A 55,239-nucleotide genomic window follows, 5' to 3' on the forward strand; every position below is an offset into this window, starting at 1 on the left:
CGCGCAGCGCATCCATGTTGCCCATGTAGAGGCACTGTTCAAGGCCTTGGGCGATATTGGCCAGGCCGCGAGTGATCTTGCGGGTCACGAACGTTTCGCCGCGGCGTGGCGACTCGTGGTTGAAGAGGATGCCGTTGCAGGCATGCATGCCATAGGCTTCGCGGTAGTTGACCACGATCCAGTAGGCGTAAAGCTTTGCTACGGCATACGGCGAGCGCGGATAAAACGGTGTGGTTTCCTTCTGCGGGGTTTCCTGCACCAGCCCGTAGAGTTCAGAGGTCGAAGCCTGGTAGAAACGGGTCTTTTTCTCGAGACCAAGCAGGCGGATTGCCTCAAGAATACGCAGGGTGCCCATGGCATCCACATCTGCGGTGTACTCCGGCGACTCGAAGCTGACGGCAACGTGGGACTGTGCACCCAGGTTGTAGACCTCGTCAGGCTGAACTTCCTGAATGATACGGGTCAGGTTCGACGAGTCGGATAGGTCGCCGTAATGCAAGATGAAACGTTGATTATCAACATGCGGATCCTGGTAGATATGATCGACACGCTGGGTGTTGAAGGAGGATGCACGTCGCTTGATACCGTGGACTTCGTAGCCTTTTTCCAGCAGCAACTCTGCCAAATAGGAGCCGTCCTGGCCGGTGATCCCGGTAATCAGCGCTTTTTTCAGGGTCATGTCTACGTCCTAGAATTCTTTGAATATGTAGTTAAATCGCATTAAGCATGCTGCGAATGACATCGGGCATTGTTGATTGGGCTTTCCATCCCAGAACCCACTCGGCTTTTGCGGGGTCCGCACGACTGACCAGCAGATCAGTAGGTCGAAAGAACTCTTGCGATTGATCCACGTAGGCCGTCCAGTCGAGGCCTAGTTGCGTGAACGTTTCTGCTACGAACGCTTGCAGTGTGTGCGTCTGGCCCGTAGCAATCACGAAGTCACTTGGCTCATCGCACTGTAACATTCGCCACATGGCGTCAACGTACTCCGAGGCGGCCCCCCAGTCCCGCGCAATATCCAGTCGCCCAAGCGTCAACCGCTCGCCCGAACCAGAAGCAATGCGTTTGGCTGTAGTCACAATTTTTTGTGTAACAAACCTGGAGGGGCGTAATTCGGATTCGTGATTGAACAATATGCCGGTACAAGCGAAAAGATTATAAGCCTCACGGTAGTTATCGACCAGCCAGAAAGCGGAGGATTTAGCCACGGCATAAGGGCTGCGGGGATGAAACGTGGTGTTTTCCGACGCCGGCTCGCCATTCGTATCGCCAAAACACTCGCTGGACCCTGCTTGATAAAACCGAATAGGCCGTTCGGTCATTCTACAGGCCTCAAGCATATTCAATGTTCCTAGCGTGATGCTTTGAATCGTTTCGGCGGGTTGCTCGAATGACAGTCCAACGGACGACTGGCCAGCCAAAAAATACACTTCGTCCGGCTGGCTTCGCTTGAGCGCCATGAACACGCTGCGAAAATCCTCTGGCACCATCGACAGGGTTTTGACTTTCGAAATAATGTCCAGCCGCTTCAGGTTCGCGAATGACGAACCTTGTGCATCTCGCGAAGTTCCCCACACGCGATAACCCTTGTCGAGGAGGAGCTTCGCCAGATAGGCGCCATCCTGCCCGCTCACGCCACAAATCAGGGCTGTTTTTTCTGAATATTCCAAAACATTACCTTTGTAAGGATTGGTAGATCGAGAGTGTTTCCTGAGTGCAGCGCTGCCATGAAAAATGGTTCAGGCGTTCGTGACCAAGCCTTACCAATCGGGCGATTTCATCCTCAGAGTAAACCACTCTTTCTATTGCATTGGCCATTTCGTCGCCATCGAGGGGGTTGAACAGGCCCCCTGCATCGCCTATCACCTCGGGCATTGAACTGGTCCCACTGCTGATGACGGGGCAGGCGTGGGCCATGGCCTCCAGCGGTGGAAGGCCGAAGCCTTCATAAAGGGAGGGATAAACGAAGGCGCGGGCACCTTCATACAGTTGGCCCAGCAAGGCGTCGTCACCGCCCACCTGGCGTACTTGCTCCGCAGAAAAACCAAGGCGTTGTATCTGTTCCAGCTCACCCGCCGAAAAAGCCCCGCCGCCAAAGGCGACGATATCAAAATCGACTTTCAGGCGGTGTGAGCGCGATACGGCATCAAGCAGGCCGGAGAAGTTCTTGTAGCCGTGGCGACTTCCGACATACAGCAGATAAGGTTTGGAGGGCGGTACGGTGTGTGTCTGCGACGCAGGTTTGAACTGTTCGAACCCCAGATGAACAACGGACAGTTTTTCCTTGGGCACGGCAAACAGCCTCATGAGGTCCTGTCGTGTACTTTCCGAAATGCAGATAACGTGGTCAGCCCGCTCAACGGCCCGTCGTTTCAGCGATGTTGTTTGATCCCGTGGCGAGAAGTTCTCGGGGAACAGTTCATGAATCATATCGTAGACCGTCAATACCACCGGACATCCTTTGGGTGCGGCACTGAAACGTGAGAAATAGGTTTCATGTGCCACTTGAGGTCGCCAACCCCGCATCGCCTGTTGCCCCAGCAGATGGTTATAGATCAGCGCTAGTCTTGTCGTGCGGGGAGGGTATTGCTCTGCCTGGCGACCATGGACGATGCCCTCGGGTAGGTCCTTCAGATAAAAGTTACGGTGAAGCGGCGAGAAAATGCCCACGTCGTTGCCGCTGATGGCCATTTGTTCGGCAATCCGAGAAAAATAGCGAGAAATGCCGCCGTAGTTTTGCAGGCAGAAGATCTGGTGATCAAAAGCAACGCGCATTTTTAGTGTTCGCCCCGTGAAAAATAAGATCTCAATAGATCAACAATCGAATGTGCGCTTTATCAAGCGCAGTGCAGCTATTTAGGGTGGGTATTATCATGCGTTGACATTATTGCAACGTCTTTCTCCATTCGATCTTTCGTTCCGCAATGCGCAATACAAACACGCGAAGCCCGACCAGTACGTAGGTGACGGCGAGAGAAAAAGCCATGGTAAAGATGTTATTAAAATCAAGCATGTCAAACAGTGCTTTCATGGGAAACAGCGAAGACAGTGTGATGGCGGCAGGAACAAATATGGCCTCGGCGTACCAGGTGCCCACCACTTTTACTTTCAGTTTGCGAAAAATGATGGGTGAGCATATCGCGACATAACACACGTTCAGGATCATCCAGGGCCATGCGCTTCCGTTCAGTCCATAGTGCGTAGCCAAGTAGTAGGTGAGCGGGACCATAAAGACCACCGCTGTGGCGTTCTGCCAAACACTGAAGCGTGTCCAGCCGTGGGCCAGTTGCAGTGCGTAAGGCATCTGCATGAATGAGTAGAGCATGGTCCCGACAGCCAGCATCAACAATGGCGTATTCGCCAGCGCTGCAACGTTTGCATCTCGCGTCCAGAAGAACAGCAGAGGCTGGCTGTACAGCGCCACCCAGATAGAGAACGGAATGACCAGCAACGAGAGTACCTGGCTGGCTCTTGTAAAGGTGCGAAGTGTTTCGTCGCCGTTCTGGGTCGCTACAAGCGCGACAAGTTTTGGGTAGTACACGTTGAATATGGGAGAGATCAACCTGAACGCCACTGAACCGACGGTCCAGGCGAGCATGTAGCAGCCGAAGTCTTTTAAAGAAAGTATTTTCGAGAGAATAATCTTGTCAACTTGCATTAATAAGAAGGCAAGAATATTGGTGGCGCCCACTCCGGCGGCAAAACCGCCCAGGCGTCGAATAGTGTCGATGGAAAATATCTGAACGGCTTTCCAGTCCGGTAAGTGGTTGATCAACTGCGTGCGCAGTACCAGAACGGTGACCAAGCTATTAATGCACTGCCATATCAGGAACCATTCTACCGTCGGAGAAACGAGCCATAACACCACCGCGGCGCCTGCTGCACGAGTTGTTGCAAAAAACGAACTGATTGTGTTGAGCGTGACGTGCTTTTGAAGGCCGATCAAACTGCCGTAGTAGAACGCGATTGGAAACTGCAGCCACAGTGCGATCCCCATGATTCTCAGCGACTGGGTGACCGATTCAATGTTGTCCGCACTGACCGTCAGCCAGTGATCTGCGATCAGTGGAGCCAGCAGCAGGACGCCCGTACCAACAGTCGTCGCCACGCCCCAGAAGATGCACTCAACGCTTTTAAGTGTGAGGACGACTTTCTGTTTGTCGGCGGCAGATGCGCCTTCATGTGTGGACGCTTCTCTTGTCGCGACGGCACCAAAGCCGCCGTCAAACATGGACATGGCTGAAGAGAGGATGATAAAGAAACCAACAAGTCCGTAACCCTCCACACCAATGAACTTGAGGTAAAGGGGAACAAAACAGATCCCCATCAGGGCCATCCAGCCTTGCCCCAAGAAGTTTGCCGAAATGTTTTTAAACATACCGCTCATTCACAGTCACCCTCGACATCGCCGCCAGGCAGGCGTAGCGCATTCGGAAATTCGCAGAAATCGAACGCATGTTTCGATTGAATGGGTGAAATACGTTCTGGCGACATGACCCTTAGCCACAGCAAATAATGAGGGTTGACTTCATTTTGATAACAGGAATTGGCGGTGCGGCCGAGAGTACGTTTGAGGGGGCGTTGGCTGTTTTCAGAAAGGAGTGTGTCCCGCTCTTCATAGGAAACCTGGCCTTCCAATGCCTTATAAAACCGCTCAGTCAATCTGACAGGCACATCAATCTCTCTGTAAGACGAGCGCTAAAGGACGATGGGCAGGCGGGAAGCCTAGCATGACGTAGGCACATTAAACAGTCTTGAGGCCTGCGCAGGTTCTTGAATTTGCGCCTGAAAAGGGATGTCGGAGCGAGGGAGCCACTGGCTTGCATACTCGGGAACTTTCGCAAGGTCGAGCGTGGCCGGTGGGTGTGCAATTCAGAAGAATCGTACAGAATTTCCCGCCAAAGCCGACTCAGTTTGCCTGGGGTAGGGCGGTTGTGGCTTTCAGCCTTGGCATCCGGGCTGCGGCAAGCAGGTTCATGGGGGCTCAACATGCACGGAGTCACGCGCTGCAACGCTTGAGCCCCTGCTGTTTCTTCGGAGTGCCCAGTCTCAAGTGGTACTCTAGTGCGCCTCGCGATCAGCGGGTACGGATATGCAGGGACGGGCCTTTGCGAAGGCCGTGATGAATAGGCGTGTTGTCTTCGAATCGTGCGCGTCGAAACAGGCGTGGGCGCATGGCGTAGTGGCGATGAGATGGCTTAAAGAAATGTTCAAAATCAGCGGGCCGGGTCAAAATGGTTTCGCGGTTTACGTCGCGCATTGCGAATGCCTGCGGTCTACGTGCTTTTACGTTTGGAAATAGCTTGGAAGAACATTTTGAATGTGTGTATAGGCGGTTGGAGAATGCGGGTTGAGTCATAAGAAAACATTCTTCGTGACCGGAGCAAACGGCTTTGTTGGCGCTGCGGTGGTAGAGCGTCTGGCGTTGATGGGCGATTGCCAGGTGCGTGCACTTGTGCGTCGTGACGGCGTGGTGTTGCCGGGAACGGCAACCCCCGTCCGTGTCGGTGAGAACTACCTTGCCGGAGAGGACCTTCCTCTTGCCGGCGTAGACGCGCTGATTCATTGTGCGGCGCGTGTTCACATCATGTCCGACGCATCCAGCGATCCGATTTCAGAGTATCGCAAGGTTAACGTAGATGGGACGTTGAGGTTGGCAGAGCAAGCTGCGCGGGCAGGTGTAAAGCGCTTCGTCTTTATCAGCTCAATCAAGGTCAACGGGGAGGGCACTCGCGTTGGCGAGGCCTATAAGGCGGATGACCTTCCCGCGCCGTCCAGCCCTTATGGCATTTCCAAAATGGAGGCAGAGCAGCAACTTCGGCTGCTGGCGCAAAGGACCGGCATGGACGTCGTTATTATTCGTCCGGTTCTCGTGTACGGACCGGACGTGAAGGCAAACTTCCATAGCATGATGGTGTGTCTGAATAAAGGTATTCCCTTGCCGTTGGGGGCGGTCCGTGGCCAGCGCAGTCTGGTGGCGCTGGATAATCTGGTGGATCTGATTGTGACGTGCCTTCACCATCCTGCCGCCGCCAACCAGACATTCCTGGTGAGCGATGGCGAAGACATGTCCACCACTGCACTGTTGAAGCGTATTGGGGCCGCACTGGGCAAGCCCGCGCGGCTGATTCCTGTGCCCGAGCCCTTGTTGCGCTGGTGCATGGTGCTGATTGGGCGCAAAGGCGTCGGTCAGCGTCTGTGTGGGTCGTTACAGGTTGATATCAAGAAAACGCGTGACCTCCTGGGATGGACGCCTCCTTCCACGGTGGCGGTTGCTCTGCGCAAGACCGCTGAACGTTTTCAGGAAAAGTCGAAGTAGTGGGCTCTTTTGACAAGAGCCGGAATTGGAGTCGTTGATGAACCACTTTGTATGGCTTGCGCCTGTCGTCGTAGCCCTTGCATTTTTCTTGACCTGGTTATTGCGCCGCTATGCGTTGGCCCGAAGCTTGATCGATGTGCCTAACGCGCGTAGCTCCCACTCGGTTCCGACACCTCGGGGTGGCGGCGTCGCGATTGTTGTGAGCTTTCTGGTCACATTGGTCATACTGTTCTTCAGTGACGACGTCCCCCGGACTGTCATTTGGGCGCTTCTGGGGGCGGGCGCTGTGGTGGCCCTGCTTGGGTTTCTTGATGACCATGGCCACATCGCGGCGCGTTGGCGTTTGCTGGGCCACTTCAGCGCAGCCCTTTGGGTGCTGTTCTGGCTAGGCGGCTTGCCTGCGATCAGTTTGCCCTGGGGGATGGTTGATCTGGGATGGATGGGCCACGTCCTCGCTGTTTTTTATCTGGTGTGGATGCTCAACCTTTACAATTTCATGGACGGTATCGACGGCTTGGCAAGTGTTGAGGCGATGTGCGCCTGCCTCGGTGCTTGCCTAGTCTATGGGTTGGCTGGACATCCGACGCTCATCTGGATGCCTCTGTTGTTGAGCATGGCGGTGCTTGGCTTCCTCTATTGGAATTTCCCGCTAGCGAGAATATTCATGGGGGATGCCGGCAGCGGTTTTCTAGGGCTTATCCTGGGTGGCTTTTCCCTGGTGGCGGCTTGGCAAGACGCGAACCTGCTCTGGGTGTGGCTGATTCTTCTGGGCGTTTTTGTTGTCGATGCGACCTTTACCTTGAGTCGCCGGCTGATGCGAGGTGACAAAGTCTATGAAGCCCATCGCAGTCATGCCTATCAATTCGCGTCGCGTAAAGTGGGTCGGCATTCGCCGGTGACATTGTCGGTTCTGGCGATCAATCTGTTTTGGTTGACGCCCATTGCCATTGGCGTAGGTGTGTTAGGCCTGAACGGCGTGCTTGGACTGGTTGTTGCATATGTTCCGCTAATCGTGCTGGCTGTGAAGTACAACGCGGGTGAGTTGGAAGCAGGCTGAACGCGCTCGCAGCCAACGGGCGTTAGTGTCAAGCTGCTCGCACGTAGCAGTGGAGTCAAGCAATTACAGGGTGGCGGCAGGAATAGGAGCAGCACAGGTGTTTGAGGAGTTTATGGGTACTATCCGGTCATATCTTCTGGGGCTTCCCCGACGGCGCAAGCGTGTCTTGCAAGTCATCACAGACGTTTTTCTGGTCTGGATAGCTTTGTGGATGGCGTTCGTCGTTCGTTTGGGGGTGGACGATATGATCAACCCTGTCGCGCAGCACCGCTGGTTGTTTCTAAGCGCACCGGTCGTGGCTATCCCGTTGTTCATCCGTTTTGGCATGTACCGCGCCGTGATGCGTTACTTCGGTAACGACGCCTTGATTGTGATAATCAAGGCCGTCAGCCTTTCATCGCTGATACTTGGGATCGTGGTTTATTTATATAGTAATCATCAAGTTGTAGTACCGCGCTCGATCATCTTCAACTATTGGTGGCTGAGCCTGATATTGGTGGGCGGCTTGCGTCTGGCCATGCGTCAGTATTTCCTGGGCGATTGGTTTACTGCGGCGCAGCACGTGCCCTTCACCAGCCGGGAGGACGGCCTGCCGCGTGTGGCGATCTACGGCGCGGGGGCTGCGGGTAATCAGTTGGTGGCTGCTTTGCGCATGGGGCGTGTCATGCGACCTGTCGCGTTTATTGACGACGATGATGGCATTTCCGACCGAGTCATTTCGGGCCTGCAGGTATACAAGCCCCGGCACATTCTGCGCATGATGGATGCAACCGGGGCCCAGGAAATTCTGCTGGCCATCCCTTCGTCCAATAGAGCCCGGCGACGGGAAATCCTGGAGTTCCTCGAAGGTTTTCCATTGCATGTTCGCAGCGTGCCGGGGTTCATGGACCTCGCCAGCGGCCGGGTGAAGGTCGATGACATCCAGGAAGTCGATATCGCTGATTTGCTTGGAAGGGATCCGGTGCCAGCACAAGCGGAACTGCTGGAACATTGCATTACGCGGCAAAGCGTTCTGGTGACTGGGGCGGGTGGCTCCATCGGAGCCGAATTGTGCCGTCAGATCCTGACGCTCAATCCCACGACATTACTGTTGTTGGAGCACAGCGAGTTCAATCTTTACAGCATCATGTCCGAGCTCGAACAGCGAATTACCCGTGAATCGCTTTCTGTCCGGTTGCTACCCATCCTTGGGTCGGTGCGTAACCAGGGCAAACTCCTGGACGTCATGAAAACGTGGCACGTCGATACCGTTTACCACGCGGCAGCCTATAAACACGTGCCTATGGTTGAGCACAATATTGCCGAAGGCGTTTTGAACAACGTAGTCGGCACGCTGAACACTGCACAAGCCGCGCTTCAGGCCGGTGTCGCTAACTTTGTACTCATCTCAACAGACAAGGCCGTACGCCCGACGAACGTCATGGGCAGCACCAAGCGCCTTGCCGAACTGACGCTGCAAGCACTCAGCCGTGAGCTGGCCCCCGTGTTGTTCGGCGACAAGGCTAATGTTTCACGGGTCAACAAAACCCGTTTCACCATGGTCCGGTTCGGCAATGTACTGGGCTCTTCCGGCTCGGTGATCCCCCTGTTTCACAAGCAAATCAAGTCGGGTGGGCCTATCACCGTCACCCATCCGAAAATTACACGCTACTTCATGACGATCCCGGAAGCCGCACAGCTGGTCATTCAGGCAGGCTCCATGGGGCTTGGGGGCGATGTGTTTGTGTTGGACATGGGGGAGCCGGTGAAAATCGTCGAGCTGGCAGAGCGGATGATTCATCTGTCCGGCCTGAGCGTTCGTTCTGACAAGAACGCTCACGGCGACATCGCAATCGTGTTCACGGGACTGCGCCCCGGCGAAAAGCTTTACGAAGAGTTACTGATCGGCGACAACGTCGTTGCTACCCAGCACCCAATGATCATGAGTGCCAACGAGGACCACCTGTCGTGGGACACCCTCAAAGGCAAGTTGACCGAACTGCTGTCCGCCGTGGAGCAGGACGACTACACCCGCGTTCGCCAGCTACTGCGCGACACCGTCAGCGGCTATTCGCCGGACGGTGAAATTGTCGACTGGATCTACCAGCAGCGACGCCTGGAACCGTGAGCTAACACCCTGTTACTCACCCGTTTTTGACTCCTGCCAAACATCACCTAAGTTTGAAAGGCAGCTTAGGAAAGCTGCTTTTCCCTCATTGATGTCATGGAGTGTCGCAATGCAAAATATCTACCTTACTTCCCTAATCTTCGCCTTCCTCACCACGCTCTCCGTCACCACCACCGCTGCCCCGTCGATCAAACCCGAACCCCCAACCCCCATGGCGGCGCAGATGGTGCAGGTCGAGCAAGCCGCCAAGGTCAACCTGAATGCCGCCGACGCCGAAACCCTGCGTCGTGATCTCTTCGGCATCGGTGCCGCCAAGGCCAAGGCGATCATTGCCTACCGCGAAAGCAACGGGCCGTTCGCGGCGGTGGATGAGTTACTGGAGGTAAAGGGCATCGGCAAGGCGCTGTTGGAGAAGAACCGCGAGAGGCTCTCGATCAACTAAGGGGAGGAGGCCGGTCACTGACCGGCCTTTTCGTTTTCTGGAATCTGCGCCTTCAGGCTCTCACGTGCCACTTCCATGATGCGCGCGGACAGTTCCGTATTCTCGACACTCCTGGCCAGTACCAATGCACCCACCAGGGTCGACATCATCACCAGGCTTTGCGCATCGCCACGTCCATCACCTAACGCCGTTTCAATCTGCTTGAGCCTTGCGCCAAGCACGTCGTCGGTGGTTGTACTCGGTTGGCCCCTCAGGCCCAGTTCCGAAGACATGGTGGGCAGCGGGCATCCCTGATCCGGTGAGGTCAGGTGCCATTCCGACAGGTAACTATCAATAAATGCCTGCAGCGGCCGTTCCTGGCTGAACAGCATTTCGCAATGGGCATCCAACTCCGCCGCGGCCGCCTGCAGAGCTTTCTCCACCAGTTCATCCTTGGATTTGAAGTGCGCATAGAACCCACCGTGGGTCAGGTTCAGCGCTTTCATCAGCGGCTGCAGGCCGGTGGCGCTTATACCGTCGCGGCGAAAGCGTGCGGAGGCTTCCTTGATGATGCGTTGGTGGGTCTGGGCTTTACGGTCGGGTGAGTAACGCATGAGGTTGCCTCGTGAGACGTAGCGGCACTTTAACGAAAGTTGTTTCTTTTTACACATCTACTCGGCGCTATAGGCTTTGGCATGAAACGTGATTACGTCTTCCGCATGGATTGTTCAACAATCGTGAGGTGATGATGACGCTCAGTTTGTCTTTAGCTGACCAGATTGCCCTGGAGCTGCGGGCCGACATTATCGGTGGCCGGCTTTTGCCAGGGATGGCGTTGGTCGAGGCGGATCTGGTCAGGGCCTACAACGCGTCGCGCAATACGATTCGCGAGGCGTTGCATCGTTTGGGGCAGGAGGGCTTGACCCGCTATGTGCGTAACAAAGGGGTGATGGTCCGCCGGTTGGAGCGCGAGGAAGTGTGTGATCTGTTTGTCGTCCGCCGCACCTTGGAGTTGCAGGCTATTGCCCAGAGCGGCGCGCTGACGGGGGATCAATCCGAGCGCATGCAGAACGCGATCGAGGCCACGACCCTGGCTCGCGAGCGCGAGGATTGGCGGGCGGTGGCGACCCACAGCCTGTTGTTCCATCAACAGATTGTCGGGCTGATGCGCAGCCCTTTGTTCGATGAGTTTTTCGCCCAGGTGATCGCTCAGTTGCGCCTGGTGTTTTGCGCGGCGCCCGATGAGCAGCGCTTCCAGTCGCCCTGGCTGGAGCGCGATCGTGAGATTTACGCGTTACTGGTCCAAGGCGATAAACCCGCGGCAGGTGATGCGATGCGCGTGTATCTGGAGGATTCGGAACGCCTGTCGTTGGCCCTGTTTACCCACCCCTGATCGAGGATCTGAATCATGTACAAAGACTATCCGGCCGCTTATCAGGTCAGCAAAGGTTCGGCGTTGCAGGTCGACACGGCATTTTACGAGCGCATTCGTGAGCGAAAAGACCAGCGCACGTTGATCGAGCAGTTCGAGGTGCCGATTCGCACGGGGAGGGCGTGGAAGGTGCCGGCCGGGCATGTGTTTCGTGTCACCACGCCGGTGGGGCCGCAGGTGGGTGACTTCAACGTGTGGAACGCCAACGACCCACGCGAACGTCTGTGGGCGGCGCGCACGCGTCAATTGCAGGGCGCGCATGTCAGCACCCATGACCGGCTATGGTCGAACCTGCCATTCCTGCGACCCCTGGTGACCATCACCGATGACAGCCTGGCGAGTTATGGCATCGACGAGCATGGCGGTCGCCTGCACGATTTGCTCGGCACGCGCTGTGATCCCTATGTGAACCGCATGCTCACGGGGGAGGATTTCCATCACCATTGCCACTCGAACCTGACGCGGGCGGTTTTGCCCCACGGCCTGACGGAATTCGACGTGCATGACGTACTGAATATTTTCCAGTGCACAGGCCTCAATCACGACGATATGTACTTCATGAAAGCCTGCCCAGCGCAGAAGGGCGATTACCTGGAGTTTTTTGCCGAGATTGATTTGCTGTGTGCGCTGTCGACCTGCCCGGGTGGCGATCTGTCGTTGCCGATGTGGGGGCCGGATGCACAGGACCCGCTGACGGTGTGCCGGCCGCTGGGGGTTGAGATCTATCGGCTGGAGGATGAGTTGTTGAACGGCTGGAGCCAGCCGGAGCGTGCTGCCTATAAGGGGCAGCACGGGTTGCATATTGCCAAGGCGGCTTGGGAGTAACCCAAGGTTCAGCGATCCTGCGCATCCTTGGCATCGGCCTGGGCGTTGCGCTCGGCCACGCGTTTGCGTTGTTCGTCGGTAAGTTCCACCTTGTTGGCGCTGTCACGCAGCATCATCAACCCACCGACGATCGACCCGATCGCAACCACCAAAATCAACCATGCGTACCACGGCATAACGCTCTCCTTGAGGCAGATTGCCGTGGGAGAGTTTTCCCACGGTAATAACTGCTTTGAGTAACAGGCTTTCTGAGTAGTTCAGTGTAGGCCTGTTCCGCCTCATTAACCTTAGAGCCCGGTCAACATTGCGTCCGCTGGCGCATCCGCACGATCCTGCGCGGTCAACTGGAAGTAGATGAAACCCGCCACCATGAAACCCAGGAAGATCAAGCCGATCAGCGCGTTGAACCAGGCCATGGCTACCAGGCATACCACCGCCAGCATCAGCGCAATGCCCGGCACGATCGGGTAACCCGGTGCGCGGAAGGTGCGCTCCAGCAGCGGCTCGGTTTTGCGCAGTTTGAACAGGCTGAGCATGCTCATGATGTACATCACGATGGCGCCGAACACCGCCATGGTGATCATCGCCGCGGTCAGTGTCATGCCGCCGAGGTTGATCAGGCCGTCGCTGTAGATCGCCGCGATGCCGACCACGCCGCCGGCGATGATTGCCCGGTGCGGTGTCTGAAAGCGTGACAGTTTGGCCAGGAAAGACGGCAGGTAACCGGCACGGGCCAGGGCGAAGAACTGGCGCGAGTAGCCCAGGATGATGCCGTGGAAACTGGCCACCAGCCCGAACAGGCCGATCCATACCAGCATGTGCAGCCAGCCGGAGCTTTCACCCACCACGGTTTTCATCGCCTGTGGCAGCGGGTCGTTGATATTCGACAGGGTGCGCCAGTCACCCACGCCGCCGGCGAAGAACATCACGCCCATGGCCAGGATCACCAGGGTCAGGATGCCGCTGATGTAGGCCTTTGGAATGGTGCGCTTGGGATCTTTTGCCTCTTCAGCCGCCATGGCCGCACCTTCAATGGCGAGGAAAAACCAGATGGCGAAGGGGATCGCGGCAAACATCCCGGCAATCGCCGGGGCGCCGAAGGTGTCGGAACCGGCCCAGCCGTTCAGTGCGAAATTGCTGAAGCTGAAGGCCGGGGCGACCACGCCCATGAACACCAGCAATTCGGCGACGGCCAGCACGCACACCACCAATTCGAAGGTGGCGGCGAGTTTCACGCCGAGGATGTTCAGGCCCATAAAGACGATATAGGCGCCGACGGCCGCGTGTTTCGGGTCCAGTGCTGGAAATTGCACATTCAGGTAGGCGCCAATGGCCAATGCGATGGCGGGCGGGGCGAAGACAAATTCGATCAGGGTCGCCAGCCCGGCGATCAAGCCACCTTTCTCACCAAAGGCGCGACGGCTGTAGGCAAACGGCCCACCCGCATGAGGAATCGCCGTCGTCAGCTCGGTGAAACTGAAGATAAAGCAGGTGTACATCGCCGCGACCATCAATGAGGTCACCAGGAAGCCCAGGGTCCCGGCAACGCCCCAGCCATAACTCCAGCCGAAGTATTCACCCGATATCACCAGCCCGACGGCGATGCCCCATAAGTGCAGGGTGCCCAGGGTGGGTTTGAGTTGTGTGTTCATCGTGATGCGCTCCGTGAACGGTTTGGAATGTGATTCAAGGTGTTGCAGCGGACATGCCATGCCTCCCAACCGTGTCGTAAAGCGGCGCAACTGTCGTCTGGGGGATGGTTTGGCGTTTGAAATTTTCCGGTATTGCACCAGATAAGTGCGGGGGTGGCTGGGAGGGCCTCATCGGGGGCAAGCCCCCTCCCACACTTGGCCTGCGTACACCGGTCAAAATGTGGGAGGGGGCTTGCCCCCGATGAGGCCCTCCAATCCAGCACAACCCCCCCCTGTAAACCCCGCATAAACCCACTCTTTACGCCGTCTTTACGCCCCGACCACCCCGTCGCTCTCGTTCCTTTACACCACTCCTGCCGACAATTGCCCCACACGCGGCACTCGCCGCTAAACGGAGAGACTTCCATGAGCGTTCTGGACGGGGTGTCACTGCTATTGGCCGTGGCGCTGTTCATTTATCTGCTGGTTGCGCTGTTACGCGCGGATCGGAACTAGGAGCAGGCTATGCACAGTTATGACTATTGGCTGATCATCGCCTTCTTCGCCGTGGTGCTGGTGCCGGCGCCGTTTCTGGGTCGGTTCTACTACAAGGTGATGGAAGGCCAGCGCACTTGGCTCACCCCCGTGTTCGGCCCGGTCGAGCGTGCGTGTTATCGCATTGCCGGGGTAGATGAGCAGCAGGAACAAAGCTGGCAGAAATACATGCTGGCCTTGCTCGCGTTCAACCTCGCGGGCTTTTTGCTGTTGTTCGCGATCCTGCTGTTCCAGGACTATCTCCCACTGAACCCGCAGAAATTGCCGGGTCAGGAATGGACCCTGGCCTTCAACACCGCGGTCAGTTTCATGACCAACACCAACTGGCAGTCCTACAGCGGTGAAGCCTCTCTGAGCTACCTCAGCCAGATGGCCGGGTTGACCGTGCAGAACTTTGTCAGTGCCGCCACCGGCCTCGCCGTCCTGGTCGCGCTGTGCCGTGGGATCGGTCGCAAATCCACCCAAACCCTGGGTAACTTCTGGGTCGATATGACCCGCGCCACCCTCTATGGTCTGTTGCCGTTGTGCCTGGTGCTGGCGCTGTTCCTGGTGTGGCAGGGCGTGCCGCAAACCTTCGCCCATTACGTGGATGCCGTGACCCTGCAAGGCGTGGATCAAGTGATCCCCCTGGGCCCGGCGGCGAGCCAGATTGCGATCAAGCAATTGGGCACCAACGGTGGCGGTTTCTTCGGCGTCAACTCGGCGCACCCGTTTGAAGACCCGACCGCCTGGGCCAACCTGTTCGAGCTGGCCTCGATCATCCTGATCCCGGTGGCGCTGGTGTTCACCTTCGGCCACTACGTCAAAGACCTGCGTCAGAGCCGTGCGATCCTCGGCTGCATGCTCGCGCTGTTCCTGATCGGCGGCGCGACGTCGCTGTGGGCCGAGTACCAGCCCAACCCGGCGCTGAACAACCCGGCCGTGGAACAGACCGCACCGCTGGAAGGCAAGGAAGCGCGCTTCGGCACCACCGGTACCGTGCTGTGGTCGGTGACCACCACCGCGGCGTCCAACGGTTCGGTCAACGGCATGCAGGACAGCCTCAACCCGCTGAGCGGGATGGTGGCACTGGTCAACATGATGGTCGGCGAAGTGATCTTCGGCGGCGTCGGCGCCGGCATGTACGGGATGCTGCTCAACGTGTTGATTGCCGTATTCCTCGCCGGCCTGATGATCGGTCGTACCCCGGAATACCTGGGTAAGAAGTTGCAAGCCAAGGAAGTGCAATTGCTGGTCGTGACCTTGATGGTGATGCCGATTGGCGTGCTGGTGCTGGGAGCTATTGCCTCCAGTTTGCCTGGCCCGGCCAGTGCCATCAGCAACCCCGGCCCCCATGGTTTCAGTCAGTTGCTCTATGCCTATACCTCAGCCAGTGCCAACAACGGTTCGGCGTTTGGCGGTTTCAGTGCCAACACCCCGTTCCATAACTTGATGTTGGGCCTGGGCATGTTGATCGGTCGTTTCGGCTACATCCTCCCGGTACTGGCCCTGGCCGGCAGCCTGGCGATGAAGAAAACCGCACCGATTGGCCAGAACAGCTTCCCCACCCACGGCCCGCTGTTCGTGACCCTGTTGACCGTGACCATTTTGCTGGTGGGCGGCCTGACCTTCCTGCCAACGCTGGCGCTGGGCCCCATTGCTGAACACTTGAGCATGGGTTTCTGAGGGATATGAAAATGAATATGCCTGCAAAAAACGCGACCCCGGTCAAACACCAGGAACCCGCCAAAACCGCTATTTCCGCCCTGTGGCGCCCGGCGCTGGTCCAGGCGTTCGTCAAGCTCGACCCACGCCAGCTGCAACGCTCGCCGGTGATGCTGGTGGTCGAGCTGACCGCGATCCTCACCACCGTGCTGTGCTTTGTGCCGGACACGGCGGTGCCGACCTTCGTCGCCGTGCAGATCGCCGTGTGGCTGTGGTTCACCGTGCTGTTCGCCAACTTCGCCGAAGCCTTGGCCGAAGGGCGTGGCAAGGCCCGCGCCGACAGCCTCAAGGCCGGCAGCGAGGGCTTGAGCGCGCGCCGCAAGGAAGCCGATGGCAGTTTCAAGGTCGTGCCCGCCACCAGCCTGCGCAAAGGTGATGTGGTGCGCGTCGCCGCCGGGGAAATGATCCCCGGCGACGGCGAGGTCATCGAAGGTATCGCGGCGGTCAACGAAGCGGCGATCACCGGTGAATCCGCCCCCGTGATCCGCGAGTCCGGCGGCGACCGTTCCGCCGTCACCGGCAACACACGCCTGGTCTCGGACTGGCTGCTGATCCGCATCACCGCCAACCCTGGCGAGTCGACCCTGGACCGCATGATTGCCCTGGTGGAAGGGGCCAAGCGCCAGAAAACCCCCAATGAAGTCGCGCTGGATATCCTGCTGATCGGCCTGACCCTGATCTTCCTGCTGGTGGTAGTGACGCTGCAACCGTTCGCTCACTTCGCCAATGGCAGCCTGCCCTTGGTGTTCCTGGTTGCCCTGCTGGTAACGTTGATTCCGACCACCATCGGGGGCTTGTTGTCGGCCATCGGTATCGCTGGCATGGACCGCCTGGTGCGCCTCAATGTCATCGCCAAGTCCGGCCGCGCCGTGGAAGCGGCGGGGGACGTGCATGTGTTGCTGCTGGACAAGACCGGCACCATCACCTTTGGTAACCGTCGCTGCTCGGCCGTGGTCGCGGCACCGGGTGTGAGCGGACGGGAGTTGGCCGAAGGCGCACTGCTGGCCTCGCTGGCGGATGACACGGCGGAAGGCAAATCCATCGTCGAATACCTGCGTGCCTTGCACCCTCAGGCCGAGCCGTCCCTGGATGAATTGACCGCCGTCCCGTTCACCGCTGAAACCCGCTTGTCTGGCGTCGACTACCAGGGGCGCGTGTTCCGTAAAGGCGCCGTGGATTCGCTGCTGGCGTTTATCGGTCAACCACGCAGCGACCTGCAACCCGCGCTATCGCGGGAAATCGACAAGATCGCCCAGAGCGGTGGCACACCGTTGCTGGTGTGCGCCGATGGCAAGTTGCTGGGGGCGATCCATCTCAAAGACGTGGTCAAGCCTGGCATTCGCGAACGTTTCGCCGAACTGCGCAAGCTGGGGATTCGCACCGTGATGGTGACCGGCGACAACCCGCTGACCGCTGCTGCGATTGCGGCCGAAGCCGGCGTGGATGACGTACTCGCCGAAGCCACTCCAGAGAAAAAACTCGCACGCATTCGCCATGAGCAAAATGACGGTCGCTTGGTTGCCATGTGCGGCGACGGTGCTAACGACGCCCCGGCGCTGGCCCAGGCGGACGTCGGCATGGCCATGAACGACGGTACCCAGGCCGCTCGCGAGGCCGCGAACATGGTCGACCTCGACAGCGACCCGACCAAGCTGCTGGACGTGGTGCAGATCGGCAAGGAGTTGCTGGTGACCCGTGGCGCGCTGACAACCTTTTCCATCGCCAACGACGTGGCCAAGTACTTTGCGATCCTGCCGGCGCTGTTCGCCTCGATCTACCCGCAATTGGGTGTGCTCAACGTGATGCACTTGCAGAGTCCGCAAAGCGCGATCCTCTCGGCCATCGTGTTCAACGCGCTGATCATCGTGGTGTTGATCCCCCTGGCCCTGCGCGGTGTGCGGGTGCAAGCGGCGAGTGCGGCGGCATTGCTGCGGCGCAATCTGTTGATCTACGGGTTGGGCGGGATCCTGGTGCCATTCGTGGGCATCAAGGCGATCGACATGCTGCTGACTGCGCTGCACCTGGTTTGACCCGATACCCGTGGGCACCATCCCCGTGCCCACAGGTTGCAAAGACCGAATTGAGGAGTTTGAAATGTCCAACATAATCCGCCCGGCCCTGAGCCTGCTGGTGCTCATGACCCTGATCACCGGCGTCGCCTACCCACTGGTGGTAACCGGTGTCGCCCAAGTTGCCTTCCCGGACCAGGCCAACGGCAGCCTGGTGCGCGACGCCAGCGGCAAGGTGCGTGGCTCCAGCCTGATCGCCCAGGATTTTACCGGTGACAGCTGGTTCCACCCACGCCCTTCGGCGGGCGCGTTTGCTACCGTGTCCAGCAGCGCCAGCAACCTTGGCCCAAGCAACCCGGCGCTGGCCACCCGCGTGTTCGACGATGCGAACAAGCAACTGGTGCCGAGCCAGGGCCCAGTGCCTCTGGTGTCGCTGACTACCTCTGGCAGCGGTCTTGATCCACACTTGCCACCCGAGGCGATTGCCTATCAACTGGCGCGGGTAGCGGCCGCGCGGAATGTGCCGGTGTCCACGCTGCAACGCTTGCTGGATGCGCATATCGAAAGCCCGCTGGTGGGGCCGCCAGTGGTGAATGTGCTGGCGCTGAACATGGCGTTGGAAAAACTATGATCCTCTGTAGGCGCGTGCTTGCTCGCGAAGGTCGTTAACGATGACGCGGGCGTCCAGCATGAACGCGGCGCTCTTGAGTTTTTCGCGAGCAAGCTCGCTCCTCCCCTAATTGTTGAAGGACCCCTGCATGAGCGACTCCGGCCGCGCCGATGCTTTCCTAGCCGATCTGCCCCGGGACGGGCGTGGTCGGCTCAAAGTCTTCCTCGGCGCCGCGCCGGGGGTAGGCAAGACCTACGCCATGCTCCAGGCGGCGCACACCCAGTTGCGCCAGGGCGTCAAGGTGATCGCCGGCGTGGTCGAAACCCACGGCCGCGCCGAGACCGAAGCCTTGCTCAGTGGCCTGCCGCAACAACCGTTGCTGCGCAGTGAATACCGTGGCGTGATGCTCGAAGAGATGGACCTCGACGGCCTGCTCGCCGCCAAGCCCCAACTGGTGCTGGTGGACGAGCTGGCCCACAGCAACGCCCCTGGCAGCCGCCATGAAAAGCGCTGGCAAGACATCCAGGAGCTGCTCGCGGCTGGCATCAACGTGTTCACCACGGTCAACGTCCAGCATCTGGAAAGCCTCAACGACCAAGTGCGCGGCATCACCGGCGTACAGGTGCGCGAAACCCTGCCGGACTGGGTGCTGCAAGAGGCCGACGAACTGCTGCTGATCGACCTGCCGTCCCGTGAGTTGCTGGAGCGCCTGCGTGACGGCAAGGTGTATGTGCCCGAGCAGGCCCGCGCGGCCATCGACGCATTTTTCACCCAGACCAACCTGATGGCCTTGCGCGAGCTGGCGATGCAAACCGCCGCCGCCCACGTCGATGATGACCTGGCCCAGGGGTATCGCCAGCTCGGCCAGGCCGCGCCAGCGGTGCGCGGTCGTTTACTGGTGGGGATTGATGGTGATGCACAAGCCGAGCGCCTGGTGCGACATGCCAGCCGCGTGGCCCAGCGTCGGCATTTGCCGTGGAGCCTGGTGCATATCGACAACGGCCGCGCACGGGACGAACAATCGCGCCTGCGCCTGCAAAATGCCCAGCAACTGGCCGAACGCCTGGGCGGTGAAGTGGTACTGCTGCGCGCGGGCGAGGTGGCCAAGACGTTGATCCAGCATGCCGCCGAACGTCGCGCCAGCCTGTTGCTGGTGGGGCAGTCACGGCCACGCTGGCGGCGCCGGCTGTTTGGTGGGGGGCTGGCGGCGCGGTTGTTGCGGAATGCGCACGGCCTGGAAATCAGCGTGCTCTACAGCGACGACATGCCGCCGCCGCCTCGCCTGCCGGAGGTGCATGGGCTGGTGTGGTTCGATTACGCTTTGGCGGTTGTCGCGACGGTCGTCGCGGCGGCCGTGGCCTGGGGCGTGTCCAGTGTGTTGCCGCTGCCGAATATCTCGCTGGTGTTTCTCGCTGCGGTGTTGCTGGTGGCGGTGCGTAGCAGCCTGGGGCCGTCACTGGTGTGTGCGGCGTTGTCGTTCCTGACGTACGACTTCCTGTTTATCCCACCCCGTTTTTCCTTCGCCATCCAGCGTGAAGAGGACGTGCTGACGTTGCTGTTCTTCCTGCTGATGGCGGCGCTCACCGGCAATCTTGCTGCGCGACAACGCCGGCAGCTGCAGGCTTTGCGCGATACCCAGGAAGAAACCAGCGAACTGCTGGACCTGTCGCGCAAGCTTACGGCGGCCACGGATCGCCAGGCGGTGATCAGCGCGGCGGCCCATCATCTGGAAGGCTGGAGCGACCTGGACTTGTGCCTGGTCAATCGCGACGGCCAAGGCGATTGGAAAGTCGAGACCGGTGGCCCGCTGGTCTTCACCGAAGCCGAGCGCGCTGCCGCTGATTGGGCCTGGCAGCACGATCAACCCGCCGGCAAAGGCACTGGCACCTTGCCACTTGGGCGCTGGTGGTGGTGGCCGCTGTCAGGTGAAGAGGGCCCGCTGGGCCTGCTCGGTGTCAGTGCAAAACCGGGCCTGGAATTGAGCGGCCAACGCCGTCGCCTGCTGACGGCCTTGAGTCAACCGCTGGCGCAGGCGTTGGCGCGGGCGCAACTGGCGCAGGAACTGGAGTCGGCGCGCCTGCACGGCGAAACCGAGCAACTGCGCAGCGCCTTGCTCGCCTCGGTGTCCCATGATTTGCGTACGCCGTTGACCTCCATGCGTGGCAGCATCGACAGCCTCCTGGCGCTGGGTGAAGCTATCCCGCTGGAGGATCGCCGCGAGTTGCTCGAAGGTACCCGTGACGAAGCCGAGCGCCTCGACCGCTACATCCAGAACCTGCTGGACATGACGCGCCTGGGCCACGGCGCGCTGAAGCTGGCGCGGGATTGGGTGTCGCCCGGCGATATCGTCGGCAGTGCCCTTGGCCGTCTGCGTGCGGTGCTGGCGCCTTTGCAGGTGAGCACTGATGTGCCGCCGGAACTGCCGTTGCTCTATGTGCATGCGGCCTTGATCGAGCAAGCCCTGGTCAACGTGCTGGAAAATGCCGCGCGGTTCTCGCCGCCCCAGGGACGTTTGCAACTGAGCGCCGGAGTGTCTGGCAACCAGCTGTTTTTCGCCGTGGCCGATGAGGGGCCGGGGATTCCCGAGGACGAGCGCGCGAAGATTTTCGATATGTTCTACACCGCTGCCCGGGGCGATCGGGGCGGGCAGGGCACCGGGTTGGGCCTGGCGATCTGCCAGGGCATGGTCGGCGCCCATGGCGGGCATATCAGCGTCGCCGATGGCATTGACGGGCGGGGCACCTGCATCACCTTGTTCCTGCCGTTGCCGGCACAGCCTGGCCTGGAGCGCGAGGCGTGAGCTACTCTCTTTTTTTTATGGATTTTGATTGGACACCATGAGCCAGACCGCGACGATTTTGGTCATCGATGACGAACCGCAGATCCGCAAATTCCTGCGCATCAGCCTGGCCTCCCAGGGGTACAAAGTGATCGAGGCCGGCAGCGGCAACGAAGGCCTGGCGCAGGCGGCATTGAGCAAGCCGGACTTGCTGGTGCTCGACCTTGGCCTGCCGGATATGGACGGCCAGCAAGTGCTGCGCGAGTTTCGCGAATGGTCGACGGTGCCGGTCCTGGTGTTGTCGGTACGGGCCAGTGAGATACAGAAGGTCGAGGCCCTGGATGGAGGCGCGAACGATTACGTCACCAAACCCTTTGGCATCCAGGAGTTTCTCGCCCGGGTGCGTGCATTGCTGCGTCAGGCGCCCGCGGGAGAAGCCCAGGAAGCGGCCTTGAGTTTCGGCCCGCTGACGGTGGACCTGGCTTATCGTCGCGTGTTGCTGGATGGCGAGGAAGTGGCACTGACCCGCAAGGAGTACGCGGTTCTGGCACAACTGGCACGCCACCCCGGGCGGGTGATTACCCAGCAGCAATTGCTCAAGGACATCTGGGGCCCCACCCACGTCGAAGACAGCCATTACCTGCGCATCGTGGTGGGCCATCTGCGCCAGAAACTGGCGGACGATCCGACGCAGCCACGGTTTATTGTGACCGAGGCGGGGGTAGGGTATCGGTTGTTGGGGGCTTAGCCCTCAGCCCCAGCACACCGTTCAGCGCTGTTCACTTTCATAGCGATCCAGCGTATCGCTGGCAATCTCCCTGCCCAGGGCGATCAACTCCGGCGCCTTGTAGAACTCGAAAAACCGACACACCCGTTTCGGCACGTTGATCAGGATATCCGGCGGATAGCCGGCGATCTTGTACTGCGCCAACGACGTCTGCATCACCTCGAAGCTCTGGTTGATCAAGTCCAGCAGCGACGCCGGCCCGACGTTATCGATGATGAACGAGCCCGTGGCCGATTTCGGCGCCCCGGCCTTTTCGGGCGCGGCGGCAGGTTGCTGGGATTCGGGTTCAGCCGATTCCAGCCATGGGTTGATCTCGGCCGCCTGGGCCTGCAAGGCTTCCTGTTCCAGCTTCATCAGTTGCTCGGCCTGCTTGCGGCGAAACGGCAGGTGCGAACCCAGTGACTTCGCCAGGCTGTTGAACCGGCTCTTGAATGCCGGCGGGCGTGGGATCACGGGTAAATGGTAGTGCTTCTGGTTGGTGGCGTTGAGGTTCACCGCGATGATCAGGTCGCAATGGCTCGACACCACGGGCACGATCGGCAGCGGGTTGAGCAGGCCGCCGTCCACCAGCATGCGGTTGCCCTGCATCACGGGCGTAAACAGGCTGGGGATCGCCGCCGAGGCACGCATGGCCTGGTGCAGGCAGCCTTCCTGGAACCAGATTTCCTGTTGGTTGGTCAGGTCGGTGGCCACGGCCGTGTAGGGGATGCGCAGTTCTTCGATATTGATTTCGCCAACGATCTTGCGGATTTGCCCGAAGACTTTCTCGCCACGGATCGCACCGAGACGAAAACTGACGTCCACCAAGCGCAAGACATCCAGGTAGTCGAGGCTTTCGATCCAGTTTCGATACTCATCGAGCTTGCCGGCGGCGTAGATCCCGCCCACCACCGCGCCCATGGAACAGCCTGCGATACAGGCGATGTCGTAGCCGCGCCGTTCGATTTCCTCGATCACCCCGATATGGGCGTAGCCCCGGGCCCCGCCGGAGCCCAGCACCAAGGCAACACGCTTTTTCATGGTCGATGTCCTTCATTAAGCAGGCGCTCACAATGCACCCATTGAGGGGGCTGCTTCAATCTTCATGAACCGTGCAATAATTTTCCAGAATAGCGCCTCGGCTCGGGTATGCTCTGGCAATAGGCGCTTCTGATTTCAGGCTATGGATAAGGCACTTTTCCTTGTAGGCAACGTCTACACCGTACGACTGTTTTTCTTATTTTGAGGTGTCATCGATGAAAGCCTGGATGTGTGTGCCTGTGATCATGTTGGCCCTGGCCGGTTGCGCCGGGAAAACCGCATACCGCGACAGCTGCGGCACCCAATTGGATGCAGCGTGGAAAGAGTTGGACCTGGCCAAGGCCGAAGGCTTTGCCGGCACCGTGAGCTATTCCAAGGCCTTGTCCCTGTTGACAGGCGCGAAGACCCAGCAACAGTTTGAAGCGTTCGAAGGCTGCTCCAACAAAGCTGAAAAGGCGCGGTTCTATATTCGTGAGTCGCGCGCTGGGCGTTGATCCCAGGGAGCGAATAGGGTTTTTCATCGAGAAGTGAGGGCAGGATGTCAGCTTTGGTCGATCAGTTAGTCGCTCAGGTCATTGGCCTGGAAGTAGGGTTACTGAGCTGCCAGGCTCGCCTTGCCGCCGTTACCGATGATGAAGCCCTGCATGATTTGCGCACTACCGTGCGACGCCTGCGCAGCTTGTTGCGCCCTTTGCGTGGGCTGCCGGGCGTCGAACACCTTGAATTGGCCGCCAGCACGGTCGGCCAATTGACCACTCCGCTGCGTGACCGTGAAGTACTGGCCGCCTACCTGCACCAGCATGGTCACCACGACGCCGCCGACCGCCGCCTGCGGCTGCAGCCCGATGCCTACCGCCAGGTGGCTCAAGGTCCTGAGTTGGCTCACCTGCTGCAAATTCTCGATGCATTCCCACGGTTTATCCGAGCGTCCCAACACCAGAAATTGCTCAAGGGCTTGCGCCTGCGCATCGAGAAACGCCTGGCCAAGCAATGGCAGAAACTCGACGAAGCACTGAAGGATCCCAGCCATGATCGCCACCGTTTGCGGTTGCTGATCAAGCGCGTGCGCTATGCCGCCGAAGCCTATCCCGAACTGGACAAGCTCCCGGCCAAAGCCCTGTCGCGCCTGAAGGATGCCCAAGGCGCGCTTGGCGATTGGCATGATTGCTGGCAATGGTTGGCCCAGGCCGAACATCAAGCCGATCTGCAGCCGTGTGTCGCGGTATGGCAACGGACCATGGTCAAGGCTGAAGGGCAGGCGGACCGAGTGCTGGATAAGCTCAGCGCCGATTGTTTTTAAACCGGTCCGGCTTTTGGCCGGAATAGGCGCTGTACCTGGCCGTCACGATGGTTAAGATCCAGCATCGGTTTTCTTGATGTGAGGTCGCCATGCGCTTTAGTGATTTGCTCGACGCTGCCCGTAGCCACCCGTTGGATATCACCATCCCCGCAGAATGGGCCCAGGGCCGTGCGACCTTCGGCGGCCTGCTCGTCGCTTTGCAATACGAAGCTTTGCGCGCCCACGTGCCTGCCGATCGGCCATTGCGCTCGCTGGCGGTTACCTTCGTCGGTCCGGTTGCGCCCGATGTACCCGCAAGCTATCAAGTCGAAGTGCTGCGCGAAGGCAAGGCGGTCAGCCAGTTGCTCGGTCGTGTGGTGCAAAACGGCGAAGTTGCGACGCTGGTGCAGGCCAGTTTCGGCGCGTCCCGCGAGTCGCAGATCTTGGTCGGGAGCGAACCGCCACCGACGTTCAAGCATTGGGATGAGTGCCAGGAACTGCCGTATATCAAGGGCGTCACCCCCGAATTCATGCGGCACCTGGCGATGCGTTGGAGTGTCGGCGGCCTGCCATTTACCGGCAATAAATCCCGTGACATGGGCGGCTGGGTTCGGTTACGTGGGGATGTGAAAGAAGAACCACTGACCGAAGCGCACATCCTCGCACTTGTCGACGCGTGGCCACCGGCCTTGCTCCCGCACCTGAAGAAACCGGCGCCGGGCAGCACCCTGACCTGGACCATCGAATTCATCCAGCCGCTGCAAAACCTCACCACCCTCGACTGGTGCCAGTATCTCGTCAACATCGAACACGCCCGCGACGGCTACGGCCACGCCGCCGCTGCGCTATGGAGCCCGACCGGCGAACTGATCGCGATCAGCCGCCAGACCGTGGTGGTCTTCGCCTAAGCCGGCTATCAGTGGTGGTGGCGCTGACGCCAGGCGCGCCACCAGCCACCGCTCAACACAAAGCGTGGGAAGGTCACGAACTGCTCGACGATCAAGCGTTGTACGGCGTCTTTACGGTCACTGAACGGCTCGCTGGCTTGAACTTCCAGTCGATGACCCTGCCGCTGCAAGCCCAGGCCGGCGAGGATACCGACAACACCCACCGCAAAACTGGCCAAGCTCAGGCTGAACACACCGGAAACGATCAACAGGAAGCCGATGATAAACAGCGGCACGGCGATCAGGTGCAGCGCCAGGTTGGTCGGGTGCTGATGGTTTTGCGGGTAGTTGCGCCATTGCCAGGCGGGGAGATTGGGATGACGTTTGCCCATGATGGTGAATCCTCTGTCCGTTGAAATAACATGGGGAGAGTTTAGGTGGGGGTGGGCGGGGGAGCGAATTGGCGTTTGCTATGACACTCATAGTTAGCGTTCAGTGCATCGATGCTTTGTTTTTACTAAATTTCGTCCGACCAGTCGTAATCTTCTGGTCCAGGACAGTTCATATAAACCGAGGGACCGGATAGGGAAAGCCATCTGGTCTTGAATTCAATAGAGGCATTTTTAGATTTTGCAGCTAAGAAAAAGTACTCGTTTTCTTGCTTTATTGTTATGAGAAAAACTTCCCTAATGGGTAGGTTTATTATTTTCAAATCGCTAATTTCTGAGCAGGTCAGTCCAATTCGGCATGCGTTGTATCCTTTATCTTTCCATTTTTCAGGCAGGCATTCAGGAAATTCTGGTATGTCAAAACCTATGCCCAAGTCATTGTTATCATTTTCTATTCGCAGTGAATGTATATAAGCTTTTCCGATTTCAACTGGTTGCTTGAAAAGCTTGTTGAAAAAAATAGTTCCATCAAGATCATTCCAATGCTTCATTTTTTTCCTTGAAAGTGTGGGCGGCGGGGCCTGGGGCAACGCGGACGGATTTATTTAATGGAGCAGTGAATAGAATGTTCAGACTGTAAAAAGTTTTGATCCCTTCCTAGTCCTGTTTTTCTGTTGTGCTCGTTTTTATGTGTTTTTTGTGCGGTTTATGTAGAAGTGAATATCTTCAATATTTATTTTGTTAAAGAGGTTTCTTGTTTTTTCGAGAATGATTTCATTCTCGTGGCTGGTTTTATAGAAGAACTGAGCTGCGGCATGTGTTTCTGAATCGTAAAATCTGCATAACAATATATTGGCATGCGACTCCAAAAAGACCCTGATTTTCTCAGGGGTGATGAGATTTTCAAATACTGTCATTTTGAACCAAAGTTCCTCTATTTCCGTTTCGGATTTTTGAATAACTAGAACGGCTTTGTGTGATCCCTCTAAAGCTAGGTTTTGTATTTTTCTAGGGTTGCTTGGGCGGTTTTTAATTATGGAGTAGATGTTGCTGTTTTCATTTTTTTACAGAGGTCTCCAGTGGTAAGTGTATTGGATGTATATTTTTTAAATAAGTACTCTTCGGCTTTAGAGTTAAATCCTACAGCTGTTGTTGATGTTCATTCTCTTTTTGTAGGCCATTCTTCTGAAAATCTCTTGGAAAAAAGTGGGGCTATTTAACCGAGCAGTGAGTCGGATCTTTAGCCTATAATAGTTCTGTCCACTTTCTGCTACCTTTCTGTTAAAAATTTTCATCATTACCTCTGATGTAAACGTTAGGGTCGCAAATTGAGATGCTCTTGGCCTTAAATTCGATTAAGGAATTTTTGTTGGCAGCATAGAAGCAGAGTTGACCCTTTTCTTTTTTTACTTTTACGTAAAAATTATCTCGGCCGGGTATGTTGAGTATTTTTAGATCGCTAATGCCATGACAATCAACACCAAGTCTGCAAACGTTGTAACCTTTGTTTTTCCATTTTTCCGGTAGAATATCTGGGAAATCAGGTATGTCGAACCCAATCCCCAAAGACGGTCGATCATTGTCTATTTGTAAGGAGAAGAGAGTGATTTCTCCTATCTCTACAGGCTGGCTAAAAATTTTTTCAAAGAATATATTTTTATCTAGTTCATTCCAGTAGTTCATTTTTTTCCTGAAGAAGTAGTGTGCTTCTGCGTCGATGAGTTTTCCGTTCCGCGGTTGTTCAATAGGTCGTAGATTGAAATGTGTTGTTTGATCTCCAATTCCATCTGCTCTACCGTATTTATGCCCTGCAGAATGATCTTGAATAAGGACTTGCGTGCCATCTTTTCTTGTAAATTGATATACCCTCGTCTTGATAGGGTGGCCGGTGGCATCCAGTATTTTTTTATCATTCAAATCGGTCATGTTTTCTATTTTGTACTGTGTCGTCCGTCCTGTTTTCGGGTGGGTCATCACATCTGGGCTCTGATTCATCGGTATATGGGCATCTCTTTTAGCTTGCCTGAAAGCCCCCTTACGAGAAACGTCAGGGGCACCCGGTTCAGTAGGAGTAGCGCAAGCGGGATTTTTTCTTATTGATCCAGGGCAATTTGCGCTGAGCCCCAAAGGATCAACCCACCCGGTCGGGTTGGGCGCGTACAAGTACCCATTGATCCCACCCGCCAACTTCACCGGATCAGGCGTCAGATAACGACCAACATCCGGATTGTAGTAGCGATGGCGGTTGTAGTGCAGCCCGCTTTCCTGATCGAAGTACTGACCCTGAAAACGCAGTGGGTTGTCGACTGTTCCGATGTCGAGCCGGGTGATTTCGCCGTAGGCGCGGTAGTGGGCGGACCAGACGATTTCACCGTCGGGGGCGGTGAGCTCCTGCGGTGTGCCGAGGTGGTCGAGTTGGTAATGGTAGGGCGTTGTGTCTTTTGGGCCGAAGCCTTCCAGTAGCGCCAGTGGGCGAAAGCTGTCCGGTTCGTAGAGGTAGCTGCGATGCTTTTCGGCGTGGTGTTCGGCAATCAGTTTGTCGCCTTGCCAGAAAAACTCCGTGGTTATGCGATCCGCGGTCTTGCTGATGCGCCGCCCAAACGGGTCATAGCGATAGCTCGCGGTTTGGCCGTCGGGTTGGGTAATGCCGATCAGCCGATGCTGGCAGTCGTAGCGGTATTCGGTGACGAGTTGGTGACCCTTGCCGTTCCGTTCACGAAGCCATTGTCATGCTCGTAGGACGTCGGCTCGTCATCCCCCGGAAACAGCGCGACCAAGCGCCCGGCTTCGTCGTACTGATACGCCGTCACCGCCCCCAACGGGTCCTGCTCGACCGTTAGCCGACCTTTGTCATCGTAGGATTTGAAGTGCTGCGCACCGTCCGGATCAATCCGCTGCACCAGCCGCGCCCGGTGGTCATGGACATACACTTCCTGACTGCCATCGGCGTTGTGCACCGTGACGCGACCGTCCTCGCCCCAGACATAGCGCGTGTCCATCTGCGAAAAACTGGCCCAATGCCGGACACATCGCGCCGCCTTGCCAGACCGTTCCCACGCCCAGAAGAAACTCGCCCCACCGGCCAAGCCACGCTCAAGAATCACGTGCTGCTCGTCGTACCGATACACCTCGCTTTCGCCGACGGCATTGGTCGCCGAGACCAGCCGTCCAGCGTCGTCATAGGCGTAGGCAACAACGTGCTGCTCCGTCACCCAGACGTAGGGTTCATGCCCCTTGGCGCGCTGAACCTGGTAGTCCACCGCCACAATGCGGCCCCGTTCATAGCGCAAAAACAGCGACCGGCCCGCGCCGTTATCCAACCGTTCGATGCGCCCCAATACGTCGCGGAAAATTCGCAGGCGGTTGTCATACGCATCACTGATCGAGACCAATACACCGTCGCGAAAGTGATAAAACCGCGCCGCCTGGGCCAGCACCAGTTCATCCGGCGAAGCGCCCAGATAGATCGCCGCTTCAGCCAGGCTGTTGGTGATCGCGGGGCGAGCCGCGGTGGGCAGCGGGAACTCAGTCGTGCGGTTTTCATGGTCAATCCAGACGACCGAATCGCCCACCACAGAAAGCCTGTGCGCCAGCGCGTGACTCCAGCCAAACCCCAACCCGCAATCCACTTCCACCGCACTGGTGCGGTACAACCGGGTCCACTCGAACGGCAAACGCGGCGCCTGTGAGTTCTTCGCGAGCAAGCTCGCTCCTACAAAAAAGCCTTAACTGAACGGCATTAGGGCTTGCCCCGCGTTGGGGCGCGTAGCGGCCCTAAAACCAGTCTCCCGGTTCAACAAGAAGAAATGCGGTGACCTTATTGGGGCGGCCTCGCAGCCCAATGCGGGGCAAGCCCGCTCGCCACAATCAAACCCGCTTGCCGCAACACGCTTGCTCACTAAAAAAGCCTGCTCACCACACAAGTACCGTGCGCCTACAAGTGCAGCATGGCTATCCGCAACCGGGCGGCACTGGGCCGCTGGCAATTGAGCTGGAGGTGTTCCAGCCCCAGCCAGTCGGCCATTTGCCGCAGGTTCAGCGCCAACGCCTGCATCCCCTCATCATCCAGCCCCGGCTCTTCCTCGTGCACCGCGTGCACGGCCAGGCGCCCATTGGCGCGTTCGGCACGCAGGTCGACTCGCGCGGCAATACGCTCGTGGTGCAAGAACGGCAGCACGTAGTAGCCGTACACCCGCTTGTCCTGCGGGGTGTAGATCTCCAACCGATAACGGAAATCGAACAGCCGCTCGGTGCGACTACGCTCCCAGATCAGTGAATCGAACGGCGACAGCAATGCGCTGGCCGACACCTTGCGTGGCACCTTCGGCTCGGGCAGGCAATACGCCGGCTGCTTCCAACCTTGCACCTGACAGCTCAGTAATTGCCCGTCCTCCACCAGTTCAGCCAGGCGACTGCGACTGTCGGCAGGGTCCAGACGGAAGTAATCGCGCAGGTCTTTTTCAGTCCCGATGCCTAACGCGGTCGTGCTGTGCAATAACAAACCACGCTGGGCGTCGGCTTCACTCACCGAGGCTTGAAGCACCTCATCCGGAATCACCCGCTCCGGTAAATCATAGAGCCGCTCAAACCCGCGCCGGCCGGCAACGGTGACCAGGCCTGCGGCAAACAGCCATTCGAGCGCGTGCTTTTCATCACTCCAATCCCACCAGGGGCCGGCACGCTCTTCGCGGGTCGACAGGCTGCCAGCACCCAGGGCGCCCTGTTGCTCGACAATCTTCAGAACGCGCTGGATCGTGGCCTGCTGCTCACGCCCGAACCGCGCCATCTGCTGATAGATCCCCCGCCCCTGCTGCGCCCGTTGCATGCGCCAGCGCATCAGCGGGTACAACGCCATCGGCAGCAACGAAGCTTCATGCCCCCAATACTCGAACAGCGAGCGCCGTCGCCCCTGGCTCCAGGCGGCCTGTTCAAGCAGCAAAGGGGAGTAAGTGCCCAAGCGGGAAAACAGCGGCAGGTAGTGGGAGCGCACCACGGCGTTCACCGAATCGATCTGCAACACACCGAGGCGCTCAATCACACGATTGAGGTGCGCGGCCCTGATCAGCGCAGGCGCCGGGCGCCCGGAAAATTTTTGGGCGGCCAGCGCCATGCGTCGAGCTTGCTTGAGGGAAAAGGACAGTTCAGCGGGCATGGACATCTCCTTGGGTGCTCGCGACCTACCCTACTGCATCCCAGGTCATTTTCGCAGCGGGTCTTCCCAGAAATGCCAGTGGCTTTCCCTCACCACGTCGGCACGACTAAGCCCGATATCCTTGAGCGCCGCGTCGCTCAACGTCGCCAACAACTGACGCTCATGACGCAGCGTCTGCCAACGCACGAGCGTCTGCAACAGCCCGAAGAGCGGCCGCTTCGCCAGCCACACAAAACCTCTTTGACCTTTCATCTTCTCGCCCTCCCGTGGGGATGACGCGAGTGTGTACCTGGCCTTATGATCAATCCAACGAATGTTTCTTATGCAATACATCTCGGAGATTGATCAATTGTCCGGCTACCCCAGCATCGACACCGAAGTGCTACGCACCTTCGTCGCCATCGCCGACCTGGGCGGTTTTACCCGTGCGGGCGAACGAGTCAACCGCACCCAGTCGGCGGTGAGCATGCAGATGAAGCGCCTGGAAGAGGATGTGTTGCAGCGCAAGTTATTCGAGCGCGACGGTCGCCAGGTACGGCTGACGCCCGAAGGCCAGGTGCTGCTGGGGTATGCGCGGCGCATCCTGAAACTGCACAGCGAAGTGTTCAACACGTTGCGCGAGCCCCATATGGTCGGGCTGGTACGGATCGGCACACCAGATGACTACGTGATGCGTTTTCTACCTGGCATTCTCAAACAGTTTTCCAAGGCTTACCCACTGATCCAGATCGAGATGCACTGTGAGTCCTCAACGGTGCTGATGCAGCGACAGGACTTGGCGTTGACGGTGATCAGTCGCGAACCGGGCAACGACCTCGGTGAGTTGTTGCGCACCGAGCGCATGGTGTGGGCGGCAGCGCCGTGCTTCTGCACGGACGAACACGACGCCTTGCCACTGGCCGTTTCTGGCGACGACTGCCTTTACACCCAGTGGGCCTGCGCAGCATTGGAGACGACCGGACGGGATTATCGCCTGGCCTATCACAGCTCCAACGGGGCGGCGATCCAGGCCGTGGTCAGCGCCGGCCTCGCGGCCATGGTCAGCATGGAAAGCCTGGTCACCGACGACCTGCGTGTGCTCGGCAGCGACGACGGCTTCCCCCCCTTGCCGTCGATGAACCTGCGCTTGTTGCGTAACCCGCTGATGGCCTCGCCCATCACCGATTGCCTGGCCGATTACATCGTCGAAGGTTTCAAACTTTAAAGGTCAGCATCACCGCGCACACCACCAGGAAGCCGCAGAACAACCCGCGCAATAACCGCTCCGGCAGCGCATGGGCGACTTTCACGCCCAAACTGATGCTGAGCAGGCCACCGAGCGCCAGCGGGATGCCGATCATCCAGTCGACCTCATGGTGCCAGGCATAGGTGGCCAGGGTGACGCTCGTGCTCGGCAGCGCCAGGGCCAGGGACAACCCTTGGGCGACCACCTGAGTGGTGCCAAACACACTGGTCAGCACCGGCGTGGCAACCACTGCGCCGCCCACGCCAAACAAGCCTCCCATGGACCCGGAGACGGCACCCAACACCCCGAGCCATGGCCAGGAATAACGCATCTGCGCAGTCGGCGGTGCATTACGCGTGAACATGCGCACCAGGTTGTAGGCCGACAATGCCACCAGAAAGACAATAAAACCGATACGCATCGCGCCGGCATCCAGGCCCACCGCCCAGATCGAGCCCAGCCAGGCAAAGCTGAAACCCATCACGCCCAGCGGCAATGCGTGGCGCAGCTCGATACGGTTACGCTGGTGATAGCGCCACAGGGCGAGCATCACGTTGGGCACCACCATCACCAAGGCAGTGCCTTGGGCAATCTGCTGATCCAGGCCGAACCATACGCCGAGCACCGGGATGGCAATCAGCCCGCCCCCGATGCCAAACAAACCGCCCATCGTGCCCAGGGCCGCGCCCAATACCAAGTACATCGCTAAATCCAACACCACTTGCCACTCCACAAATCCCAGGCCTTGCATGCTACGCAGTCGGCCCTGGCGCGGATACGCATAGCGACGCACAATGGCTGTGCCAATCTCGCACAAGCATTTGCCCATGAACCCCAATACTCTCACCGACCAACTGAGCCTGTTCCTCGATGTATTGGAGTCGGGTAGCTTCTCCGCGGCCGCACGCCGCCATCCACTGACGCCCTCGGCGGTGGCCAGGCGCATCGACAGCCTGGAAAATTCGGTGGGCAGCCGCTTGTTCCAGCGCAGTACCCATGCGGTGGTGCCGACACCGGCCGGCCTGGCCTTTGCCGAGCGGGCGCGGCGGATTGTCAGCGAGTTGCAACTGGCGCGAGCCGAAGCCGTCTCCCTGAGCCACGCGCCGGAAGGATTGATTCGCGTGGACGCCCCGGCGGCTTTCGGGCGACGGCATCTGGCACCGGTGATTGCAGACTTCCTGAATGTGTATCCGGGACTGGATGTGCACCTGCATTTGATCGACAGTTTTGTCGATATGCAGGGCGCGCATTTGGGCAAGGTCGACCTGATATTGCGCGCCGGGCATATCGTCGATACCCGGCTGATTGCCACGCCGCTCGCCAGTATCGTGCGCATCGCCTGTGCCAGCCCGGCCTACCTGAAAAGCCGCGGCACGCCGACTCATCCGCGGGAACTGAGCGAACACGACGGCCTGGACTGGGATGGCCTGGCGCCGATGTTCGCCTGGCGCTTCGAACTGGACGGGCGCCGCGCCACCTATCGCCCGCAACGTATCCGCATGAGCGCCAACAACGCTGAAGCCCTGCTGTCAGGGGCCCTCGCCGGGTTGGGTATCGCCCACCTGCCGACCTGGCTGGCCAGTGAATACCTGGTGCGTGGCGAATTGTTGCCACTGTTTTGTGAAGACGGACTGCCCAGCCCGGAAACCACCGGGATCTATGCGCTGCGCCTGGAGCAACAGCCGAATGCACGCAGCCGGTTGTTGCTGGAATACCTGAAGTCCCGTTTCAGCCCCGTGCCGCCCTGGGATCTGGCATTGCAAAGCGGACTGGCCTGACCGCTCGGCCAGAATTATCTGGCGCATTAAAGATTTGCCCGCTAGATTCCAGGCCATTGACGCTTTTTCGAGGCCCCGCCATGAGCAAAAATCCCGCCCCTTGCGAATCCCTGCTGCTGGACAACCAGCTGTGTTTCGCCCTGCACTCCACGTCATTGCTGATGACCAAGGTCTACAAGCCACTGCTGCAAGCGCTTGGCCTGACCTACCCGCAGTACCTGGCAATGATGGTGTTGTGGGAAGAAGATGGCTTGACCGTCGGCGAAATCAGCAGCCGCCTGCTGACTGATCCAGGATCGCTGACGCCCCTGCTCAAGCGCCTGGAGGCCGAGGGCCTGCTCAGCCGCACTCGTAGCCGCGAAGATGAACGCGTGGTCGTGGTGGAACTGACCGAGGCCGGGCGTACCTTGCAGGAAAAGGCCATGGGGGTCCCACAGTGCATCCTCGGTGCCAGCGGCTTGGAGCTGGAGCAACTGCGCAAGTTGCAGGCGGATTTGATTGCGTTGCGAGGCAACCTGCAGAACGCGATCTAAACACAACAGCAAAACACTCAACATGTGGGAGGGCGCTTGCTCCCGATGGTGGTGGGTCAGTCAACCAATCTATTGACTGACCCACCACCATCGGGAGCAAGCGCTCTCCCATATTGCTTTGTAGCGCCCCACAAAAATATTTGTAAATTTATCTTGCGCGCAAAACATTAGCGCTATACATTCACCTCACCAACCACTTAGCGCACAAACATTTAGCGTTACAAACCAAGAGGACCACACCATGCAAACTCTCTACACCGCAGTAGCCACTTCCACTGGCGGCCGTGACGGTCGTGCTGTTTCCAGCGACAACATCCTCGACGTCAAACTCTCCACACCTAAAGAACTGGGCGGTGCCGGTGGCCAGGCCACCAACCCTGAGCAACTGTTCGCCGCCGGCTACTCGGCCTGCTTTATCGGCGCCCTGAAATTCGTCGCCAGCCAGACCAAACGCAAGATCCCGGATGACGCCTCGATCACGGCTCATGTCGGTATCGGCCAGATCCCCGGCGGTTTCGGCCTGGACATCGACCTGCACATCAGCCTGCCCGGCCTGGCTCAGGACAATGCGCAAAGCCTGGTCGACGCGGCTCACCAGGTTTGCCCTTACTCCAACGCCACCCGTGGCAACGTCGATGTGCGCCTGCACGTAACCGTCTAACCCTGCTGCGACACCTGGAGAAGAACATGAACAGATTTGGCAAAGCGCTTACTGGCACCCTGCTCGCCCTGTCCATCACCCACGCGTTCGCGGCGACGGATGATGTCGAGCACAACACCCAGGCATTCCTCGACGTCTTGAACGCCGGCACCGGCAAGCCGATGGAGCAACTGACGCCCAAGGACGCCCGTGCCGTGCTGACGGGAGCCCAGGCGGGTGTGAAGTTGACCTTGCCCAAGGCGGACGTCAGCCAGAAGACCATCCAGGTCGATGGCCAGCCGCTGGGCCTGACCATCGTGCGGCCAGCCGGGGTCAAGGGCACATTGCCGGTGTTCATGTTCTTCCACGGCGGCGGCTGGGTATTGGGCGATTACCCGACTCACGAGCGCCTGGTGCGCGATCTGGTGGTGGGTTCGGGGGCCGTTGCGGTCTTCGTCAACTACACGCCTTCACCGGAAGCGCACTACCCGGTGGCGATCAACCAGGCCTATGGCGCAACCAAATGGGTCGCCGAGCACGGCAAGGACATCAACGTCGACGGCAAACGCCTGGCGGTCGCGGGCAATAGCGTCGGCGGCAATATGGCAGCCGTCGTCAGCCTGATGGCCAAGGACAAGGGCACACCCGCGATCAAGTTCCAGTTGCTGCTGTGGCCGGTGACCGATGCCAACTTCGAGACAGCGTCCTACAACCAGTACGCCGAAGGGCACTTCCTCACCAGGAACATGATGAAGTGGTTCTGGGATAACTACACCACCGACGCCAAGCAGCGGGCCGAGATCTACGCCTCGCCGTTGCGGGCGACCACCGATCAGCTCAAGGGCTTGCCGCCCGCGCTGATTCAGACGGCCGGTGCCGACGTGCTGCGGGACGAGGGCGAAGCCTATGCGCGCAAGCTGGACCAGGCCGGCGTCCCGGTGACCGCCGTGCGCTATAACGGCATGATCCACGACTACGGCTTGCTCAATGTGGTCAGCCAAGTGCCAGCGGTGCGTTCGGCCTTGCTGCAGGCATCGCAGGAGCTGAAGCAACACCTGAAGTAAAAAGCAGCGCCCACGAAAAAGCCCGACTCAAGGTCGGGCTTTTTTTCGTATCAGCGGGGCCAGAATTACTTCTTGGCGCGGCCTTTGTACGAACCACCTTCGCGGGTGTCGATTTCGATCAGGTCGTCGATTTCGATGAAATCGGCAACTTGCAGCTCGGTACCGTTAGCCAGCTTGGCAGGCTTCATCACCTTGCCCGAAGTGTCGCCGCGAGCGGAACCTTCGGTGTAGGCAACCTTACGCACGATGGTGGTCGGCAGCTCTACGGAAACCAGGCGCTCTTCGAAGAAAATAGCTTCGCAGACGTCGGTCATGCCTTCTTCAATGAACGGCAGAACGGCTTCGATGTCTTCAGCGTTCAGCTCGTACATGGTGTAGTCAGTGGTGTCCATGAACGTGTAGGCGTCGCCGCTGATGAACGACAGGGTCGCTTCTTTACGGTCGAGGATCACGTCGTCCAGCTTGTCATCGGCGCTGTAAACGGTTTCGGTCTTGTAACCGGTCAGCAGGTTCTTCAGCTTGGTCTTCATGATCGCGCTGTTACGGCCCGACTTGGTGAACTCAGCTTTCTGAACCAACCAAGGATCGTTGTCGATACGGATCACCATACCGGGTTTCAGTTCTTTACCAGTTTTCATTGCAGATATCCGAAATTTGGATGGGGTTTACAAAAATCAAGGTCGCGTATCATATCCAACTTTCATAAAACTGTACCAGCGCCGTCGCAAGATCGGCCTGCAAGCCTTGTTCCAGACACCACGTTTCGGCGTGTGCGCTCACTTCCGGCCAGTGTTCCAGCAGTCTTTTCCACGGCTGCGCCATATCGCCGTCCGTATTCCAGGCCTGCCAAAGCGCAACCAACGCCGCCCTGGCGGCCGGCGATAATGCAGCGGTGTACAACTGCAGGAAGGCGTCGAGCTTGTCCAGGTGGATGTCTTCGTCCTGGCGATAGATGTGCCACAGCAAAGGACGCCCGGCCCACTGGGCTCGCACGAAGGAGTCTTCGCCACGTACGGCATTGAACTCGCAGCACCACAGCAGGCGGTCATATTGCTCCTGGCGCACGAAGGGCAGCACCTGCACGGTCAGGGCTTGGCGCTGGTGGACGTCCCCCGCCTCCAACCCATCGACCCCGAGCCAACGCTGCACATCACCGAGGATGCGGCCTTCCGGAACCAACAGATGAGTGGCACGCCCATCCGTCGAAAGAACGTCAAGCCAGCTGGCGAGGCCGGCATTTTCGTAGGCGAACAGTGACATCAGCCGCGTACCGGTTGCAGGAAGTACGCCCAAGGAGCGCAGGAATTGTTGCTGCGCCGCGGCATCCTGTTGAAACGCCTGGCGCTGTTGCAGCAAACCGGCCTCGCGCAACAGACCACCAGTACCCGGCCGAAAACCGGGGAAAAAGAAGTACTTCTGTACCCCTTTGAACTTCACCGAAGGCAGGCGATGGCAACCCACCACCCAGTCCTCGGCACTGAGGTAGTCGAGGTTCATCCATAACGGCGTACGCGCGCGCGCGGCCATGGCTTCCATGTAGTCAGGGGGCAATTGGCAGGCAAAAGCGGCGATCACCACATCGGCGGACGGCGTGGCAGCCCAATCCGCCGGCCAATGATGCACGTCAACGCCCTCTTGCCATTGCTGCCCCGACTGCACGTCAATCTCAGGGCACAGGCGCTCGAACGCCCGCAAGTCATCGACCCACAAACGCACATCACAACCGTGCTCTACCACCAGTTGCCGGGCCAGGCGCCAGGTCACGCCGATGTCGCCATAGTTGTCGACGACGCTGCAAAAAATATCCCAGCGGGCTTTCATTCCGGGCTCCAACGCTCAAAGGCTCGATTGTCCGCATAAATGCCCTGATGCAGAAGGCTTGATCGCGATTATTCTGCACAGTGGCTGTGCGACAATCGCCGCCACGCCACAAATGCCTGCCAGGAGGCCGCCATGTCTGATCGCCCATTGTCGTTGCTCAAGCTGTGTGTCGCCATCGCCCTCGGCGTGTGGCTGGGGTTCATCGCCATTGCGTTGACCACTTGGCTGGCGTCGCGCTACCTGTTCCCGCAAAGCCTGGCCCCCGTAGCCCAGGCCGTTCAGCAACTCGGCAAACCGGCCCCTGCTGCACCGGAACCACCCAACCGTATGTTCGAGCAGTATCAAGACAACCTTCGCAAGCAGGAACAACAGCAGACCCTGGACCAGGCGCGCAACAATGCGCGCAACCTGTCCAACCCAAAATGCCAGTTCTGGTTGCAACAGGACCAGAACGCGCCGAATGAAAAGAGCAAGGCCAATGTCCTGCAATTTTGCGAATGATCAAGCACAGCCATGAATAAACACGCCGTCCTCCAGTTGATTCTGGAAAAACTCACCGTCGACCTCGATATTGCACAGCGCGCCGCGCAGACCGCCTACGAAACCGCGACCCACGAAGAAAATATCGCCGAAAACAAATACGACACCCTCGGACTGGAGGCATCTTACCTGGCGGCCGGACAGGCCAAGCGCGTCGAGGAAATCAAGCAGTCGCTGGCGCTGTGCCAGAACCTGCCACTGCGTGCGTACGATGATCAACGTGGCATAGAAGTCGGCACGCTACTGGGCCTGGAGGACGAGAACGGCCGCCAGCAGTGGCTGTTCCTGGCACCGGATGCGGCGGGCTTGAAGGTGGATGTGGTGGGGCAACCGGTGACCGTCATCACCCCGCGCTCCCCCCTGGGCAAAAGCCTGCTGGGCAAGTTCGAAGGTGACGAGGTGGAGATTCTGGTGGCAGGCGCCCGGCAACACTTTACGGTTACCGAGGCCAGATAAACCACTTAATGGACGGGCAATTCTACGCCGTCGAACAGCTCTTCCAGTTCCTGCTTGTTGTGGCACTGGATCGCCTTGGCCATGACTTCGCGGGTCAGGTGCGGAGCGAACTTCTCGATGAAGTCGCACATGAAGCCACGCAGGAAAGTACCGCGACGGAAACCGATCTTGGTCACGCTGGACTCGAACAACTCGCTGGCGTCGAGCACGACCAGGTCTTTATCGAGCTGCGTGTCGACCGCCATCTTGGCGACAATCCCCACGCCCAGGCCCAGGCGAACATAGGTTTTGATCACGTCGGCATCGGCTGCGGTGAACACCACTTTCGGCGTGAGACCGCGATGGCTGAAGGCTTCGTCGAGCTTGGAACGGCCGGTAAAACCGAACACGTAAGTCACGATCGGGTATTCCGCCAGGGCTTCCAGGGTCAGCTTCGGCAGCTTGGCCAACGGGTGACCTTGGGGCACGACAACGCAGCGGTTCCAGCGGTAGCACGGCATCATCACCAAGTCGCCAAACAACTCCAGGGCCTCGGTGGCAATGGCAAAGTCGACGGTGCCGTCAGCCGCCATTTCGGCGATCTGCATCGGCGAACCCTGGTGCATGTGCAGGGCCACGTCCGGGTACTGCTTGATGAAATCGCGGATCACCGGCGGCAATGCATAACGCGCCTGGGTATGGGTGGTGGCGATCGACAGGGTCCCCTTCTTCTCGTTGGAGAACTCCTGGGCGATCTGCTTGATGCTCTCGACTTTGCGCAGGATCTCGCCAGCGGTGGTAATGATGCGCTCACCGGCTGGAGTGACACGGGTCAGGTGCTTGCCGCTGCGTGCGAACACTTCGACGCCCAACTCGTCTTCGAGCAGGCGGATCTGCTTGCTGATACCGGGTTGCGAGGTGTAAAGGCTTTGAGCGGTAGCGGAAACGTTGAGGTCGTGGTGCGCCACTTCCCAGATGTAGCGCAGTTGTTGAAGCTTCATATGTGTCCCTCAAAGCAGATAGACGCCACGGGTATCAGCGACGGTATATAACTATATTAAAGGTTCGACAGATAAATCTAGAACTTTTTATCCTTCATTGACCGATCACATGTCATCACTGCGCCGACGCTGCAACAGCGGTACCAGATAGACCGGTACCTGGGACAACTGGAGCACTCGCGCAGCGGTTCGCCCCAAGGGTGTTGCCACCCCGACGGTTTGGGTATGACTACCTACGATCAGCAAATCCACGGAGAGTTTCTGTGACTGACCAAGGATCACTTCGCAAGGGTCCCCCTGGATCACTCGTACCGAACGGATCAACTTCAGGTCCAGCGCACCTTCCCCCAACTCTTCGCGAAAGCTCTCCAGCACACGCTGCTCGATCGTCGCCATCACCGTGGTCAGCCCCTGGCTCTGCCATTCGTTCAGGGCTTTCTCATCAAGGTAGCTCTGCAACACCGATTCGGCGAACAAGCCGATGGGCTCGACCACATGGATCACATACAGGTCGGCCTTGAACGTTCGCGCCAGCGCCAGTGCATGTTGCATCACATAAGGCGCATACAGACCAAGGTCCGTGGCGTACAGCATCGAACGAATCATAGAACCTCCTGGACTGCCAGGATGGCGGGGATTGAATGAGCTTAGCAGCGCCTCGGCGAGTTCGACTGACTTAGCTCTCGGCCTGAATCTTCACCTCATTACTGATGCCATGGGGCACATGCCCGGTGGCCACCACCTCTCTGGCTTTCTCACAATGACCGGCCTGGTCATCGAAAAACACATCGGCGGCGAAGGCCTCCAGAAACGCGGATTTTTCCAACCCGCCAAGAAACAACGATTCGTCCAGGCGGATATCCCATTCGCGCAAGGTACGAATCACGCGCTCGTGGGACGGTGCTGAACGGGCTGTGACCAAGGCCGTGCGAATCGGGCACGCCTCGTCGGGAAACTCACGCTGTAACAGGTTGAGTGCGGCGAGGAAGCCTTTGAACGGACCACCGTGCAACGGTTGGCGCGCCGACTCGCGCTCGCTGGCCTGGAATGCCGCCAAGCCACCGCTTTGGTAGACACGTTCGGACTCATCGGAAAACAGCACCGCATCCCCGTCAAACGCGATCCGCAATTCCTCGCTCGACGCCCGGCGTGCACCGCCCGACAGAATCGTCGCAGCGGCAAACCCGGCGTCAAGGGCACTGCGCACATCTTCAGCATGGGTGGAAAGAAACAGATGGCAACCAAATGCCGCCAAATAAGGATAAGGACTACGCCCTCCTACGAAGGCTGCGCGGGAAATATCCAGATCGTAATACTGGATCGAATTGAACACGCGCAACCCAGTGTCGGCACTGTTGCGCGACACCAGCACCACCTCGACCCGGGCGCGGCCCAGGCTGGCATTGAGGCTCAGCAGCTTCTTGACCAGCGGGAACGCGTCACCGGGCTCCAGGATTTCTTCCTCATGTTCGATCTGGTATTTGCGGTAGGTCTCGACCCCTTCGGCCAGGTAGACCTTATGGCTCTCGCTCAGGTCGAACAGCGCCCGCGATGAAATCGCCAGCACCAGTTTGTCGCCCAGTCCATTCGCCATGTGCTTTCCTCCGAATCAGCGGTTATGCCGATCAATAAAACTCAAGGCCTGGTACAGCGCCTGCATCCGCGGCAATTCGCAACCGGCGGCCTTGGCGGCGGCCAGTGGCCGGGCGTAGATGGCGGCCAGCTCCAACGGGCGTTTGTGCACGTGGTCGTGGTACATGCTCGGCAGGTAGTCGTCCATGGTCTCGGTCATGGTGAACATCTGCTCGGCATAGCTGGCCGGAATTTGATGGCCGCAGGCATGGGCGCCCTGCACCACTTCGGCCATCAGCGCCTGGATCAGTTCCCGGCTGGATTCGTCCGCCATCATGGCCGTGGTTCCCGCGCCCAACAGCACGGAGAGACCGTTGTAGGGCACGTTCCACACCAGTTTATGCCAGCGCGCCAGGTGCACGTTGGCCATGGCCTGAGACTCAATGCCCGCCTGATGAAACAACGCGGCGCCCTCTTCGACAATCGCTTTCTGACGAGCTTCATCGTTGGCCGCAGTACCGCTGTGGTACCCCAGGTTGACCCGGCCCAGGGCCTGATGCTCGACGACGCCGGGCCCGGAGCGATGCACGCCGATATAGCACAGGCCGCCGAGCAGATGCAGCGACGACGGCAAGTGCTCGCGCAGGCTGTCTTCGACGTCGAGGCCGTTTTGCAGCAACACGACCTTGGCGTCCGGCGCCGCGATCTGAGCAAGGGTGGGGGCCAACTCCGGGTTACCGGTGGATTTGGTGCCCACCAGCAGCCAGTCGCACGGCGGCATGTCAGCGGCGCGGGCATAGGCCTGCACCGGGTGCAGGTGCAAGCGGCCATGCACCGTACTGTTGAGGTGCAGGCCACGTTCGCTGACCGCCGCATATTCGCTGCGCAGCAGGAAGTGCACGTCGAACCCGGCGCGCGCCAGCATCAGGCCATAGAAACCACCGATGGCACCTGTGCCGATAATACCGATGCGGGGCGACTGTACGGTCATGGCAAATCCTCTGGAGTACGGGTAAGTGCTTGATTAATGGCGTCGGCAAGCTCGGCAGCCACGATCGGTGTGTGTATTTGCCCAAGGAATTGACCCTCGCACACCACGAACAGCGCCGGCAAATGAAAGATCTCGTAGCGTTCCACCGCACCGCCGTTGTGCCCGGCATCGACCCAGCACACCCGGTCCACGGGCAAACGCCAGCCCGGCACCTTCTGGCGTGCCCAGCGGCAACTGGAACACCCCTCGCTGACGAACACGACGAGCGAAATGCCTGGCAAAGCCAGCAATTGCTGGTCAATATCCAGGTCGGTCAATACCTGTTCCTTCACTATACTGCTGCCACCGCCGTCAACTGAACGGTGCTCGGAGTCCGTGTACATGGGTCGTTTTTTACCTCACCCTGATGATGTCGCTGCCCTGTTGATCCAACGTCCCGCTCCCCCCCTTCCCCGCCAACGCCTGCACACTATCGGCCTGAGTGGCATCGCCTGCAATTGCCCGCGCGCCTGGCGCCAGGGTACCGCGATCGAGTTTCGCATTCCCTCACTGGGCGCCAGCGCCCGTTATCCGGGCTATGTGGCGTGGTGTCGCAAGGCTGGCAGTGGCTATCGCGTGGGGGTTGCCTTTACCGATGAACATGCCTTGTTCGGTGCAAGAATGGGCGAGCAAGTGTGCCAGATCGAACGCTACTGCCGCCTGCACGTAGATACCGAGCCGACGCCCCAGCAGGTCGAGGCACTGGCCCGCGAATGGGTTTCGCGCCATGCCGGCGAGTTCTCCCATGAGGCGCTTGTGCAGCCAGCACTGGATTAAAGCCGGCTTTGCCCATTGTCGCGGGCCCGTGTTACGCGCTAAGGTTCCTCCCCCCTGCATTCAAATCATGCTGTGCTCCGCCGCACGGGGATGGCTGGCGGCCGGCACCCGTGACCCTGACGAGTAACACGATGGCTGATTTACCGATCAATGACCTTAACGTCGAATCCAACGAGACGCTGATCACACCTGATCAGCTCAAGCGCGAAATCCCCTTGAGCGACGCTGCCCTGCAGACCGTCACCAAGGGTCGCGAAGTCATCCGTGACATTCTCGACGGCACTGACCACCGCCTCTTCGTCGTCATCGGGCCTTGCTCGATCCACGACCTCAAGGCTGCCCACGAATACGCCGAGCGCCTCAAGGTGCTGGCGGCGGAAGTGTCCGACACCTTGTACCTGGTGATGCGCGTGTATTTCGAGAAGCCGCGTACCACCGTCGGCTGGAAAGGCTTGATCAACGACCCGTACCTGGACGACTCGTTCAAGATCCAGGACGGTCTGCATATCGGTCGCAAGTTGCTGCTGGACCTGGCCGAAATGGGCCTGCCCACTGCCACCGAAGCCCTCGACCCGATCTCCCCGCAGTACCTGCAGGACCTGATCAGTTGGTCGGCCATCGGCGCGCGCACCACTGAATCCCAGACCCACCGCGAAATGGCGTCCGGCCTGTCCTCAGCCGTGGGCTTCAAGAACGGCACCGACGGCGGCCTGACCGTAGCGATCAACGCGCTGCAATCGGTTTCCAGCCCTCACCGGTTCCTGGGGATCAACCAGGAAGGCGGCGTCTCCATCGTCACCACCAAGGGCAACGCCTACGGTCACGTGGTGCTGCGCGGTGGCAACGGCAAGCCCAACTATGATTCGGTCAGCGTTGCGCTGTGCGAACAGGCGCTGGCCAAGGCCAAGATCAAGCCGAACATCATGGTCGATTGCAGCCACGCCAACTCCAACAAGGACCCGGCCCTGCAACCGTTGGTGATGGAAAACGTTGCCAACCAGATCCTCGAGGGCAACCAGTCGATCATTGGCCTGATGGTCGAGAGCCACCTGAATTGGGGTTGCCAGGCGATTCCAAAGGACCTCGCCGACCTGCAGTACGGCGTGTCGATCACCGATGCCTGCATCGACTGGACTGCCACCGAGAACACCCTGCGCAGCATGCATGCCAAGCTCAAGGACGTATTGCCCAAGCGCAAACGCAACTGAGACCGCACCTGTATCTGAATTGGGCGCACACAAAAACGCCGGGCCATGGCCCGGCGTTTTTCATGGTGCTGTCACTGCCTTACAGTTTAGCGGCATGGCGCTGATGCCGCTCCATGTAGCGTTCGACATAGGAGCACGACGGGATCACCGTATAACCGGCTTCTTCGGCGAACTTCAGCGCCTCCTCGGTCAACGCGGCCGCAATGCCACGGCCTCGCAGTGCGTTGGGCACGAAGGTCCGATAGATATCCAGGGTCTGCTTCCCGAGGTCCATGTAGGTCAGGTAGGCACGATGACCGTCCACATTGGTCTCGAACTGATGACCAGCCTGGTCATGGTGGATGGACAACGCCTCGCTCATCACTACTCCTCGCGGGTCTTGAATTTTGACCCCTACCTTACCGATGTTTTTCCGGCGAAGGAACATCTACGCCACCCCGTGCCGGTTTCGACAACGAGAAAACCCTGAGCGCTCACAACCAGCACGTAGAGAATAGTAGGCACCAATCCCGCAATTGCTCAAGGCGCGCTCGTCATCCCTGCCACTGGTGGATATAGAAAGAGCCTCGATCAACCGGTGACCGATAGCCTGAACATTGCCGGCAGTTGAACCTTGAGACGAACTGCCGCTCTTAAAGTCACCTCTACATGCGCAAAAGATGCCTGGGGCGGTAACGGCGACCGGAACGAAAGTGTCAGCTTCTTTATATAAATCTTCATCTATTTACAAGGCCTAACGCATGCGGGGCGGCGATTTCAGCCCGGCCTCAATCCTCCTGCGACTGCAAAAAATTGAACACTTTTTATACAAACTGCCAAAAGATTAGCCAAAATAGATTCGGCACAAGAATTTTTTTTGCTTCTTGCGCTACGTCAGTTTACTTACTACAAGTAATGGGTAGTATGTACGCCGGCTATTAGCTCACCCTGAGAAAGTAGCCATTTAATAGAAAGTCCTTGAAGGGGAACACGATGAACAACGTTCTGAAATTCTCTGCTCTGGCTCTGGCCGCAGTTCTGGCTACCGGTTGCAGCAGCGTCTCCAAAGAAACCGAAGCTCGTCTGACTGCAACTGAAGACGCAGCAGCTCGCTCCCAGGCTCGTGCAGACGAAGCCTACCGTAAAGCTGATGAAGCTCTGGCTGCTGCTCAAAAAGCACAACAGACTGCTGACGAAGCTAACGAGCGCGCTCTGCGCATGCTTGAAAAAGCAAGCAAGAAGTAATAATCCTTCGGGGTTGTTATCAAGCCGATCCATTTTTGGATCGGCTTTTTTATTGCCTGAATTTCACGCTCCCGGCGGGAACAGGCAATAAAAATCCCGCCCCGGCGCAAGGCCGAAGCGGGATTTGGGTCAAGCAGGCTTACTGCTGCAGGTCGATCGGCGTGCTCGACACCATCGGCGCTGCGCTCGGCACACCGATCTCAGTCGGCAGGCCATCTTCGGCAGCCACCACATCACGCACCTGATCCCAGTTCACCCGCAGGTGATTGGCCAGGTCTTCACGCTTGAGCAGGGCGTTGATCACCGCCGTATGCTTGTCGACCACCGAAGGGGTGCCGTCGTCGTTCAGGGGCGTATGCGCTTCCAGGTACACCTTGCCACCGCGGCTGCCGAACTTGTAGGCATCGTTGATGATGCGCACCGACGTGCCCACCGGCACCATGCTGGCCATCTCCAGCACGTTGTTGTTGAACATGCGGAAGCAGCCATGGCTGGTACGCGTACCGATACCGAACTTCTTGTTGGAACCGTGGATCAGGTAACCCGGCGTGCCCAACGTGAACTTGAACGGCCCCAGGGGGTTGTCCGGGCCGGCGGGCACGACATTCGGCAGCGGGTCGCCCTCGGCGGCATGCTCAGCCTTGATCGAAGCGGGCGGGGTCCAGGTCGGGTTCGGCGTCTTGGCGATAATGCTGGTATGGGCGACCGGCGAGCCCCAGCCTTCACGACCAATCCCCAGCGGGAAGGTGTAGACGACGTTCTGGCCCTTCGGATAGTAGTAGAGACGGTATTCGGCGAGGTTGATCACAATACCTTCGCGAGGGCCTGGCGGCAGGATGAATTGCGTCGGCAGCACGATCTCGGTGCCCGCGCCGGGCAACCAGGCATCGACGCCCGGGTTGGCGGCGACCATCTCCGAGTACCCGAGGTCGTAGGTGGTACCCAGGTCGGCAAAGGTGTCTTCGTATTTGGCCTTGATCACTTGGACCTGGCCGACGATGTCTTCACCGGGTGGTGGCAAGGGCAACTGCAAGGCGGCGGCAGAGCCAGACGCACACAGGGCAGCAAGAGACAGGCAGCAGGTGACGACGGAAAGGCGCGACAACATCCGGTAAATCCTTCGCAGAACGACGGGTAGGTAAAAATCGATTGTATACGTGAAGCGGGCGGCTAGCTGCAAGCTTGTCACGGCCCCTACAGCTCGAAACGCAGCTCCGGCCAGATTGGCGGCGTGCCGCGCTTCTGGGATTCGAGGATCGCCCGGCACAGAGGGCACAGCCGCTGGTCCTGGAAGATCGAGCGATCCACCGACGACCAGCGTGGCTGCGCAGGCAATAACGTGCCGCAGAGCGTGCGGTCGATCGAGCCCCCCAGCTCCAGTTGACGCGCGACCAGATGCACCCGGACTTCCTGGCAGGCGAACAGATCCAGCTGCTCGTCCGGCTCGATCAGTTGGTAGTTAAACAAGGACCAGGCAGGACGCGACATCGAGGGCTCCAAATCGGGGGGGCGCCACCTTAGCCGAAAGCCTGCCGGTAGAAAAGCGTCATAGCAGCGGTTTTAGCGTCGGCCATACATTTTCCAGCAACTTGCCCTGGGCGCCGACCGCCGGGTGCAGTTGATCGGCCTGCATCAACTCGGGATGGCCGCCGACCCCGTCGAGAAAAAACGGCACCAACGGGACGCTCTTCTCCTTGGCCACCGCACCGTAGACTTCGGCGAACGCCTGGGTGTATCTCGGGCCGTAGTTGGGTGGCAACTGCATGCCCAACAGCAGCACCTTGGCGCCCTTGGACTTGGACTGGTCGATCATCGATGCAAGATTTTGTTTCAATTGTGCGGGAGGCTGCCCACGCAAGCCGTCATTGCCTCCCAGTTCGATGATCACAACGTCCGGCTGATGCGCTGCAAGCGCCGCCGGCAGCCGCGCCAGGCCTCCGGCACTGGTATCGCCACTGATGGAGGCGTTGACCACTTTGTCGTCGAAACCTTCGTGCTTGAGCCGTTGTTCCAGCAAGGCTACCCACCCTTTGCTGGTATCCAGTCCGAAACCGGCACTGATACTATCGCCAACGATCAGGACTGTACCCGCCGCTGCGTTCTGGGCCATGCACATCAAGGCCAGGCCAGCACTCAAAAACCACATTCGCATCGGATTCTCCATGGGCGCAAGCATTCTCACCGCGCGAAACCTTAGCAAAGTGGTTCCCAGCGCGGAAGGTGAACTGACTATCCTGCACGAACTGAGCCTGGAACTGAACCAGGGCGATAGCCTGGCTATCGTCGGCGCCTCGGGTTCCGGCAAATCCACCCTCCTCGGCCTATTGGCCGGGCTCGACCTGCCCAGCAGCGGCGAAGTCACCCTTGCCGGCCAAGCCCTGAGCAGCCTCGACGAAGACCAGCGCGCGCGCATCCGCGCCGAGCACGTGGGTTTCGTCTTCCAATCCTTCCAGTTGCTCGACAGCCTCAACGCCCTGGAAAACGTCATGCTGCCTTTGGAACTCGATGGCCGCAAAGACGCTCGCGAGCGCGCCAAGCACTTGCTCGAACGCGTCGGCCTGGGCCAACGCCTGACCCACTCGCCGCGCCAGCTGTCCGGGGGCGAGCAACAACGTGTGGCCATCGCCCGCGCGTTCGCCGCCGAACCGGACGTGTTGTTTGCCGATGAACCCACCGGCAACCTCGACAGCCATACCGGCGAGCGAATCAGCGACCTGCTGTTCGAGCTCAATAAAGAGAACGGCACGACCCTGGTGCTCGTCACCCATGATGAGCGTCTGGCCCATCGTTGCCGACGCCTGATCCGCCTTGAAGCCGGCCTGATGGTCGCGCCCCTGGAGCCTTGATGGCACGTTTGCCGCTGTTGCGCCTGTTCAGTCTTGCCATGCGCCAATTACTGCGCGATGCCCGCGCCGGCGAATTGCGCGTATTGTTCTTCGCCTTGCTGGTGGCCGTGGCGGCCAGTACCGCCATCGGTTACTTCGGTGCACGCCTCAACGGCGCCATGATGTTGCGGGCCACCGAGTTTCTTGGCGCCGACCTGGTACTTGAAGGCAGCTCGCCCGCACGCCCGGAGCAGATCCGCTCTGGCACCGAACTAGGCCTCGATCACGCGCGCGTCGTGGAGTTCTCCAGCGTCATCGCCGCCGACAGCGGCATCCAACTCTCCAGCATCAAGGCGGTCAACGAGCAGTACCCGCTGCGCGGCGAGCTGAAGAGCGCAGCCGCTCCCTTTGGGGATGAAACCCCAGGCGGCGGCCCGAAACCTGGTGAAGCCTGGGTGGAAGCGCGGTTGCTGACGGCACTGGGCCTCAAGGTTGGCGACAGCATCGATGTCGGCATGAAGACCCTACGCCTGGCCCGCATACTGACCTACGAACCGGATCGCGCCGGCAATTTCTACAGCCTCACACCGAGGGTGATGATCAACCTGGCGGACCTGGACGCTACTGGCGTGGTGCAACCCGGCAGCCGTGTCAGCTACCGCGAACTGTGGCGTGGGCCGCAAGGCAGCACGGCGTTGCAAACCTATCGTGACCTGGTCAAGCCAGGGCTCGCCGCCAACCAGCGCCTGCAGGATTCGCGGGACGGCAACCAGCAGATCGGCGGCGCCCTGGGCAAGGCCGAACGCTACCTGAACATGGCCAGCCTGGTGGCCGTGCTGCTGGCGGGGGTCGCCGTAGCGCTATCGGCCAACCGTTTTGCCAGCCGACGTTTCGATGCCAGCGCGTTGTTGCGTTGTCTCGGTTTGTCACGCCGCGAAACCATGCTGCTGTTCAGCCTGCAACTGAGCGTACTGGGACTGCTGGCCAGCCTGACCGGCGCCGTGCTCGGCTGGCTGGCGCAGTTCGGCCTGTTCTATTTCCTCCACGACCTGCTCCCCGCAGACGTACCACCGGGCGGGCTGTTACCGGCGGTTGCCGGGATCGGCACCGGGCTGGTTGCCCTCGCCGGCTTCGCCCTGCCACCACTGGCGGCGCTGGGCCGTGTACCGCCGCTGCGCGTGCTGCGGCGCGACCTGCTGCCTATTCCTTCCAGCACCTGGATGGTCTATGGCGCGGCGCTGTTCGCCCTGGGCCTGATCATGTGGCGCCTGAGCCTTGACCTGGTGCTGACCTTCGCCTTGCTGGGCGGGGGCGTGGTCGCCGCGCTGATCCTCGGCGGCCTGCTCCTGCTGCTGTTGCAAAGCCTGCGCCGCCTGTTGGCCCGCGCATCCCTGCCCTGGCGCCTGGGCCTGGGCCAGTTGCTGCGACACCCATTGGCGGCGGCCGGCCAGTCCCTGGCGTTTGGCCTGATCCTCTTGTCCATGGGCTTGATCGCCCTGCTGCGCGGCGAGTTGCTCGACACCTGGCAAAACCAGTTGCCCAAGGACGCCCCCAACTACTTCGCGCTGAACATCCTGCCCGCCGACAAGGAAGCCTTTGGTGCACGCCTGCTGGACCTGCAGGCGCAATCGGCGCCGCTGTATCCGGTGGTGCCGGGCCGACTGATCAGCATCAATGGCGAACCGGTACAGGAAATTGTCAGCAAGGACTCCAGCGGCGATCGTGCCGTGCAACGTGACCTGAGCCTGACGTGGGCTGCCGACCTGCCACCGGGCAACACCCTCACCGCCGGCGCCTGGTGGGCGCAACAAGCGCCCGATGATATCCCCGGGGTCTCGGTAGAAGCCAAGGTCGCACAAAGCTTGAAGCTCAAGCTTGATGACCACCTGGTGTTCAGTGTCGGCGGTGAAAATCGTGAAGCGCGGGTCACCAGCCTGCGCACCATCAATTGGGATAACTTTCAGCCCAATTTCTTCATGATTTTCCAGCCGGGCACCTTGAAGGACTTGCCAGCCACCTACCTGACCAGCTTCTACCTGGCCCCCGGCCACGACCAGCAGATCGTCGACCTGTCACGCGCCTTTCCGGCCGTGACGATCCTGCAGGTCGAAGCCCTGCTGGAACAACTGCGCAGCATCCTCGCCCAAGTAACCCTGGCGGTGGAATATGTGCTGCTGTTTGTCCTGGCCGCGGGGATGGCGGTGCTGTTCTCCGGCTTGCAGGCGACCTTGGATGAGCGAATCCGTCAGGGCGCGTTATTGCGTGCGCTAGGCGCGGAACGCAAGTTGCTGGTCAAGGCACGGCGCATCGAATTCGGCTTGCTGGGTGCAGTCAGTGGCTTGCTTGCGGCACTGGGCACCGAGTTGGTGACCTGGGTGTTGTACCGTTATGCCTTCGACCTGGCCTGGCACCCGCACCCCTGGTTGTTGCTCCTGCCACTGATCGGTGCCGTGTTGATCGGTGGCGCTGGGGTCTTCGGAACGCGCCGCGCGCTGAATGCCAGCCCACTGACGGTATTACGCGAAGGCTGAAACGCCGATGGCCCGTGCTCTTCACAAAGCACGGGCCATCCTTGCCTACTTCACATACTCGATACCGGTAATCCACCAGCACACTTCGCCACTCGGGGTCTGTACGATGGCCTCATCATCGACTTGCTTGCGCAACAACGCGCGAGCCATGGGCGAATCGATGGAAATGTAATCCATCCGCTCATAAATCTCGTCATAGCCGACAATACGAAAACGCTTGGTCTCACCCTGCTCGTTTTCAATATCGACCCAGGCACCAAAAAAGACTCGCCCTTCCTGCTCGGGCATGTACTCGACCACGCGCATGTCTTCCAGGCGCTTGCGCAAGTAGCGCACCCGCCGATCGATCTCACGCAGCAGCTTCTTGTTGTACTGGTAGTCCGCGTTTTCGCTGCGGTCTCCCAGGGAAGCGGCCCAGGTCACTTTGCGTGTGGTGTCCGGCCGCTTTTCTCGCCACAGGTAATCCAGCTCTTTCTTCAGCGCTTCATGGCCTTCTTTGGTAATCAGCTTGGTACTCAAACGCGTGCATCCCCAGGCAATGTCCATTGATTCCAATACGCCGCAGCATCAAGGCCAGGCGTCAGCGAACAGAGAGTGATGATAAATGAACGCGACAAAGTTGCCAGGCCGACGGTCACTATCAGGTCAAACCGAGATCGCCCAAAAATCGTCGCTGGGTTGAGCCAGCTCAGTCTTGGCGAGACAGTCCAGGGTCTGATCCAGTTCGGTCAGCATTGCGTGCAGGTTTTGTCGCAGGCCAGACAGTTGCGCAATCGTAACCGACACCTTTTCCGCCCGCAGGTGAACCAACGACTCCTGGCTTTTGATCTCGGAGACACGCTTTTCAAGGGCATGAGCACGCTCATCAAGTTGGCGCTGCTCATGCTGCTGCGCGCTCGAATCATTCGCCAACTGGGCTTCACGGCTGTCCAGCGCCTGGGCCTGCAACTGCAGGGTGGCTTCTTTTTCCAATGTTCGGTTAACCAGTTCCTGACGTTTCTGCTCCAGATCCGCCTGGTCCTGTTGCAACCGGACGCGCCATTGCTCAAGTGCCTCCTCTTGCTTGAGAACAACCTGTTTCTGTTGCGTCAAATCCTGGGCAACGCGTGCAAGGTTCGTCAGGGTGCTGTCCACCTCAAACAACGAATTGTGTTCCGGCTGGGCGCCCAACGTCGGTCGCGCACCAAGCACCGGAGGAACAGGCGCCAGCTCAGTTGATGCAGGGACTACGGGAGGCTCCGGCTGGGGTTCCGGCTGAGGCTCCGCCAGTTGTTCAAGCAGGGGCGGCTGGGCCGAGTCAGGCTGGCTCGCCACCTTGGGCGGCGAGACCATCTGCGAAGAAAAACGAATGGACGGCACAATCAAAGTGGCACTTTCGATGGCCGGTGATGCAGGAGCAGAAGTGCCCAGGGTGATCACCTTCATCACCAACGCTTTCTTGATAATTACGGAATGATGATCCTCTGGCCTGGCAGGGGGCAACTTGCAGCCTTTCAAATCGACAAAGTGATAGGGAATCTGGGTTTCAGTAGCGTTGCCGGATCTGGCACCTGACGCTGCCAGGGTCAATATTTGTTTAAATACCCGCATTGCAACTTGCAGGTCTTCCTGAGCGTCGACGCCGCCCAGAAAATACCGCTCAAGTTTCTTACGCAATGCGGCGACGTATACCCGCGAGTTCCCAGGCTCCGTTTCTTCATCGAGACTGTAGACAAGAAAGTTCGAGGCAATTTGAGGAACAGCGAAACCACAGAGCAGTGCACCGTTGACCGGAGCATCCTCACCGGAGCGTTCAAGAACAAGGGTACGTAAAAGCATCATGGTTGTCGGGCCTCATGACGATAAGCAAGTCTTATTTAAACATCAGATAAACATCTGACCATTAATACGCATTAGTCACCGAACGATTGTTTCAGCGCACTCTAATCCTGAACGTAGGACTTGTCTTATTAACGTAATTCAGCATTTTCAATCTCAGACATTAAAAGTACCATTTTTAAATCCGAGCCCCTGCCCCTCTCAACCAAGGCGCTTTCCTCTTCATATACACCCCGAACAATCAGCAGAAAAACATAATGATCGAGATAAGCAGCCTGACCAAATACCAGGGCAAAAAGACTGTCATCAGTAATGTTTCATTTTCTGCCAAGCGCCAAGAATGCCTTGGATTATTTGGAATGGAGGGCGCAGGTAAAACCACACTTCTGAAGATGATAGCGGGTTCACTCCGCCCGTCTTCAGGGCAGGTGAACATTCTGGGGTTCGATCCCCAAACCCATGCACACCAAGCCCGCATGGCCGTCGGTTATCAGCCCGAGTCCGGCATCAACCACCTCAGGATGTCCATCAGGGACCTGCTCGACTATATCGCCTCCCTCCGCGGATTCCAGGGTGCCAAAAAGCGCAGTCGGGTGGAACGCGCCGTCACCCGGCTCGAATTGTCATCGGTACTCAGCTATCCGATCCACACACTGCCCCCGAGTCTCAAGCGCAAAGTCGCGATTGCCCAGGCCATCCTGCATGACCCAGGGGTCCTGTTGCTGGACGAACCCTTTGACGGCCTGGCGCCGCATCAGCAAGGCAAGCTCAGGACACTTATCCAGTCCCTGACCGAAGAAATGACCGTCATCGTCGCTTCACGCGAGTGCGAAGCACTGGCCGGCATCTGCACCCGTGCCCTGGTCATCGGCGGTGGACGCCTGCTGGCGGATGCGCCGATGCCCGAGTTGCAGCGTAGCTCCCGGCACTTCCGCGCCGTGACCCTGGCCTCGGAGTCCGCGCCTGATTTACTGGCCCTCGCGGTACTACCAGGCGTTGCAGGTATCGAAGAGGATCGCCACAGCCCTGGCACGGTGACCGTTCTCGCAATGCCAGGCCACACCATTTACCCCTCTGTCAGCGCACTGATTACCGACCGGCACTGGCCAATACACTCACTGAAACTGGAGCCAGGCCGCCTGAATGATGTTGTTCATCACTTGAGCCAAGAGGCTTCCCTTTGAAACTGCTGCTCCCCGTTTTCAAGCGCCAGCTTGCAAGCTATTTCTCTTCACCGGCCACCTACCTGAGCATCGCCATCTTCCTAGTGCTTTCGGCATCACTGGGGTTGCACACCAGCGAACTGCTGGAGCGAAACAGCAGTGATTTGCAGGCCGTCTTTGAATGGCACCCCTGGCTGTACCTGTTACTGATCCCAGCCCTGTCGACGCAACTCTGGGCGGACGAGCACGGGAGCGGCTTTGGCGACCTGATAAAAACAATGCCTATCAAACCCACCCCACTGGTGATGGGTAAATTTCTCGCAGCCTGGGTTGTTACTGGCGTGGCATTAGTGCTGATGTTTCCGATGGTGATGGCAGTCAATGTACTGGGACCGGCGGATAACATGCTGATTGCCTCGCAATTCCTGGCCAGTTGGTTGTTGGCCGGCAGTTACCTGTCTGTAGGTTGTTTTATTTGCGTATTAACCAGCCGGCGCCTGGTCATTTTCCTATTGACACTGAGCCTGCTGTCGGCGGCCAGTGGTTTGGCCTCCGTACTTGATGCTCTTGAACATCAAGCGCCAATATGGGTTCTCGACAGTTTGATGTCCCTTAGTCCATCGTTGCGCTTCAGCATCATCGATCACGGCTTGCTGACCCTCCATGAAAGCCTTTACTTCATCAGTATGATGTTTGCCTTTCTCTGCGCGACAACTATTACCCTCAACTATAAAAACAGCTGAGAAGGAGCGTTCTCGATGCGATCCGCTCTGCGCACCGGTATGACGCTGAGTGTCATATTGTTACTTTTCCTGGCATTCAATCTGGTGTGGGTTGTTAAACTTCCTGATCTACGCTGGGACTTTTCACAACAAAAAAACAATTCGTTGTCGCCTGCCGTAATGCAATTACTTGCCACATTGGACAGCCCGCTGGACTTTTACTATTTCAACGCCAGCAAGCCCGCCTTGAAGAGCAATACGTTGAAACAGTACGGCAAACGCGTCGAAGCAAAACTGAAGGCCTTCGAACAAGCGGCCAGAGGCAGGATCAACCTGCATATTATTGATCCCGCACCTTTTTCAGAGGAC

General features: G+C 58.9%; 58 protein-coding genes and 1 pseudogene (2 of these 59 cut by a window edge). 30 read left to right on the forward strand and 29 right to left on the reverse strand.

Annotation, left to right across the window (positions count from 1 at the left end; all coding sequences use genetic code 11):
• The 5 genes from gmd to A7317_RS30575 all read right to left on the reverse strand — a co-directional run.
• Positions 1–679, reverse strand: the 5' portion of a protein-coding gene (gene gmd / locus A7317_RS07965) for a GDP-mannose 4,6-dehydratase (protein ID WP_069075524.1). The gene continues 446 nt to the left of window position 1, outside the view; 679 of the gene's 1,125 nt are visible here — the first part of the coding sequence; its start codon is at positions 677–679; the stop codon falls past the left edge of the window.
• A 31-nt stretch (positions 680–710) separates the two neighbouring features.
• Positions 711–1,670, reverse strand: a complete 960-nt coding sequence (locus tag A7317_RS07970) for a GDP-mannose 4,6-dehydratase (RefSeq protein ID WP_069075525.1) — start codon at positions 1,668–1,670, stop codon at positions 711–713.
• A gap of 4 nt (positions 1,671–1,674) precedes the next feature.
• Positions 1,675–2,775 carry a glycosyltransferase family 4 protein gene (locus A7317_RS07975; RefSeq protein ID WP_069075526.1) on the reverse strand — a complete coding sequence of 367 codons (1,101 nt, stop codon included), beginning with the start codon at positions 2,773–2,775 and terminating at the stop codon, positions 1,675–1,677.
• 109 nt (positions 2,776–2,884) lie between these two features.
• On the reverse strand, positions 2,885–4,387 hold the full coding sequence (locus tag A7317_RS07980) for a lipopolysaccharide biosynthesis protein (protein WP_069075527.1): 1,503 nt from the start codon (positions 4,385–4,387) through the stop codon (positions 2,885–2,887).
• Complete coding sequence (locus A7317_RS30575) at positions 4,384–4,674, reverse strand: hypothetical protein (RefSeq protein WP_155766384.1); 291 nt, start codon at positions 4,672–4,674, stop codon at positions 4,384–4,386. Before A7317_RS30575 ends, A7317_RS07980 begins: the two co-directional genes overlap by 4 nt.
• A 676-nt stretch (positions 4,675–5,350) precedes the next feature.
• On the opposite strand from A7317_RS30575, the gene A7317_RS07995 reads away from it, so the two are divergent.
• The 4 genes from A7317_RS07995 (at position 5,351) to A7317_RS08010 (ending at position 9,925) form a co-directional block, all read left to right on the forward strand.
• Entirely contained in the window at positions 5,351–6,319 is a 969-nt protein-coding gene (locus A7317_RS07995) for a UDP-glucose 4-epimerase family protein (RefSeq protein WP_069075530.1), read from the forward strand.
• A gap of 37 nt (positions 6,320–6,356) precedes the next feature.
• Positions 6,357–7,376: an MraY family glycosyltransferase gene (locus tag A7317_RS08000; RefSeq protein WP_069075531.1), complete on the forward strand. Its 1,020-nt coding sequence runs from the start codon at positions 6,357–6,359 to the stop codon at positions 7,374–7,376.
• Positions 7,377–7,488: 112 nt separating this feature from the next.
• The gene (locus tag A7317_RS08005; RefSeq protein WP_069077375.1) at positions 7,489–9,483 is read left to right on the forward strand and encodes a polysaccharide biosynthesis protein; all 1,995 of its coding nucleotides are present in this window, start codon (positions 7,489–7,491) and stop codon (positions 9,481–9,483) included.
• Positions 9,484–9,592: 109 nt separating this feature from the next.
• Positions 9,593–9,925, forward strand: coding sequence for a ComEA family DNA-binding protein (locus A7317_RS08010; RefSeq protein WP_069075532.1), 333 nt, complete (start codon positions 9,593–9,595; stop codon positions 9,923–9,925).
• Between the two features lie 14 nt (positions 9,926–9,939).
• Here A7317_RS08010 and A7317_RS08015 read toward each other — a convergent pair whose 3' ends face one another.
• Entirely contained in the window at positions 9,940–10,518 is a 579-nt protein-coding gene (locus A7317_RS08015; RefSeq protein ID WP_024074177.1) for a TetR/AcrR family transcriptional regulator, read from the reverse strand.
• A 134-nt stretch (positions 10,519–10,652) separates the two neighbouring features.
• Here A7317_RS08015 and A7317_RS08020 point away from each other — a divergent pair, with 134 nt between their 5' ends.
• Positions 10,653–11,297 carry a GntR family transcriptional regulator gene (locus A7317_RS08020; protein ID WP_069077376.1) on the forward strand — a complete coding sequence of 215 codons (645 nt, stop codon included), beginning with the start codon at positions 10,653–10,655 and terminating at the stop codon, positions 11,295–11,297.
• A 15-nt stretch (positions 11,298–11,312) separates the two neighbouring features.
• Positions 11,313–12,161: an urea carboxylase-associated family protein gene (locus A7317_RS08025; RefSeq protein WP_069075533.1), complete on the forward strand. Its 849-nt coding sequence runs from the start codon at positions 11,313–11,315 to the stop codon at positions 12,159–12,161.
• A gap of 8 nt (positions 12,162–12,169) precedes the next feature.
• Here the strand turns inward: A7317_RS08025 and A7317_RS08030 are convergent, their stop codons facing one another.
• The gene (locus A7317_RS08030) at positions 12,170–12,337 is read right to left on the reverse strand and encodes a DUF2897 family protein (RefSeq protein ID WP_012722955.1); all 168 of its coding nucleotides are present in this window, start codon (positions 12,335–12,337) and stop codon (positions 12,170–12,172) included.
• Between the two features lie 111 nt (positions 12,338–12,448).
• Positions 12,449–13,813: an ethanolamine permease gene (gene eat / locus A7317_RS08035; RefSeq protein ID WP_024074180.1), complete on the reverse strand. Its 1,365-nt coding sequence runs from the start codon at positions 13,811–13,813 to the stop codon at positions 12,449–12,451.
• Positions 13,814–14,218: 405 nt separating this feature from the next.
• Here eat and kdpF point away from each other — a divergent pair, with 405 nt between their 5' ends.
• The 6 genes from kdpF (at position 14,219) to A7317_RS08065 (ending at position 22,197) form a co-directional block, all read left to right on the forward strand.
• The gene (gene kdpF / locus A7317_RS08040; RefSeq protein WP_003218754.1) at positions 14,219–14,308 is read left to right on the forward strand and encodes a K(+)-transporting ATPase subunit F; all 90 of its coding nucleotides are present in this window, start codon (positions 14,219–14,221) and stop codon (positions 14,306–14,308) included.
• 9 nt (positions 14,309–14,317) lie between these two features.
• Positions 14,318–16,012, forward strand: coding sequence for a potassium-transporting ATPase subunit KdpA (gene kdpA, locus A7317_RS08045; RefSeq protein ID WP_069075534.1), 1,695 nt, complete (start codon positions 14,318–14,320; stop codon positions 16,010–16,012).
• 11 nt (positions 16,013–16,023) lie between these two features.
• Positions 16,024–18,081 carry a potassium-transporting ATPase subunit KdpB gene (gene kdpB / locus A7317_RS08050; protein WP_370694633.1) on the forward strand — a complete coding sequence of 686 codons (2,058 nt, stop codon included), beginning with the start codon at positions 16,024–16,026 and terminating at the stop codon, positions 18,079–18,081.
• Positions 18,082–18,145: 64 nt separating this feature from the next.
• The gene (kdpC, locus tag A7317_RS08055) at positions 18,146–18,691 is read left to right on the forward strand and encodes a potassium-transporting ATPase subunit KdpC (protein WP_024074183.1); all 546 of its coding nucleotides are present in this window, start codon (positions 18,146–18,148) and stop codon (positions 18,689–18,691) included.
• Between the two features lie 127 nt (positions 18,692–18,818).
• Positions 18,819–21,470 (forward strand): sensor histidine kinase, encoded by a 2,652-nt coding sequence (locus A7317_RS08060; protein WP_024074184.1) that lies wholly within the window; start codon positions 18,819–18,821, stop codon positions 21,468–21,470.
• 37 nt (positions 21,471–21,507) lie between these two features.
• Positions 21,508–22,197 (forward strand): response regulator, encoded by a 690-nt coding sequence (locus tag A7317_RS08065; RefSeq protein ID WP_069075535.1) that lies wholly within the window; start codon positions 21,508–21,510, stop codon positions 22,195–22,197.
• 21 nt (positions 22,198–22,218) lie between these two features.
• Here A7317_RS08065 and A7317_RS08070 read toward each other — a convergent pair whose 3' ends face one another.
• Positions 22,219–23,256 (reverse strand): patatin-like phospholipase family protein, encoded by a 1,038-nt coding sequence (locus A7317_RS08070; RefSeq protein WP_024074186.1) that lies wholly within the window; start codon positions 23,254–23,256, stop codon positions 22,219–22,221.
• 215 nt (positions 23,257–23,471) lie between these two features.
• Here A7317_RS08070 and A7317_RS08075 point away from each other — a divergent pair, with 215 nt between their 5' ends.
• From A7317_RS08075 to A7317_RS08085, 3 genes are all read left to right on the forward strand, one after another.
• A complete protein-coding gene (locus A7317_RS08075; protein WP_024074187.1) occupies positions 23,472–23,750 on the forward strand; it encodes a hypothetical protein in 279 nt (92 codons plus the stop codon).
• Positions 23,751–23,794: 44 nt separating this feature from the next.
• Positions 23,795–24,556: a CHAD domain-containing protein gene (locus tag A7317_RS08080; RefSeq protein ID WP_069075536.1), complete on the forward strand. Its 762-nt coding sequence runs from the start codon at positions 23,795–23,797 to the stop codon at positions 24,554–24,556.
• Positions 24,557–24,645: 89 nt separating this feature from the next.
• The gene (locus A7317_RS08085; RefSeq protein ID WP_069075537.1) at positions 24,646–25,443 is read left to right on the forward strand and encodes an acyl-CoA thioesterase; all 798 of its coding nucleotides are present in this window, start codon (positions 24,646–24,648) and stop codon (positions 25,441–25,443) included.
• Positions 25,444–25,451: 8 nt separating this feature from the next.
• Here the strand turns inward: A7317_RS08085 and A7317_RS08090 are convergent, their stop codons facing one another.
• The 6 genes and pseudogenes from A7317_RS08090 to A7317_RS08125 all read right to left on the reverse strand — a co-directional run bounded on the left by A7317_RS08090 (position 25,452) and on the right by A7317_RS08125 (position 31,215).
• The gene (locus A7317_RS08090) at positions 25,452–25,814 is read right to left on the reverse strand and encodes an Mpo1-like protein (RefSeq protein WP_069075538.1); all 363 of its coding nucleotides are present in this window, start codon (positions 25,812–25,814) and stop codon (positions 25,452–25,454) included.
• A gap of 125 nt (positions 25,815–25,939) precedes the next feature.
• Positions 25,940–26,362: an Imm50 family immunity protein gene (locus tag A7317_RS29860; protein WP_081329162.1), complete on the reverse strand. Its 423-nt coding sequence runs from the start codon at positions 26,360–26,362 to the stop codon at positions 25,940–25,942.
• Between the two features lie 730 nt (positions 26,363–27,092).
• The gene (locus A7317_RS31465) at positions 27,093–27,737 is read right to left on the reverse strand and encodes an HNH/endonuclease VII fold putative polymorphic toxin (protein ID WP_420492578.1); all 645 of its coding nucleotides are present in this window, start codon (positions 27,735–27,737) and stop codon (positions 27,093–27,095) included.
• Positions 27,735–29,485 (reverse strand): annotated as a pseudogene (locus A7317_RS29865) (RHS repeat-associated core domain-containing protein); the annotation flags it as partial. The pseudogene A7317_RS29865 and the gene A7317_RS31465, both read right to left, overlap by 3 nt.
• A 260-nt stretch (positions 29,486–29,745) precedes the next feature.
• Positions 29,746–30,963: a winged helix-turn-helix domain-containing protein gene (locus tag A7317_RS08120; RefSeq protein ID WP_069075544.1), complete on the reverse strand. Its 1,218-nt coding sequence runs from the start codon at positions 30,961–30,963 to the stop codon at positions 29,746–29,748.
• Between the two features lie 45 nt (positions 30,964–31,008).
• On the reverse strand, positions 31,009–31,215 hold the full coding sequence (locus tag A7317_RS08125) for a DUF1127 domain-containing protein (RefSeq protein ID WP_024074228.1): 207 nt from the start codon (positions 31,213–31,215) through the stop codon (positions 31,009–31,011).
• A 70-nt stretch (positions 31,216–31,285) separates the two neighbouring features.
• Here A7317_RS08125 and A7317_RS08130 point away from each other — a divergent pair, with 70 nt between their 5' ends.
• On the forward strand, positions 31,286–32,167 hold the full coding sequence (locus tag A7317_RS08130) for a LysR family transcriptional regulator (RefSeq protein ID WP_024074227.1): 882 nt from the start codon (positions 31,286–31,288) through the stop codon (positions 32,165–32,167).
• Here the strand turns inward: A7317_RS08130 and A7317_RS08135 are convergent.
• Positions 32,157–32,906: a sulfite exporter TauE/SafE family protein gene (locus tag A7317_RS08135; protein ID WP_069077377.1), complete on the reverse strand. Its 750-nt coding sequence runs from the start codon at positions 32,904–32,906 to the stop codon at positions 32,157–32,159. The two genes, A7317_RS08130 and A7317_RS08135, sit on opposite strands and share 11 nt — an antisense overlap.
• Positions 32,907–33,015: 109 nt before the next feature.
• On the opposite strand from A7317_RS08135, the gene A7317_RS08140 reads away from it, so the two are divergent.
• From A7317_RS08140 to A7317_RS08155, 4 genes are all read left to right on the forward strand, one after another.
• A complete protein-coding gene (locus tag A7317_RS08140; protein WP_069075545.1) occupies positions 33,016–33,966 on the forward strand; it encodes a LysR family transcriptional regulator in 951 nt (316 codons plus the stop codon).
• Positions 33,967–34,046: 80 nt separating this feature from the next.
• Positions 34,047–34,499: a MarR family winged helix-turn-helix transcriptional regulator gene (locus A7317_RS08145; protein WP_024074224.1), complete on the forward strand. Its 453-nt coding sequence runs from the start codon at positions 34,047–34,049 to the stop codon at positions 34,497–34,499.
• A 241-nt stretch (positions 34,500–34,740) separates the two neighbouring features.
• On the forward strand, positions 34,741–35,160 hold the full coding sequence (locus A7317_RS08150) for an organic hydroperoxide resistance protein (RefSeq protein ID WP_069075546.1): 420 nt from the start codon (positions 34,741–34,743) through the stop codon (positions 35,158–35,160).
• A 26-nt stretch (positions 35,161–35,186) separates the two neighbouring features.
• On the forward strand, positions 35,187–36,203 hold the full coding sequence (locus A7317_RS08155) for an alpha/beta hydrolase (protein ID WP_069075547.1): 1,017 nt from the start codon (positions 35,187–35,189) through the stop codon (positions 36,201–36,203).
• 65 nt (positions 36,204–36,268) lie between these two features.
• Here the strand turns inward: A7317_RS08155 and A7317_RS08160 are convergent, their stop codons facing one another.
• Together A7317_RS08160 and earP are read right to left on the reverse strand one after the other, a co-directional pair.
• Positions 36,269–36,841: an elongation factor P gene (locus tag A7317_RS08160; RefSeq protein WP_024074221.1), complete on the reverse strand. Its 573-nt coding sequence runs from the start codon at positions 36,839–36,841 to the stop codon at positions 36,269–36,271.
• A 49-nt stretch (positions 36,842–36,890) separates the two neighbouring features.
• Positions 36,891–38,024, reverse strand: coding sequence for an elongation factor P maturation arginine rhamnosyltransferase EarP (earP, locus tag A7317_RS08165; RefSeq protein ID WP_069075548.1), 1,134 nt, complete (start codon positions 38,022–38,024; stop codon positions 36,891–36,893).
• 132 nt (positions 38,025–38,156) lie between these two features.
• Between earP and A7317_RS08170 the strand changes: the two genes are divergently transcribed.
• Together A7317_RS08170 and A7317_RS08175 are read left to right on the forward strand one after the other, a co-directional pair.
• Positions 38,157–38,525, forward strand: a complete 369-nt coding sequence (locus A7317_RS08170) for a hypothetical protein (RefSeq protein ID WP_069075549.1) — start codon at positions 38,157–38,159, stop codon at positions 38,523–38,525.
• A 12-nt stretch (positions 38,526–38,537) separates the two neighbouring features.
• Positions 38,538–39,020, forward strand: a complete 483-nt coding sequence (locus A7317_RS08175) for a GreA/GreB family elongation factor (RefSeq protein WP_024074218.1) — start codon at positions 38,538–38,540, stop codon at positions 39,018–39,020.
• Between the two features lie 5 nt (positions 39,021–39,025).
• Here A7317_RS08175 and cysB read toward each other — a convergent pair whose 3' ends face one another.
• From cysB to A7317_RS08200, 5 genes are all read right to left on the reverse strand, one after another.
• Positions 39,026–40,000: an HTH-type transcriptional regulator CysB gene (gene cysB, locus A7317_RS08180; protein WP_017849520.1), complete on the reverse strand. Its 975-nt coding sequence runs from the start codon at positions 39,998–40,000 to the stop codon at positions 39,026–39,028.
• A 105-nt stretch (positions 40,001–40,105) separates the two neighbouring features.
• On the reverse strand, positions 40,106–40,606 hold the full coding sequence (locus A7317_RS08185; RefSeq protein ID WP_024074217.1) for a universal stress protein: 501 nt from the start codon (positions 40,604–40,606) through the stop codon (positions 40,106–40,108).
• Between the two features lie 70 nt (positions 40,607–40,676).
• The gene (locus tag A7317_RS08190) at positions 40,677–41,594 is read right to left on the reverse strand and encodes a 5'-nucleotidase (protein WP_024074216.1); all 918 of its coding nucleotides are present in this window, start codon (positions 41,592–41,594) and stop codon (positions 40,677–40,679) included.
• Positions 41,595–41,609: 15 nt separating this feature from the next.
• A complete protein-coding gene (locus tag A7317_RS08195; protein ID WP_024074215.1) occupies positions 41,610–42,563 on the reverse strand; it encodes a putative 2-dehydropantoate 2-reductase in 954 nt (317 codons plus the stop codon).
• Complete coding sequence (locus A7317_RS08200; protein ID WP_069075550.1) at positions 42,560–42,946, reverse strand: thioredoxin; 387 nt, start codon at positions 42,944–42,946, stop codon at positions 42,560–42,562. Before A7317_RS08200 ends, A7317_RS08195 begins: the two co-directional genes overlap by 4 nt.
• Between A7317_RS08200 and A7317_RS08205 the strand changes: the two genes are divergently transcribed.
• Positions 42,945–43,379: a PilZ domain-containing protein gene (locus tag A7317_RS08205; protein ID WP_069075551.1), complete on the forward strand. Its 435-nt coding sequence runs from the start codon at positions 42,945–42,947 to the stop codon at positions 43,377–43,379. The two genes, A7317_RS08200 and A7317_RS08205, sit on opposite strands and share 2 nt — an antisense overlap.
• A gap of 131 nt (positions 43,380–43,510) precedes the next feature.
• Positions 43,511–44,587 (forward strand): 3-deoxy-7-phosphoheptulonate synthase, encoded by a 1,077-nt coding sequence (locus A7317_RS08210; protein WP_024074212.1) that lies wholly within the window; start codon positions 43,511–43,513, stop codon positions 44,585–44,587.
• A gap of 79 nt (positions 44,588–44,666) precedes the next feature.
• Here A7317_RS08210 and A7317_RS08215 read toward each other — a convergent pair whose 3' ends face one another.
• Positions 44,667–44,948 carry a GNAT family N-acetyltransferase gene (locus tag A7317_RS08215; RefSeq protein WP_003189869.1) on the reverse strand — a complete coding sequence of 94 codons (282 nt, stop codon included), beginning with the start codon at positions 44,946–44,948 and terminating at the stop codon, positions 44,667–44,669.
• Between the two features lie 611 nt (positions 44,949–45,559).
• Here A7317_RS08215 and oprI point away from each other — a divergent pair.
• Positions 45,560–45,811 (forward strand): outer membrane lipoprotei OprI, encoded by a 252-nt coding sequence (oprI, locus tag A7317_RS08220; RefSeq protein ID WP_024074210.1) that lies wholly within the window; start codon positions 45,560–45,562, stop codon positions 45,809–45,811.
• 139 nt (positions 45,812–45,950) lie between these two features.
• On the opposite strand, the gene A7317_RS08225 is transcribed toward oprI, so the two are convergent.
• The 3 genes from A7317_RS08225 to A7317_RS08235 all read right to left on the reverse strand — a co-directional run bounded on the left by A7317_RS08225 (position 45,951) and on the right by A7317_RS08235 (position 47,963).
• A complete protein-coding gene (locus A7317_RS08225) occupies positions 45,951–46,919 on the reverse strand; it encodes a L,D-transpeptidase family protein (protein ID WP_024074209.1) in 969 nt (322 codons plus the stop codon).
• Between the two features lie 86 nt (positions 46,920–47,005).
• Positions 47,006–47,299, reverse strand: a complete 294-nt coding sequence (locus A7317_RS08230) for a hypothetical protein (RefSeq protein ID WP_016972348.1) — start codon at positions 47,297–47,299, stop codon at positions 47,006–47,008.
• Positions 47,300–47,357: 58 nt separating this feature from the next.
• Positions 47,358–47,963, reverse strand: coding sequence for an arylesterase (locus tag A7317_RS08235; RefSeq protein ID WP_069075552.1), 606 nt, complete (start codon positions 47,961–47,963; stop codon positions 47,358–47,360).
• A gap of 10 nt (positions 47,964–47,973) precedes the next feature.
• On the opposite strand from A7317_RS08235, the gene A7317_RS08240 reads away from it, so the two are divergent.
• Both A7317_RS08240 and A7317_RS08245 read left to right on the forward strand, forming a co-directional pair.
• Positions 47,974–48,657 carry an ABC transporter ATP-binding protein gene (locus A7317_RS08240; RefSeq protein WP_024074206.1) on the forward strand — a complete coding sequence of 228 codons (684 nt, stop codon included), beginning with the start codon at positions 47,974–47,976 and terminating at the stop codon, positions 48,655–48,657.
• On the forward strand, positions 48,657–51,167 hold the full coding sequence (locus tag A7317_RS08245) for an ABC transporter permease (RefSeq protein ID WP_069075553.1): 2,511 nt from the start codon (positions 48,657–48,659) through the stop codon (positions 51,165–51,167). The genes A7317_RS08240 and A7317_RS08245 overlap by 1 nt, the downstream gene beginning before the upstream one ends.
• A 45-nt stretch (positions 51,168–51,212) precedes the next feature.
• Here A7317_RS08245 and greB read toward each other — a convergent pair whose 3' ends face one another.
• The gene (gene greB, locus A7317_RS08250) at positions 51,213–51,686 is read right to left on the reverse strand and encodes a transcription elongation factor GreB (RefSeq protein ID WP_041161124.1); all 474 of its coding nucleotides are present in this window, start codon (positions 51,684–51,686) and stop codon (positions 51,213–51,215) included.
• A gap of 126 nt (positions 51,687–51,812) precedes the next feature.
• Positions 51,813–52,988 (reverse strand): hypothetical protein, encoded by a 1,176-nt coding sequence (locus A7317_RS08255; protein ID WP_069075554.1) that lies wholly within the window; start codon positions 52,986–52,988, stop codon positions 51,813–51,815.
• 254 nt (positions 52,989–53,242) lie between these two features.
• On the opposite strand from A7317_RS08255, the gene A7317_RS08260 reads away from it, so the two are divergent.
• The 3 genes in view from A7317_RS08260 to A7317_RS08270 are tightly spaced (at most 15 nt apart) and all read left to right on the forward strand, a layout consistent with a single transcriptional unit that may run on beyond the window.
• On the forward strand, positions 53,243–54,169 hold the full coding sequence (locus A7317_RS08260; protein WP_069075555.1) for an ABC transporter ATP-binding protein: 927 nt from the start codon (positions 53,243–53,245) through the stop codon (positions 54,167–54,169).
• Positions 54,166–54,891, forward strand: coding sequence for an ABC transporter permease (locus A7317_RS08265; protein WP_069075556.1), 726 nt, complete (start codon positions 54,166–54,168; stop codon positions 54,889–54,891). Before A7317_RS08260 ends, A7317_RS08265 begins: the two co-directional genes overlap by 4 nt.
• Before the next feature lie 15 nt (positions 54,892–54,906).
• A protein-coding gene (locus A7317_RS08270) for a Gldg family protein (RefSeq protein ID WP_069075557.1) crosses the window boundary here: on the forward strand, positions 54,907–55,239 show its 5' end (the start). It continues 1,356 nt past the right edge of the window; 333 of the gene's 1,689 nt are visible here — the first part of the coding sequence; the start codon lies at positions 54,907–54,909; the stop codon falls past the right edge of the window.

It is taken from the genome of Pseudomonas fluorescens, from assembly GCF_001708445.1.
GTDB lineage: Bacteria > Pseudomonadota > Gammaproteobacteria > Pseudomonadales > Pseudomonadaceae > Aquipseudomonas > Aquipseudomonas gorinensis.

What these genes read in the sequence shown, in the direction of transcription:
- A7317_RS08130 (WP_024074227.1), top strand. Translation starts at nt 31,286, where the DNA reads ATGCAATACATCTCGGAGATTGATCAATTGTCCGGCTACCCCAGCATC.
- A7317_RS08235 (WP_069075552.1), bottom strand. Translation starts at nt 47,963, where the DNA reads ATGCGAATGTGGTTTTTGAGTGCTGGCCTGGCCTTGATGTGCATGGCC.
- oprI (WP_024074210.1), top strand. Translation starts at nt 45,560, where the DNA reads ATGAACAACGTTCTGAAATTCTCTGCTCTGGCTCTGGCCGCAGTTCTG.
- A7317_RS08225 (WP_024074209.1), bottom strand. Translation starts at nt 46,919, where the DNA reads ATGTTGTCGCGCCTTTCCGTCGTCACCTGCTGCCTGTCTCTTGCTGCC.
- A7317_RS08140 (WP_069075545.1), top strand. Translation starts at nt 33,016, where the DNA reads ATGAACCCCAATACTCTCACCGACCAACTGAGCCTGTTCCTCGATGTA.
- A7317_RS08150 (WP_069075546.1), top strand. Translation starts at nt 34,741, where the DNA reads ATGCAAACTCTCTACACCGCAGTAGCCACTTCCACTGGCGGCCGTGAC.
- A7317_RS31465 (WP_420492578.1), bottom strand. Translation starts at nt 27,737, where the DNA reads ATGACCGATTTGAATGATAAAAAAATACTGGATGCCACCGGCCACCCT.
- A7317_RS08060 (WP_024074184.1), top strand. Translation starts at nt 18,819, where the DNA reads ATGAGCGACTCCGGCCGCGCCGATGCTTTCCTAGCCGATCTGCCCCGG.
- A7317_RS08005 (WP_069077375.1), top strand. Translation starts at nt 7,489, where the DNA reads ATGGGTACTATCCGGTCATATCTTCTGGGGCTTCCCCGACGGCGCAAG.
- A7317_RS08255 (WP_069075554.1), bottom strand. Translation starts at nt 52,988, where the DNA reads ATGATGCTTTTACGTACCCTTGTTCTTGAACGCTCCGGTGAGGATGCT.
- A7317_RS08210 (WP_024074212.1), top strand. Translation starts at nt 43,511, where the DNA reads ATGGCTGATTTACCGATCAATGACCTTAACGTCGAATCCAACGAGACG.
- A7317_RS08085 (WP_069075537.1), top strand. Translation starts at nt 24,646, where the DNA reads ATGCGCTTTAGTGATTTGCTCGACGCTGCCCGTAGCCACCCGTTGGAT.
- A7317_RS08200 (WP_069075550.1), bottom strand. Translation starts at nt 42,946, where the DNA reads ATGTACACGGACTCCGAGCACCGTTCAGTTGACGGCGGTGGCAGCAGT.
- A7317_RS08125 (WP_024074228.1), bottom strand. Translation starts at nt 31,215, where the DNA reads ATGAAAGGTCAAAGAGGTTTTGTGTGGCTGGCGAAGCGGCCGCTCTTC.
- A7317_RS08245 (WP_069075553.1), top strand. Translation starts at nt 48,657, where the DNA reads ATGGCACGTTTGCCGCTGTTGCGCCTGTTCAGTCTTGCCATGCGCCAA.
- A7317_RS08240 (WP_024074206.1), top strand. Translation starts at nt 47,974, where the DNA reads ATGGGCGCAAGCATTCTCACCGCGCGAAACCTTAGCAAAGTGGTTCCC.
- A7317_RS07980 (WP_069075527.1), bottom strand. Translation starts at nt 4,387, where the DNA reads ATGAGCGGTATGTTTAAAAACATTTCGGCAAACTTCTTGGGGCAAGGC.
- A7317_RS08075 (WP_024074187.1), top strand. Translation starts at nt 23,472, where the DNA reads ATGAAAGCCTGGATGTGTGTGCCTGTGATCATGTTGGCCCTGGCCGGT.
- A7317_RS08230 (WP_016972348.1), bottom strand. Translation starts at nt 47,299, where the DNA reads ATGTCGCGTCCTGCCTGGTCCTTGTTTAACTACCAACTGATCGAGCCG.
- A7317_RS08155 (WP_069075547.1), top strand. Translation starts at nt 35,187, where the DNA reads ATGAACAGATTTGGCAAAGCGCTTACTGGCACCCTGCTCGCCCTGTCC.
- A7317_RS08195 (WP_024074215.1), bottom strand. Translation starts at nt 42,563, where the DNA reads ATGACCGTACAGTCGCCCCGCATCGGTATTATCGGCACAGGTGCCATC.
- kdpB (WP_370694633.1), top strand. Translation starts at nt 16,024, where the DNA reads ATGAATATGCCTGCAAAAAACGCGACCCCGGTCAAACACCAGGAACCC.
- A7317_RS08000 (WP_069075531.1), top strand. Translation starts at nt 6,357, where the DNA reads ATGAACCACTTTGTATGGCTTGCGCCTGTCGTCGTAGCCCTTGCATTT.
- A7317_RS08205 (WP_069075551.1), top strand. Translation starts at nt 42,945, where the DNA reads ATGGGTCGTTTTTTACCTCACCCTGATGATGTCGCTGCCCTGTTGATC.
- A7317_RS08145 (WP_024074224.1), top strand. Translation starts at nt 34,047, where the DNA reads ATGAGCAAAAATCCCGCCCCTTGCGAATCCCTGCTGCTGGACAACCAG.
- A7317_RS08065 (WP_069075535.1), top strand. Translation starts at nt 21,508, where the DNA reads ATGAGCCAGACCGCGACGATTTTGGTCATCGATGACGAACCGCAGATC.
- A7317_RS08020 (WP_069077376.1), top strand. Translation starts at nt 10,653, where the DNA reads ATGACGCTCAGTTTGTCTTTAGCTGACCAGATTGCCCTGGAGCTGCGG.
- A7317_RS08185 (WP_024074217.1), bottom strand. Translation starts at nt 40,606, where the DNA reads ATGATTCGTTCGATGCTGTACGCCACGGACCTTGGTCTGTATGCGCCT.
- kdpA (WP_069075534.1), top strand. Translation starts at nt 14,318, where the DNA reads ATGCACAGTTATGACTATTGGCTGATCATCGCCTTCTTCGCCGTGGTG.
- A7317_RS08090 (WP_069075538.1), bottom strand. Translation starts at nt 25,814, where the DNA reads ATGGGCAAACGTCATCCCAATCTCCCCGCCTGGCAATGGCGCAACTAC.
- A7317_RS08215 (WP_003189869.1), bottom strand. Translation starts at nt 44,948, where the DNA reads ATGAGCGAGGCGTTGTCCATCCACCATGACCAGGCTGGTCATCAGTTC.
- eat (WP_024074180.1), bottom strand. Translation starts at nt 13,813, where the DNA reads ATGAACACACAACTCAAACCCACCCTGGGCACCCTGCACTTATGGGGC.
- A7317_RS08030 (WP_012722955.1), bottom strand. Translation starts at nt 12,337, where the DNA reads ATGCCGTGGTACGCATGGTTGATTTTGGTGGTTGCGATCGGGTCGATC.
- A7317_RS08080 (WP_069075536.1), top strand. Translation starts at nt 23,795, where the DNA reads ATGTCAGCTTTGGTCGATCAGTTAGTCGCTCAGGTCATTGGCCTGGAA.
- cysB (WP_017849520.1), bottom strand. Translation starts at nt 40,000, where the DNA reads ATGAAGCTTCAACAACTGCGCTACATCTGGGAAGTGGCGCACCACGAC.
- A7317_RS08120 (WP_069075544.1), bottom strand. Translation starts at nt 30,963, where the DNA reads ATGCCCGCTGAACTGTCCTTTTCCCTCAAGCAAGCTCGACGCATGGCG.
- A7317_RS08015 (WP_024074177.1), bottom strand. Translation starts at nt 10,518, where the DNA reads ATGCGTTACTCACCCGACCGTAAAGCCCAGACCCACCAACGCATCATC.
- A7317_RS08070 (WP_024074186.1), bottom strand. Translation starts at nt 23,256, where the DNA reads ATGAAAAAGCGTGTTGCCTTGGTGCTGGGCTCCGGCGGGGCCCGGGGC.
- A7317_RS08190 (WP_024074216.1), bottom strand. Translation starts at nt 41,594, where the DNA reads ATGGCGAATGGACTGGGCGACAAACTGGTGCTGGCGATTTCATCGCGG.
- A7317_RS08170 (WP_069075549.1), top strand. Translation starts at nt 38,157, where the DNA reads ATGTCTGATCGCCCATTGTCGTTGCTCAAGCTGTGTGTCGCCATCGCC.
- kdpC (WP_024074183.1), top strand. Translation starts at nt 18,146, where the DNA reads ATGTCCAACATAATCCGCCCGGCCCTGAGCCTGCTGGTGCTCATGACC.
- A7317_RS07975 (WP_069075526.1), bottom strand. Translation starts at nt 2,775, where the DNA reads ATGCGCGTTGCTTTTGATCACCAGATCTTCTGCCTGCAAAACTACGGC.
- A7317_RS08175 (WP_024074218.1), top strand. Translation starts at nt 38,538, where the DNA reads ATGAATAAACACGCCGTCCTCCAGTTGATTCTGGAAAAACTCACCGTC.
- A7317_RS08010 (WP_069075532.1), top strand. Translation starts at nt 9,593, where the DNA reads ATGCAAAATATCTACCTTACTTCCCTAATCTTCGCCTTCCTCACCACG.
- A7317_RS08160 (WP_024074221.1), bottom strand. Translation starts at nt 36,841, where the DNA reads ATGAAAACTGGTAAAGAACTGAAACCCGGTATGGTGATCCGTATCGAC.
- kdpF (WP_003218754.1), top strand. Translation starts at nt 14,219, where the DNA reads ATGAGCGTTCTGGACGGGGTGTCACTGCTATTGGCCGTGGCGCTGTTC.
- A7317_RS08260 (WP_069075555.1), top strand. Translation starts at nt 53,243, where the DNA reads ATGATCGAGATAAGCAGCCTGACCAAATACCAGGGCAAAAAGACTGTC.
- A7317_RS08025 (WP_069075533.1), top strand. Translation starts at nt 11,313, where the DNA reads ATGTACAAAGACTATCCGGCCGCTTATCAGGTCAGCAAAGGTTCGGCG.
- A7317_RS29860 (WP_081329162.1), bottom strand. Translation starts at nt 26,362, where the DNA reads ATGAAGCATTGGAATGATCTTGATGGAACTATTTTTTTCAACAAGCTT.
- earP (WP_069075548.1), bottom strand. Translation starts at nt 38,024, where the DNA reads ATGAAAGCCCGCTGGGATATTTTTTGCAGCGTCGTCGACAACTATGGC.